A 56009-nucleotide genomic window follows, 5' to 3' on the forward strand; every position below is an offset into this window, starting at 1 on the left:
ACACAAGCTCTGCAGTGACGGGAATCAGGCGGCGGCGAGCTGCTGGCCTGCCGCGACGCGCGCTTCGTAACGTTCCCACAGGCGATCATGGTAGGGCAGGGCGACAACGTTCAGGATCGGCTCCAGTACGGCCGCCAGCCCGCCCAGCGCCAGCGAGCCGGTGGCCCAGTACATCATGCCGGCGGCGATAATGAAGTGCATGGCCGTCTGGCTCACTTTTTCCGCTGCGACCAACGCGGCGCGCACCTTGGCCAGCGAGCGCTGGCGCACACGGTGCCAGAAGCCTTCATGCAGCGGCAGCAGCGCGACGTTGACGATCGGTTCCAGGATCGCCGCCAGGCCCCCGAACGCCACCGAACCCGTCAGCACGTACATCAGGCCGAATGCAAGCGACATATGGGTGGCAACCTGGCTGAGTTTTTTCGCTGCGACGATCATTTTGCTGCCTCTTCGTTGAATACCGTTGAGGCAAATGATAACGATTCTCGTTCAAATATGTAAATTAATTGTTCTCAACGGAGCGATTGATAATATCTATCGAGACTGGCGGCGTCATTGTCGAACGCAACCGGCGTCGTTCGTCGTCGATGCAGGAGGAGCGCAACCGCGCTCCCGGCACCGGAGAGACAGTATGGCGGACAGTGCAGCGGCGAAGGGCCCCACATCCTATTTCCCTTCCATTGAAAAGAAATACGACCAGCCCGTCCAGCATTGGCTCAGCCTGCTGGCAGCGCGGGGTGAAGGCAAGCACATGGAACTCGTCGCATGGCTGAAAAGCGAGTACGCCATGGGCCATGGTCACGCCAATGCGCTGGTGGCCCATCACCTTGCACAAAATGGCCGCTGAGGGCCGCGGATGCCGTTTCGAAGTGTGCTAGCGGGGATACAGGGCGCCAAGCACGCGCAGGCCCTGCGCACCCGTGACGGAAGGCAGATTGCCCGGCTCACGCGCATCGAAGCGGAAGGCGAGCCACGCCCAGCAGAGCGCCTCCACTAGCCCTGGCGCGACGCCCAGTACATCCGTCGTCTCGAGCTGGACATGTCCGCCCAGTTCGTCGGCCAGCATGCGCCGCAGCGTGCCGTTATGCGCGCCGCCGCCGCACAGGTAGACGATGTCGGCTGCCGGTGCATGGCGGCGAATATCCGTCGCCAGTGTCGTGGCCGTCAGGCGGGTCAGCGTGGCCATGACATCCTGGGGCGCGGCACTCGCATGGCCGGCCAGGTGGCGCTGCAGCCAGTCGGCATGGAACAGGTCGCGCCCCGTGCTTTTTGGCGGAGGCGCCGCAAAATACGGTTCCGACAGCATCGATGCCAGCAGCGCCGGGATCACGTGCCCGCCGGCGGCCCAGGTGCCATCCTCGTCGTACGGCTTGCCCAGGTGGCGGGCGATCCACCCGTCCATCAGCACGTTGCCGGGGCCGGTATCGAACCCGGTCACGTGACCGTCCTGCTCCAGCACGCTGATATTGGCAATGCCGCCCAGGTTGGCGAGCACACGCGTCCTGCCGGCCTGGCCGAACAGTGCCTGGTGCGCGGCCGGTACCAGCGGCGCGCCCTGGCCGCCGGCCGCCACGTCGCGCGAACGGAAGTCGACGATCACGTCGATGCCGCACAGCTCGGCCAGCAACGCGCCGTTCAGGGCCTGCCACGTGTAGCCTAGCTCCGGGCGATGGCGGATGGTCTGGCCGTGCGCGCCGACGGCCCGCACGTCGGCGAATTTGATGTCCGTCTTTGCCAGCACCTGTTCGATGCACAGCGCATAGATGGCCGCGACCTTGTTCGCCGCCACGGCTTCGCGCTCCAGTTCATTGTCGCCGGGCGCCTGCAAGCCCATCAGTTCTTCACGCAGCGCGTCGGGATAGGGCACGTGGCTGGACGCCAGCGTGCGCGCGGCGCCAGCCCAGAAGTCGACCAGAACGCCATCCACACCGTCGAGGCTCGTGCCCGACATCAGACCGATAAACAAGCTCATGGAAATCTCGCGAAAGAAGTGTTGGACTATTGTGCCGCACCCGCGGCCCTGTTTGCGAATAGTGTTAAGCAGCTAACGGAATGACAGCGAACGGCGCCGTATGATGGAATCACAGTGAGGGAGGGAAGAAAAAACGGCGCCTCACGGGCGCCGTCTTTTCCAACCAAAGCGGGCGAGCCGAAGCTTAGCGCTGCGCCACGGCGCGGTTCGATTCTTCCGGACGCAGCAGTGCGAAGCGGTGGATCATGTCGCCGGCGACCATCTTGAAACGCGCCATTTCGGCACTTGTCAGCGGCGCCTGGGCAAGCACGTTCAGGCGCGTCGGGTCGAGCGACTGGCCACCCACGCGGAACTCGTAGTGCAGGTGCGCGCCGGTCGACCAGCCGGTCGAGCCGACGTAACCGATCAGGTCGCCCTGGCTGACCTTCTGGCCCTTGCGCAGGCCGGAGGCGAACCGGCTCATGTGGGCATAGGCGGTGCTGTAGTTGTTCCAGTGCTTCAGGACGACCACGTTTCCATAGCCGTTCTGCGTACCCGCGAAATCGACGACGCCATCGCCGGCGGCGCGGATCGGCGTGCCCGTCGGTGCTGCGAAGTCGATGCCCTTGTGCGCTTTCCAGTTGCCCGAGATCGGGTGCACGCGCATCGAGAAGCCCGACGAAATCCGCGAGAACTCCAGCGGCGACTTCAGGAAGCCGCGCTTCAGCGACTTGCCGTCGAAGCTGTAGTAGCCCCCACCCTGCCTGGAAGCAGGATCTTCAAACCATACGGACTGATACGTCGTGCCGCGGTTGGTGAATTCGCCGGCCAGGATACGGCCCGCCTTGACGAACTCGCCATCCTGCCAGAACGTTTCGTAGACAACGTTGAACTTGTCGCCACGCTTCAGGTCAGAACGGAAGTCGATATTGGTCGAGAACATTTCCACGATCTGGCGTACGACCGAATCGGGCAGGCGGGTACCGTCCGCATCGGAGTCGGTTGCCGCGAACAGCGTCGTCGTGATGTCGCGTGCGTGCATTTCCACGCGGCGCTCCAGCTTGACCGGCGCTTCCTGGGCAACGAAACCGTCGCCCTTGCGCAGCACGGAGATGTTCTTGACGGGCACGTCGCTGCTGTCGACGACGCTGGCGCGCAGCCACAGCAGGTTGCCTTCGTCATCCGTCTGGGCCTGGACGCGCTTGCCGGTCTTCAGTTGCATGACGGCTTTGGCGACCTTGTCCTTCTTGATGAAGTTTTCGGCAGCATCGTCCTCGACACCCAGGCGCTGCAGCAGCGTGGCCAGCGTATCGCCGGCGCGGATGCGCTCTTCGTGCACGTATTTCTGGGAATCGTCGGCCTGATCGATGGCAGCGATCTGGGAGGAGAGGTTCGGCAGGGCGACAGTCTGCGAGATGGTCTTGACCGGCAGGTCATCCGCATCCGGGACGAGCGGCGCGACGGCGGTAGCGCCGAACGTGCACACGGCCAATGCGAAAGCCGAAGCGCGGACAATGCGCGCCTTGCGGGTCGTACCTAGCAGCTGATACAAGCGCGAGCTTGTGAACTTGTTTGTAGGGTTCATGCAATCAGTTAAAATTTGCCGCTTGAACTTGATGGATTTTTGCTCTTTTGTTCTAAGTTGTTGATTTGTTTCGTTTTCATCGGGCAAGATTGATGGGATCGGGAATTATAGCAAAGTCCTGCGCCACACCAACATTTTAAGAAAATTCTTCTACACATGGATACAAATTCCCCGTCGCCGAAAAAAGCCCCCGCCCCCGTTCTTCCCTTGAGCGACAAGGTGCAGGAGGCGCTTGCCATCGCGAAGCGCGGCGTCGACGAACTGCTGATCGAAAGCGAGTTTGCCCAGAAGCTGGCCCGCTCCGAGCAGAGTGGCGTACCGCTGCGCATCAAGCTGGGCCTCGACCCGACCGCGCCCGACCTGCACCTGGGCCACACGGTCGTACTGAACAAGATGCGCCAGCTGCAGAACCTGGGGCACCAGGTGATTTTCCTGATCGGCGACTTCACGTCGATGATCGGCGATCCTTCCGGCCGCAACGCCACGCGCCCGCCGCTGACACGCGAGCAGATCGAGCAGAACGCGCAGACGTACTTCAAGCAGGCCTCCCTGGTGCTCGATCCGGCCAGGACTGAAATCCGCTACAACTCCGAGTGGTGCGACCAGCTGGGCGCCCGCGGCATGATCCAGCTTGCTTCCCGCTACACGGTGGCACGCATGATGGAACGGGACGACTTTTCCAAGCGCTTCAAGAATGGGACACCGATCTCGGTCCATGAGTTCCTTTACCCGCTGATGCAGGGCTACGATTCCGTCGCGCTCAAGGCCGACCTGGAGCTGGGCGGCACGGACCAGAAGTTCAATCTGCTGGTGGGCCGCGAGTTGCAGAAGGACTGGGACCAGGAACCGCAATGCATCCTGACGATGCCGCTGCTGGAGGGCCTGGACGGCGTGGAGAAGATGTCGAAGTCGAAAAACAACTACATCGGCATCACGGAACCGGCCAACACGATGTTCGCCAAGGTGATGAGCATTTCCGACACGATGATGTGGCGCTACTACGAACTGCTGTCGTGGCGCTCGCTGGACGAAGTGGCCGCGCTGAAGCAGAAGATCGCCGAAGGCGGCAATCCGCGCGACGCGAAAGTCGCCATTGCCCAGGAAATCGTCGCGCGCTTCCACTCGCAGCAGGCGGCCGAGGACGCGCTGGCCGACTTCGTCAACCGTTCGAAAGGCGGCATCCCCGACGATATTCCCGAACTGGCCGTGACGGGCGCTCCGCTCGGTCTGGCGCAACTGCTCAAGCAGACGGGGCTGTGCGCGTCGACGTCCGAAGCGATGCGCATGATCGACCAGGGCGGCGTGCGCATCGACGGCGCCGTCATCAGCGACAAGGCATTGAAAATCGAAGCCGGCACCGTCGTGCTGCAGGTGGGCAAGCGCAAGTTCGCGCGCGTCACGCTGGCATGATCGGCCTGCTGCAACGGGTCACGACCGCCCAGGTGGCGGTCGACGGTGCCGTCGTCGGCGCCATCGATGCCGGCCTGATGGTGCTCGTTTGCGCCGAGCGCGGCGACAGCGAACGGGAAGCCGATGCGCTGCTGACGAAGCTGCTGTCATACCGCGTTTTCTCCGATGAGGCCGGCAAGATGAACCGCAGCGTTATCGACGTGGCGGGTGGACTGCTGCTCGTGCCCCAGTTCACGCTGGCAGCCGACACGAAGTCGGGCACGCGGCCTTCTTTCACCCCCGCCGCGCCGCCGGACGAGGGCAGGCGCCTGTTCGACTACTTCGTTGCCCAGGCTCGCAGCCGGCATCCCGTTGTTGCGACGGGGCAGTTCGGTGCCGACATGCAGGTTTCCCTGACCAACAACGGCCCGTGACGTTCTGGCTGCAGGTCGGCCCGAAGCAGGTATCATGACACGAGTCAATAAGATCAGCCCTTCCATGGCGCGGCGCGGGTGCCGGCGCCTTGCGAAGGGCGAGTGCGGGAGAGTGCGAACATGAAAATCTGGAGTCATTCGTTCCGGGACGGCGCCGCCATCCCGGGCGATAACGCGTTTGCCGTGCCCGATGCGGTCAGCCACGTGCGCTTCGCCGGCAACCGTAATCCGCATCTGGCGTGGGACGATATCCCGCCGGGCACGGCGTCGCTGGTATTGCTCGTCATTGACGGCGACGCGCCGACGGTCGGCACCGACGTCAACAAGGAAGGGCGCGCATTGCCGGTCGAGCTGCCCCGCGGCGATTTTTACCACTGGGCGCTGGTCGATATTCCTCCCGATCTGACGACGCTGGCCGAGGGCGCGTATTCCAGCGGCGTCACGGCGCACGGCAAACCAGGCCCGGCCATCGCGGGCAGTCCGATGCGGCAGGGCCTGAACGACTACACGGCCTGGTTCGCCCAAGACCCGGAGATGGCGGGCGACTATTTCGGTTACGACGGCCCATGCCCGCCGTGGAACGACCTGCGCGTGCACCACTATATATATCGCCTGTATGCGCTGGACATCGAACGGCTGCCGGTCTCCGGACGCTTCACGGCGCAGGACGTGCTGGCGGCCATGCATGGCCACATCGTCGACGAGGCGCAACTGATCGGCAGCTACACACTGCGGCGCGCATGACGACGACATTGTTGTTGATCCGTCATGGCGAGACGGCATGGAACGCCGTGCGCCGGCTGCAAGGGCACCTGGACATCGGCCTGAACGATGCCGGTGAGCGGCAGGCCGCCGCGCTGGCGCGGGCATTGCGCGACGCGCCGCTGGAGGCGATCGTCTCCAGCGACCTGCAACGGGCCATGCAGACGGCCGGCGCCGTCGCCCGCCTTCACGATATACCGTTGCATACGGACGCGGCGCTGCGCGAGCGGGGCTATGGCGTCTTCGAAGGCCTGCTGTACAGCGAAATCGAAGCCCGTTATCCCGAGGATTTCGCCGCCTGGCAGGGCCGCCATATCGATGCCGTCATGCCGCACGGCGAGCGGTTCGCCGAGAGCTTTCGCGCATTTTACGCGCGCAGCATCGCCGCGATCGGCGGGTGGGCGTCGCGTTATGAGGGCCGCACTATCGCCATCGTCGCCCACGGTGGCGTGCTGGAGTGCGCTTACCGGGCCGCCACCGGCATGACGCTGGAAAGTCCGCGCGACTTCCAGGTGAAAAATGCCAGCATTAATCGGTTCACGTTCGATAGCGGCAAGCTGGAATTGACGCAGTGGGGCGATGTCGAGCACCTGGCGTTGGCACTGGACGATATCGTATGAAGCCGGGCACTGAAAACCGGAGCCTGCCACCGATTTTCTTCTAAAAAACCGGTGACAGGCTCCGGTTTCCGGCGGCATCACATTGACCGCCGGACGCGATCGCGACCGCCGTGAAAAAATTTCCAGGCGTAACTCGTTGTTTCATAACCGGAAAGCTGCACGCTTGACGTTTCTATACAAAATAGTGCTTATTATTTGAGCAGTGCATCGGTTAGAATTGCAGGTTCCTCCGCTCCTTTCGCGGCGTCATCCACGGATACCCCAAGTGCAAATCGGTCCCCATATCCTGCGCAATAACGTCTTTGTCGCCCCGATGGCCGGCGTGACGGATCGCCCGTTCCGCCAGCTGTGCAAGGAACTGGGTGCCGGTTATGCCGTGTCGGAAATGGCGGCAGCCAATCCGCGTGTGTGGGCCAGTGAAAAGAGTGCGCGCCGCACGGACCACACAGGTGAAATGGAGCCGAAAGCGGTGCAGATCGCCGGTTCCGATCCGCAGGAACTGGCCGATTGCGCCAGGTTCAATGTCGACAAGGGCGCCCAGATCATCGACATCAATATGGGCTGCCCCGTCAAAAAGGTCTGCAACAACTGGTGCGGCTCCGCGCTGCTGCAGTTCGAGGATGTTGTGGAGCGCATCCTGCATGCCGTCGTTGCAGCGGTCGACGTGCCCGTCACCCTGAAGTTCCGCACCGGCTGGAACCGCGAGAATAAAAACGCGCTGCGTATCGCCCGCATCGCCGAGCAGGCCGGCATCCAGATGCTGACCTTGCACGGCCGTACCCGCGCGGACGGCTACACGGGCAATGCGGAATACGACACCATCGCGGCCGTGAAAGCATCGGTCGGCATCCCCGTCGTTGCCAACGGCGACATCACGACACCGGAAAAAGCCCGCTTTGTCCTCGATAAGACGGGGGCGGACGCCGTCATGATCGGGCGCGCCGCGCAAGGCCGGCCATGGATCTTCCGCGAAATCGACCATTTCCTGCGCACCGGCGAACACCTGCCGGCGCCGCTGGTGGCCGAGGTTCGGGAGCTGATGGACGAGCACTTGCGCGCGCATTACGCGTTCTACGGCGAATACCTGGGCGTGCGCACGGCGCGCAAGCACATCGGCTGGTATGTACGCGACCTGGAAGGGGGCGAGGCGTTCCGCCAGGAGATGAACCGGCTCGAGTCCACGACCGAACAATTGCGGGCCGTGGACAGCTTCTTCGAATCGCAATGGAAGTATGGCGAGCGGTTACAATACCGCCTCGCCGAAGAAATGCTGGCTGCCTGAGCGGCGCCAGACCGGCAAACATTTAGCAAAACACAAGAATATGAGCAAAGAAAGTATCCAGGAAGTCGTCCAGAAAAGCCTCGAAGAGTATTTCAACGACCTGGGCGAGCAGCAGGCTTCCAATATCTACGACATGGTTGTCATGACCGTCGAGAAGCCGATCCTTGAAGTGGTAATGACGCGCGCGGACGGCAACCAGTCGCATGCCGCGCAAATGCTCGGTATCAACCGCAATACCCTGCGCAAGAAGCTGCAGGAACACGGCCTGCTGTAAGCCCGATCCGGCCCCGGCAAGTGGCTGTGACCGGCCGCTTGGCCGGCGAGTCTGTCCAGGCGTCGCCCGCGCGGCGCCCTTAACCAGAATTCTTCACAACCTTGACCATAGCCATGATCAAACAAGCTCTCATTTCCGTTTCCGACAAGACCGGCGTGCTGGACTTCGCCCGCGCCCTGTCGGCGATGGGCGTCAACATCCTGTCCACGGGCGGAACCGCCAAGCTGCTGCTCGACAACGGCGTGGCCGTGACCGAAGTGGCGGATTACACGGGCTTCCCGGAAATGCTGGACGGCCGCGTGAAGACGCTGCACCCGAAAGTGCATGGCGGCATCCTGGCCCGCCGCGACTTTCCGGAGCATATGGCCAAGCTGGATGAACACGGTATCCCGACGATCGACCTCGTCGTCGTCAACCTGTACCCGTTCCAGGCCACGGTTGCGAAAGAAGAGTGCTCGCTGGACGACGCCATCGAAAACATCGATATCGGCGGCCCCGCCATGCTGCGTTCGGCGGCGAAGAACCACAAGGACGTGATCGTCATCTGCGATCCGTCCGACTACGGCGTCGTGCTGGCCGAAATGAAGACGACGGACAACTCGCCCGGCTACGTCAGCTACGAGACCCGCTTCAACCTGGCGAAAAAAGTCTACGCGCACACGGCCGCTTACGACGGCGCCATCACGAACTACCTGTCCAGCCTGGGCCCGGACCGCCAGCACGCCACGCGCGGCGCCTACCCGCAGACCTTGAACGTGCACTTTCAGAAAGTGCAGGACATGCGATACGGCGAAAACCCGCACCAGAGCGCCGCGTTCTACCGCGACAGCAACGCCGTCGAAGGCGCGCTGGCGAACTACCGCCAGCTGCAGGGCAAGGAACTGTCGTACAACAATATCGCCGACGCGGATGCCGCGTGGGAATGCGTCAAGAGCATGGGCGGCATGGACCAGCCGGCAGCCTGCGTCATCGTCAAGCACGCCAATCCGTGCGGCGTAGCATTGGGCGGCTCCGCCGCCGAAGCCTACACACGCGCACTGCAGACGGATCCGACCTCCGCCTTCGGCGGCATCATCGCCTTCAACGTGCCGGTCGACGGCGCCGCGGCCAGCGAGCTGGTCAAGCTGTTTGTCGAAGTGCTGATCGCACCATCGTTCACGGACGAAGCGAAGCAGATCATGTCGGCCAAGCAGAACGTGCGCCTGCTGGAAATCCCGCTGGGCGGCGGCGTCAACACGATGGACTTCAAGCGCGTCGGTGGCGGCTTGCTGGTCCAGTCGGCCGACGCGAAAAACGTGCTGCTGGCCGACACGCGTGTCGTCACCAAAAAACAGCCGACGCCGCAGCAGTTGGCCGACCTGATGTTCGCGTGGAAGGTGGCCAAGTTCGTCAAGTCGAACGCCATCGTCTTCTGCGGCAATAACATGACGCTGGGCGTCGGCGCGGGCCAGATGAGCCGCATCGACTCCGCCCGCATCGCGTCGATCAAGGCGCAGAACGCCGGCCTGACCCTGGCAGGTTCCGTCGTCGCTTCGGACGCGTTCTTCCCGTTCCGTGACGGCCTCGATGTTGTCGTGGACGCGGGCGCCACGTGCGTCATCCAGCCAGGCGGCTCGATGCGCGACCAGGAAGTCATCGACGCGGCCGACGAGCGCGGCGTCGTGATGCTCTACACGGGCACGCGTCACTTCCGCCATTAATCGGTACCCACGGCAGAGCTCGTGACCCCAAGGGTGTCACGAGCTCTGCATCACGTCGCTGACAACATCGGGGTCAGGCACGAAAACTGTCACGAACTCAGCCGGTAAAACAGCCGAGCTCGTGACAACATTTGTGCCTGACCCCGATGTTGTCACGAGCTCGGCAGTAATTCGCCGCACCCCTGCGCTTGCGCTCTTGCGGGCGCTTTCTTTACTGCATACAATCAGCCAATGATTATTCTCGGCATCGACCCTGGCCTGCGTACGACCGGCTTTGGCGTTATTCACAAGCAGGGTACGAAGCTGCGTTACATTGCCTCCGGCACCATCAAGAGCGGCGAGGGCGATCTGCCGACGCGCCTGAAAGTCATCCTCGATGGCGTCTCCGAACTGACGGCAGTCTATACGCCCGACTGCGCGGCCATCGAAAAAGTCTTCGTGAACGTCAATCCGCAATCCACGCTGCTCCTGGGGCAGGCGCGCGGCGCCGCCATTTGCGGCCTCGTCAGTGCTTCGCTGAGCGTGGCGGAATATTCCCCCACGCAGATCAAGCAGGCCGTCACCGGCACGGGCAAGGCGGCGAAGACGCAGGTGCAGGAGATGGTGGCGCGGCTGCTGGCGCTGCCGGGCCTGCCAGGTTCCGATGCGGCCGACGCGCTGGGCGTCGCCATTTGCCACGCCAACACGCACGACACCCTGGCGGCCATCGCTACGATCGACCTGGCCGCGCGCGGCACGGCTGGCCTGCGCATGAAGCGCGGCCGCCTGGTCGGCTAAACTACACCCCATTCAACCCATTACGGAACACCCATGATCGGACGTCTCTCCGGCATCCTGCTCGAAAAAAATCCGCCGCAACTGCTGGTCGACGTGCAGGGCGTCGGCTATGAAGTCGATGTGCCGATGAGCACCTTCTACAATCTGCCGCACACGGGCGAGCGCGTCACGCTGTTCACGCACCAGGCCATCCGCGAGGATGCGCACCTGCTGTTCGGCTTCGGCAATGCCGAGGAGCGGGCCGTGTTCCGCCAGCTGATCAAGATCACGGGCGTGGGCGCGAGGACGGCGCTGTCGATCCTGTCGGGCATGTCGATCGCGGACCTGTCGCAGGCCGTCACGCGGCAGGAAGCGGGACGCCTGATCAAGGTGCCCGGCATCGGCAAGAAGACGGCCGAACGCCTGCTGCTGGAGCTGAAGGGCAAGCTGGGCGCGGACCTGGGCGTCGTCGGCGGTGCCCCTGCTGTGCCGGATGCGCAAACGGACGTCCTGAACGCGCTGATCGCTTTGGGGTATTCTGACAAGGAGGCGCTGCTGGCGCTGAAGGCCGTGCCGGCCGGCGCGAGCGTCTCGGACGGTATCAAGGCGGCGCTCAAGGCCCTGTCCAAAGGTTAAACAATGAGCATCCAGACCGACGATTTCACACCGCAGCGCATCATCGACGCGGCCCCGTCGTCGCCCAACGAGGAAGCGATCGAACGGGCGTTGCGCCCCAAAGTCCTGGACGAATACATCGGCCAGGAGAAGATCCGCGGCCAGCTGGAGATCTTCATCTCGGCCGCGCGCGGACGGGGCGAGGCGCTCGATCACACCTTGCTGTTCGGGCCACCCGGCCTGGGCAAGACGACACTGGCCAACATCATCGCGCGCGAAATGGGCGTGAATTTGCGCCAGACGTCCGGCCCCGTGCTGGAGCGCCCGGGTGACCTGGCCGCGCTGCTGACGAACCTCGAAGCGAACGATGTGCTGTTCATCGACGAGATCCACCGCCTGTCGCCCGTGGTCGAGGAGATCCTGTACCCGGCGCTGGAGGACTACCAGATCGACATCATGATCGGCGAAGGCCCGGCGGCCCGTTCGGTCAAGCTGGACCTGCAGCCGTTCACGCTGGTGGGCGCCACGACCCGCGCCGGCATGCTGACCAATCCTTTGCGTGACCGTTTCGGCATCGTTGCGCGTCTCGAGTTTTATACGACGGAAGAACTGGCGAAGATCGTCACGCGCAGCGCCGCGCTGCTCAAAGCCCACATCGACGACAGCGGCGCGCTGGAAATTGCCCGCCGCGCGCGCGGCACGCCCCGTATCGCCAACCGCCTGCTGCGCCGCGTGCGCGACTATGCGGAGGTGAAAAGCAATGGCGACATCACGAAAGAGACGGCTGACGCGGCACTGGTGATGCTGGACGTGGACACGGTCGGCTTCGACGTCATGGACCGCAAGCTGCTTGAAGCGGTGCTGTACAAGTTCAACGGCGGCCCGGTCGGCATTGGCAACCTGGCCGCGGCCATCGGCGAAGCGGCCGACACGATCGAGGACGTGCTGGAGCCCTACCTGATCCAGCAGGGCTACCTGCAGCGCACGCCGCGCGGCCGCGTCGCCACGCCGGCCGCCTACCAGCACTTCGGCCTGACGCCGCCGCGCACCAGTCTGACCGGGGATCTGTGGTAATGCAGATCTGGGTCGATGCGGACGCCTGCCCCGGCGTCATCAAGGAAATCCTGTACCGCGTGGCGGAACGCGTGCAGATGAACGTGACATTGGTGGCGAACCAGCTGCTGCGCGTGCCGCCATCGAAGTACGTGCGCGCCGTGCAAGTGCCGCATGGTTTCGACGTGGCCGATAATGAAATCGTGCGGCTGGTGCAGCCGGGAGACCTCGTCGTCACGGGCGACATTCCGCTGGCATCGGACGTGCTGGAGAAGGGCGGCTACGCCCTCAACCCGCGCGGCGATTTTTACACGCCGGACACGATCAAGCAGCAGCTGACGATGCGCGCGTTCATGGACGACCTGCGCAGCAGCGGCGTCGATACGGGCGGCCCGGCCGCCTTCAGCCAGGCCGACCGCCAGCGCTTTGCCAATGCCCTCGACGGGCATCTGCGCAAGGTAGCGGGGCGGTAGAACGCCCCGCTGCGTGCCGTATCAGGCGCGCTTGCGGCGCCAGGCCAGCAGGGCGAGGCCTGCGGCGAACATGGCGTAGGTGGAGGGTTCCGGGACGGCGGAGATCAGGGTGACGGAGGTAATGCGTCCCGTTGCACGGGTCATGGCGAACTGGCCATTCTCCGCCCGAGTGTAGTCCAGGGTGAACGTGTTGTTAGTGAAGCCGGTGATTTCCGCGCCTGGCAGTGCGGTGTTGTCGAGTACATCAGTGGACGTGCCTTGGAAATCCACGCTCATCGCTTCGCGCCAGTAACTGGGGGCGGGCCCGAATTCATAACTGTACATGCCAAAGCTGTCGCCGAACTGCGAGCCGCTGGCAGCGTTCCGGACCCACGTGTACATGCTCGGCGTGCTGGACAACGCCACGCCCGTGCCGGTAAAACGGGCGGTCAATACCGCGTTCGCCAGGCGCTGGCTGTAGCCGCTGCTCGTGTAGAAGTCGTCCGAGGACGTATTGTCGGAAACGGTCGCGCGATCGTAGCTGAACGTGCCGGTCACCGTATCGCCCCGTACGATCAGACCGGCCGGTATTTGAGCTGACGCTACCTCGACGTCCGGCTCGCCCCAGCGGCCGTCGCCGTCGGTAATGCTGTCGATCCTGGCGGTGTACTGGAACGTGTAGATCGCTGCGTGGGAAACACTGGCAAGGGCCATTGCACCAGCGAACGCAAGAAGTTTTTTCATGATAACTATGTCAATTGGAAATAAAGCCATTAGAACATAGTTAATTCTCTTGGTAAATATTTATCAATGACGGGCTGACCTGCCTGGGCGCTTTATGGCAGCTTCTTCAGCTCGATCTCGAACAGCTTCGGCCACATCTTCCCGGTGACGAACAACCGCTTGCCGGCTCGGTCGTAAGCGATGCCGTTCAGGACATTGTCCGTGCCCGGCTCGACGCCGGACAGCTTGTCCAGGCCCGTCAGGTCGATCCAGCCGCGCACCTGGCCGCTGAACGGGTCGATGCGGGCGATGCGGTCGGTCTGCCAGATGTTCGCGTAGATCTGGCCTTCGACCCATTCCAGCTCGTTGATCTGCGTGACCGGCACGCCATCGGCCGTCACCTTGATGCGCCGCGTCACCTTCAGCGTGGCCGGATCGAGCACACGGATATGCGCCGTGCCGTCGCTCATGTACAGGCGCTCGCCATCGGTCGTCAGCGCCCAGCCTTCGCCTTCGTAACCGAAGCGGCCCTGCGGCTGCAGGGTCTCCAGGTCGAACACGAAGCCGACCTGGTTGGTCCACGTCAGGCTGAAGAGGCGCTTGCCGAATGGCGCGATGCCCTCGCCGAAAACGGAAGACGGCAGGTCGCGGTTCAGCAGCACCTTGCCCGTCTCCAGTTCGACCTTGCGGATCGAAGAGCGGCCGTTCAGGCCCGTGCTTTCGTACAGCACGCCGTCCTGGTAGAACAGGCCTTCGGTGAACGCCTGCGGGTCGTGCGGCCAGGTTTTCTTGACGATGTAGCCGTATGTGGGCACGGCTGCCTGGGCGAGTGCGGTGACCACCACGAGGGTGGCGGCGAATAAAGATTTGATCGGCATGCGCGCAAGAATACCCGAAGTCGGGCGCGCAGTCCCGGCAAATGGGCCCGTCCGCAGCAGCACGTGGCGCCAACCGGTATGATGTCGGCAATCCTGCAGCAACTGCACACCAATCCCGAACCGGCGCCATAGCCGGTGCAATTTACCAAAACTTGAGGAGACCCCATGAGCACTGAAAGCAGTCTCGACGATACCCGCGACAGCGCGGCCGATACCCAGTTGCGTGCCGACGCGCTGGAATATCATCGCAGCCCCGTGCGCGGCAAGATCGAAGTGGTGGCCACGAAGCCGCTGTCGAACCAGCGCGACCTGTCGCTGGCCTATTCCCCTGGCGTCGCCTATGCGTGCGAGGAGATCGCCGCCGATCCGGCCATGGCGGCCGAATACACGTCGCGCGGCAATCTGGTTGCCGTGATCAGCAACGGCACGGCCGTCCTTGGCCTGGGCAATATCGGCCCGCTGGCCTCGAAGCCCGTCATGGAAGGCAAGGGCTGCCTGTTCAAGAAGTTCGCCGGTGTCGACGTGTTCGACCTGGAGCTGGACGAACTCGATCCGGACAAGCTGGTGGACACCATCGCCATGCTCGAGCCCACGGTGGGCGGCATCAACCTGGAAGACATCAAGGCGCCCGAGTGCTTCTACATCGAGAAGAAGCTGCGCGAGCGGATGAACATCCCAGTCTTCCACGACGACCAGCACGGCACGGCAATCATCTCCAGCGCCGCGCTGCTGAATGCCCTGAAGGTGGTGGGCAAGGACATCGGCGCCGTCAAGCTGGCCGCCTCCGGCGCCGGCGCCGCGGCCATCGCCTGCCTGGACATGATGGTCAGCCTGGGCGTGAAGCGCGAGAACATCTTCGTCACCGACTCGAAGGGCGTAATCTATCGCGGCCGCGATGAAAAAATGGAGCCGAACAAAGCGCGCTACGCGCAGGATACCGATGCGCGCACGCTGGCCGACATCGTGCGCGATGCGGACGTGTTCCTGGGCTGCTCGACCGCCGGCGTGCTGAGTGCCGACATGGTGGTCAGCATGGCCAGGCAACCCGTCATCCTGGCGCTGGCCAATCCGGAGCCGGAGATCCGGCCGGAGGTGGCACGTGCTGCGCGGCCGGACTGCATCATCGCCACGGGCCGTTCTGACTATCCGAACCAGGTCAACAACGTGCTGTGCTTCCCGTACATCTTCCGCGGCGCGCTCGATTGCGGCGCCACCCGCATCACGGACGAAATGAAGCTGGCCTGCGTGACGGCCATTGCCCGCCTGGCCGAAGCCGAAGCCACCGACGCCGTGGCAGCCGCCTACGCCGGGCAGGACCTGCGTTTCGGCCCCGAGTACATCATTCCGAAACCGTTCGATCCGCGCCTGATCGCCGCCATTGCGCCGGCGGTGGCCGCCGCGGCCGAAGCTTCCGGCGTCGCCACGCGTCCGATCACGGACATGGCCGCCTACCGCGACAAGCTGGCCGAGATGGTCTACCACACGGGCTTCTTCATGAAACCCGTGTTCGCGGCCGCGAAGGCCAGTCCACGCCGCGTGGCGTACGCCGAAGGCACCGATCAGCGCGTGCTGCGCGCGGTTCAGACGGTGGTGGATGAAGGCCTGGCCCAGCCCGTGCTGATCGGCGCCGCTGCGGCGGTCGAAGAGTCGATCCGCGCCGCCGGCCTGCGCCTGCAACGCGATGTCGACTACACGATCGTCGAGGCAGACGGCGATACGACGTTGCAAGGCAGCCGCCTGCTGGCGCGCGGCGATGTCGATGCGCTGATCTGCGGCATGCACGGCAGCTACGACAGCCACCTGGTCCACGTGAAGAACGAGATCGGCACGGCCCCTGGCGCGCCGGTGCTGGCGGCGATGAACGCGCTGGTGCTGGACAAGCTGACGCTGTTCATCACGGACACCTACGTCAACGACAGCCCGACCGGCGAAGAACTTGCGGCGATTGCCCGTCTGGCAGCCGCGGAACTGCGCCAGTTCGGCCTGGAACCGAAGGTGGCGCTGCTGTCGCATTCGATCTTCGGTTCGTCCGAGCGGCCATCGGCCCGCAAGATGCGCGAAGCGCGCGAGCTGCTGGCCGCGAGCGATCCGGAACTGGCGGTGGTGGGCGAGCTGCATGGCGACGCGGCCTTGTCCGAAGACATCCGCCGCCTGTATCAACCCGATGGCGGCTTCGCCGGCAGCGCCAACCTGTTGGTGATGCCGTCGCTGGACGCGGCCAACATCACCTTCAACATCCTGAAGGTTGCCGCGGGCAAGGGCGTGACCGTCGGCCCGATCCTGCTGGGTGCCGCGAAATCCGTCCACATCCTCAGCCCGAGCGCGACGGTGCGGCGCATCGTCAACATGACGGCGCTGGCGGTGGCGGACGTGCGTTGATGTAAAAAGCCGCCGGGACCGCGTTCAAACGGTACCGGCGGCTATCGTGCAGCGAGACCGGGGATCAGCCGCGCTTGCGAAACTACTCCTGCCGCACCCACGTCTGCGACCGGCCTAGCATCGGCATGCCGATATACCCGCGCACGTCGAGCTTCTTGCCGTCGTCGGCCAGCTTCATCTTGCTCTTGTAGACCTTGCCGTTTTCCGGATCGAGGATCGTGCCGCCGCTGTATTCGGTGCCGTCCTTCTTCATGCCGTTGATGATGTTCAGCCCGATCAGCGGCTTGCCCTTGTCCGCGCCTTCGCACTTGTCGCAGATGGGATTCTGTTCCTGGTCGGCGGGGCGGAACAGTTTTTCGATGCGGCCCTGCAGCACGCCGTTCGCTTCGCTGATGCGGATTTCCGCCTTCGGCTTGCCGGTCTTGTCGTCGATGTTTTTCCACAGCCCGACGGGCGAGGTGTTGTCGGCAAAGGCGGGGAGGGCGACGGCGCCGATCAGGGCGGCGAGGACGAATGAACGCATGAAGTCTCCTTTATAGGTGTTGAAGCTTTAGTGTAGCGCACGGTCGTGCCGGAATACTCGTGGGCACGCTCTAAATAAAAAACGCCGGACGGGGAAAACCCGGTCCGGCGTCTTTGTTGGTGCGTACGACCGCGTAAGCTTACGCGGCCGGCAGCTTGGCAAACTGCTCGCGCAGCTTCTCCAGCGTGGCGGTGAACGTGGCGACACGTTCCTTTTCCTGCGCGACGACGGCCGCAGGTGCACGCGCCACGAAGCTCTCCGACGACAGCTTGTTCGACGCCTTGGCGATCTCGCCTTCCAGACGGGCGATCTCCTTGGACAGGCGCTCGCGTTCGGCCTTGACGTCGATTTCCACTTTCAGCATCAGCTTCGTGGTCCCGACCACCGATACGGCAGCCGGCGACTCCGGCAGCGCGTCGACGATCTGCACTTCCGACAGCTTGCCCAGCAACTGGACGTACGGAGCGAACGCGGCGATCTTGTCCCTGTCGACGCCCGTGGCTTCGACGATCAGCGGCACGCGCACCGACGGCGACAGCTTCATCTCGCCGCGCAGGTTGCGCGTTGCATCCGTCAGGCCTTTCAGCTCCGCGATCCAGGCTTCCGCCCCTTCGTCGATGGCCGCTTCGTTCGGCAGCGGGTAAGGCTGCGTCATGATCGACTTGCCTGCGCTGTCTCCCTTGCCGGCCAATGGTGCAACCGTCTGCCACAGCTGCTCGGTGACGAACGGGATGATCGGATGCGCCAGGCGCAGCACCACTTCCAGCACGCGCAGCAGCGTGTTGCGGGTGGCGCGCTGCTGGCCTTCCGTGCCTTGCTGGACCTGCACCTTAGCCAGTTCCAGGTACCAGTCGCAATACTCGTCCCAGACGAATTTGTAGATCGCACTGGCGATGTTGTCGAAGCGGTAGTCGGCAAAGCCTTTCGCCACTTCCTGCTCGGTGCGATTGAGCAGCGAGACGATCCACTTGTCGGCCGGCGACAGGTCGGCATCGCTGGCGCTGCAGTCCTTGCCTTCCGTGTTCATCAGCACGAAGCGGGTAGCGTTCCACAGCTTGTTGCAGAAGTTACGATAGCCTTCGGCGCGGCCCAGGTCGAAGTTGATGTTGCGGCCCAGCGAAGCGTAGCTGGCCATCGTGAAGCGCACGGCATCCGTGCCGTAGGCGGCGATCCCTTCGGGGAATTCCTTGCGCGTGGCCTTCTCGATCTTCTCGGCCGCACGTGGATTCATCAGGCCCGTGGTGCGTTTCTCCACCAGCGCGTCGATGCCGATGCCGTCGATCAGGTCGATCGGGTCGAGCGTGTTGCCCTTCGACTTGGACATCTTCTGGCCCTGCGAGTCGCGCACTAGGCCGTGCACGTACACGGTCTCGAACGGCACCTTGCCCGTGAAGTGCGCCGTCATCATGACCATCCGGGCGACCCAGAAGAAGATGATGTCGAAGCCCGTCACCAGCACGGACGACGGCAGGAACGCCTTCAGGTCCGGCGTTTCTTCCGGCCAGCCCAATGTGGAGAACGGCACCAGCGCCGACGAGAACCACGTGTCCAGCACGTCACTGTCGCGCGTCAGTGGACCGGTGCTGCCGGCCGCCTGCTGCTGCGCCAGCGCGTCTTCTTCGCTGCGCGCGACGAAGATGTTGCCCTGTTCGTCGTACCAGGCCGGGATCTGGTGGCCCCACCACAGCTGGCGCGAGATGCACCAGTCCTGGATGTTGTTGAGCCACTGGTTGTACGTGGTCGTCCAGTTCTCCGGCACGAACTTGATTTCGCCCGACGACACTTTTGCCAAAGCCACTTCGGCAATCGATTTGCCCGGGTTGAACGTGCCCTCCGGTGCCGGTTTGCTCATGGCGACAAACCACTGGTCCGTCAGCATCGGTTCGATGACGACGCCGGTGCGGTCGCCCCGCGGCACCATCAGCTTGTGCGGCTTGACCTGCTCCAGCAGGCCCTGCGCTTCCAGGTCGGCCACGATCTGCTTGCGCGCGACGAAGCGGTCCATGCCGCGATACGCTTCCGGCGCGTCGTCCGTGATCTTCGCATCCAGCGTCAGGATCGACGGCATGGCCAGCTTGTGGCGCTGGCCCACGGCATAGTCGTTGAAGTCGTGCGCCGGCGTGATTTTCACGCAGCCGGTGCCGAACGCCTTGTCGACGTACGAGTCGGCGATGATCGGGATCTCGCGGCCCACCAGCGGCAACGTCAGCGTCTTGCCGACCAGTGCCTGATAGCGCTCGTCGGTCGGATCGACGGCCACGGCGACGTCGCCCAGCATCGTCTCGGGACGCGTCGTGGCGACCGTCAGCGAGCCGCTGCCGTCGGCCAGCGGGTACCTGATGTACCACATCGAGCCGTCTTCTTCTTCCGACACCACTTCCAGGTCGGAGACGGCCGTGCCCAGCACGGGGTCCCAGTTGACCAGGCGCTTGCCGCGGTAGATCAGGCCCTGCTCGAACAGGCGCACGAACACCTCGGAGACCGACTTCGAACGGGTTGCATCCATCGTGAAGTATTCGCGGTCCCAGTCGGCCGAAGCGCCCAGCCGGCGCATCTGGCCCGTGATCGTGGAGCCGGATTTCTCTTTCCACTCCCAGACTTTCTCGACGAACTTCTCGCGGCCCAGGTCATGGCGCGACACCTTCTGTGCATCGAGCTGGCGCTCGACGACGATCTGCGTGGCGATGCCGGCGTGGTCGGTGCCCGGGATCCAGGCGGTGTTATGGCCCAGCATGCGGTGGTAGCGCGTCAGGCCATCCATGATGGTCTGGTTGAACGCGTGGCCCATGTGCAGCGTGCCGGTGACGTTCGGCGGCGGCAGCTGGATGCTGAAGGCAGGCTTGGAGAGGTCCATCGAAGCGGCGAAGTACCCGCGCTTCTCCCACTCGCTGCGCCAGAACTGTTCAATGTCGGCAGGCTCGAAAGACTTGGCTAATTCCATGATGGGGGAAAGTTATTTTGGCGAAAAGGACCATTATAAGGGAGGTGCACCGTTGGCGAGCCGGCCGCGGTAGCGCAAAACCAGGGACAGCCACCCATTTCAGGGAATATTTCCTGAAATGGTGACTGTCCCTGATTTTTACGGAGGTGACCTGCGACAGAGAGGGGCGATATCGCATATGGCGAGTTGACCTCCGAGCCAGACAGCTGGGCGGCCAGCGAGTCTACAGGCGGATCTTTCGTTGCCATCTGATAAAAGCTGCCTCATCCGGTTCGTTGCCGAGGGCTTCGTAAAAGTAAATCCGGTCGGCCATGGTCAGAGACTCTTCCCGATGAAAGAACTCGGTAGTTTGCGCCGACATGTCGTAAGCATCGCAAAAGTCCGCATCAGTGAATTTGATGTGATATCGGTTCAGTAACTCTATTGCCTCTGCTTCCGCGCAACCGTAGGTGCGCTGCAGCGCTTGGACCGTTCGTTCGAAGAGCCAGGCTTCATCGTCATCGGTGGTCGGCGGAAGGGCGGGCGTTGTCATTGCTGATCTCATATTCATTAGAAAATGGTGACTGTCACCGTTTTTTCTGGCGACTATCCCCCGCGCTGGCGCATTCGGCACTCCATGCCACCAGTTCGTTGCGCGAGCGGCGCACGGCGATGCGGGCTTCTTCGTCGACGGCGTTCTCGAACACCAGCACAGGCAGGCCATCCTTCGCACGGTCTAGCGCCGTCAGCCGGTAGCCGCGCGAGCGCGACGGAGCGCAGCTGGTGTTCCCCGCCATCAGCAGGCGCGCGTTGTTGAGCAGCGTGGGGTGCTGCTGGATCAGCGTCAGGATCTCCATTTCCGGCAGCGGCGCCAGGAGACGGATCGGTGTTTCGGGCTGGGCGCCGCATTGCGGCTGCTGGCTGTACCAAACCAGCTGCAAGGGTGCGCGCTCGCTCCAGCGTTTGTCCTTCGGCGCCTTTGGATCGTAATCGAACACCGTGCGTGGCTGGCGGCACAGCGGCAAGGTCGCCCGCTGCGCGGGACCGTCCACCGTTGCCATGACGTGGCGTTTGCCCTTGACGGTGGTCACGGCGAACTGGGGCCGCAGCAGGCCGCCGGTCGCGTGGGCGCCGCTGTAGTACTCGAAGAAGGACGCCTGTTCCTTGTCCGTTGCCGTCGTCACCGGCGCCGCCCTGGCATTCGTCATCATGGCCGCCATCATCCACATCATCCTGCGCATCGTCTGTCTCCGTACTGTCGCGGTCCCGCTGCCGCCGCCGAAATTATAGGCGCTGATGAGCTTTTCATATCGTGCGACATCGCGCATAATGGCGGCGCTGCCGGCGGACCATCCGCGGGCGGCACACGCTAGGGGTCCTGCGCATGGCGACATGCGCGGGTGAGAAATACCCTCCGAACCTGATCTGGATAATGCCAGCGAAGGGAAGCTTTTGGATACGCGATGCCGCGCACGACTGCGCCGGCGCTCGCGCACCCTGACTCCTTTGCTGGCTCCTGTAGCCTCAAAGGAGCCAAATGAACGCCCACCACCAGCCTCACCAGCCATTTTTCGCACGTACCGCCGAGGTGGACAGCGCAGCCGTCGCACCGCTGCCGAATTCCCGCAAGATCTACGTCACCGGCAGCCGCCCGGATATCCGCGTGCCCATGCGCGAGATCGCGCAGGCCGATACGTCCGCGTCGTTCGGCCACGAACCGAACCCACCGATTTCCGTGTACGACACGTCCGGTCCGTACACCGATCCGGCAGCAAACATCGATATCCGTGAAGGCCTGGCGCCGATGCGCGCCGGCTGGATCGCGGAGCGGGGCGACACCGAGGAGCTGGCGGGGCCCACGTCGCAATTCGGGCAGGCCCGCCTGGCCGACCCGGCGCTGGCGCAACTGCGCTTCAACCTGCATCGCAAGCCGCGCCGCGCGGTCGATGGCGCCTGCGTCACGCAGATGCATTATGCCCGCCGCGGCATCGTCACGCCGGAGATGGAGTTCGTCGCGATCCGCGAGAACCTGCGCCGCCGCGAATACCTGGAAGGCCTGCGCGCGGCCGGGCCGATGGGAGAGCGGCTGGCGGACCTGATGGGCCGCCAGCATCCCGGCCAGTCGTTCGGCGCATCGATCCCGAACGAGATCACCCCGGAATTCGTGCGCGACGAGATCGCACGGGGCCGCGCCATCATCCCCGCCAACATCAACCACCCGGAACTGGAGCCGATGATCATCGGTCGCAATTTCCTCGTCAAGGTCAACGCCAATATCGGCAACTCCGCCGTCACGTCGTCGATCGGCGAGGAAGTGGAAAAGATGACGTGGGCGATCCGCTGGGGCGGCGACACGGTGATGGACCTGTCCACGGGCAAGCATATCCACGAGACGCGCGAATGGATCGTGCGCAACAGCCCCGTGCCGATCGGTACCGTTCCGATCTACCAGGCGCTGGAAAAGGTGAACGGCAAGGCGGAAGACCTGACGTGGGACATCTTCCGCGACACCCTGATCGAACAGGCGGAGCAGGGCGTCGATTACTTCACCATCCACGCCGGCGTGCTGCTGCGCTACGTGCCGCTGACGGCGAAACGGCTGACGGGCATCGTCTCGCGCGGCGGCTCTATCATGGCGAAATGGTGCCTGGCGCATCACAAGGAGAACTTCCTCTACACGCACTTCGAAGACATTTGCCAGATCATGAAAGCGTACGACGTGTCGTTCAGCCTCGGCGACGGCCTGCGTCCCGGCTCGATCTACGACGCCAACGACGAAGCGCAGCTGGGCGAACTGAAGACGCTGGGCGAACTGACGCAGATCGCGTGGAAGCACGACGTGCAGGTGATGATCGAAGGGCCGGGCCACGTGCCGATGCAGCTGATCAAGGAAAACATGGACCTGCAGCTGGAGCAGTGCAGTGAGGCGCCGTTCTACACGCTGGGCCCTTTGACGACCGATATCGCGCCCGGTTACGACCATATCACGTCCGGCATCGGCGCCGCGCAGATCGGCTGGTACGGTACCGCGATGCTGTGCTACGTGACGCCGAAGGAGCACCTGGGCCTGCCGAACAAGGCCGACGTCAAGGAAGGCATGATCACCTACAAGATCGCCGCGCACGCGGCCGACCTGGCGAAAGGCCATCCGGGCGCGCAGATCCGCGACAACGCGCTGTCCAAGGCGCGCTTCGAATTCCGCTGGGAAGACCAGTTCAACATCGGCCTCGATCCGGACCGCGCCCGCGAGTTCCACGACGAGACGCTGCCGAAGGATTCCGCCAAGGTGGCGCACTTCTGTTCCATGTGCGGCCCGCATTTCTGCTCGATGAAGATCACGCAGGAGGTGCGCGACTACGCGGCGCAGGGCATGCAGGAAAAGGCCGTGGAATTCGTCAAGAAGGGCGCGCAGTTGTACAGCAAAGCGTGAAGAAGAGGGCGACGATGATCGACATCGAACTCAATGGCGAGCGGCGCCAGGTTGCGCCGGGCCAGACGCTGCACGACCTGGTGGCCGCGCTGGGACTGGAAGGGCAGGCCCTGGCGCTGGCCGTCAACCGCGCCGTCGTCCCGCGCCAGCGCTGGCGCGAAGTGGCGCTGCAGGGGCAGGAGCGGGTGGACATCGTGCGCGCCATCGGTGGCGGCTGAACAAGGAGATTGGAAATGAACATGACAAAGAATGACCTGCTGACTATCGCAGGCAAGACGTACAACTCGCGCCTGCTGGTCGGCAGCGGCAAGTACAAGGACCTGCAGCAGACGCGCGCGGCGACCGACGCGGCGGGCGCGGAAATCATCACCGTGGCGATCCGCCGCGTCAATATCGGCCAGGACCCGAACGCACCGAGCCTGCTCGACGTGCTGCCGCCGTCTGAATACACGATTCTGCCGAATACGGCCGGCTGCTACAGCGCGAAGGACGCCGTCTACACGCTGCAACTGGCGCGTGAGCTGCTGAACGGCCACAAGCTCGTCAAGCTCGAAGTGCTGGGCGACGAGAAGACGTTGTTCCCCAACATGCCGGAAACGCTGGTGGCAGCAAAGGAACTGGTGAAGGACGGCTTCGACGTGATGGTCTACTGCAGCGACGATCCGATCCAGGCGCGCATGCTGGAAGACATCGGCTGCGTGGCCGTGATGCCGCTGGCGTCGCTGATCGGCTCGGGCATGGGCATCCTGAATCCCTGGAACCTGTCGCTCATTATCGAGCAGGCGGGCGTGCCGGTGCTGGTCGATGCCGGTGTCGGCACGGCGTCCGATGCGGCCATCGCCATGGAACTGGGCTGCGACGGTGTGCTGATGAACACGGCCATCGCGGCGGCGCAGGACCCGGTACGCATGGCCGGCGCCATGCGTCTTGCCGTGCTGGCCGGACGCGAGGCATATCTGGCCGGACGCATGCCGCGCCGCTTTGCCGCTTCGCCGTCGTCGCCGATGGCCGGCCGGGTTGCATGACGAAGCACGGCGGTGCGCGGGAGTGCGTGCTGGTATTTGCCGGCTCGGACCCGTCGGCCGGTGCCGGTATCGCCGCGGACGTGCAGGCCGTCACGGCGGTCGGCGCGCATCCGCTGGCGGTCGTGACGGCGCTGACGGTGCAGGACCACAACCGCGTCTACGAAGTCATGCCGGTCGCACCGGAACTGGTGCTGAGGCAGGCGCGCGCGCTGACGGCGGCCTGCCGCATCGACGCGGTCAAGATCGGCATTCCGGGCAGCGCGGACAATGCCCGCACCATTGCGCAGGTGATCGCGGAACTGCGGCTTGAGGACGGCACGCTGCCGGTGGTACTGGACCCCGTACTGGCCAGCGGCCATGGCGATCGCCTGGGCCGGGGCGATGCCGTGGCGGCGCTGGCGCCGCTGCTGGCGCTGGCGACCGTTGTCACGCCGAACGGTCCCGAGGCCGCAGCATTGGGCCTGCTGGAGAGCGACCGTGCGCTGGTCACGGGCGGCCATGACGAGGGCGGCGAAGTCGTCAACCGCTGGTGCGGGCGCAGCTGGACGTGGCCACGCCTGCCGGGCAGTTTTCACGGCAGCGGCTGCACGCTGGCCGCCGCGCTGGCGGGACTGCTGGCGCAGGGCTGGCCGATGAGCGAGGCGCTGGAGCGGGCACAGGCCTACACGCATGCCACGCTGGCCGCGGCCTACCGGATCGGCGCGGGCCAGCACATACCGCTGCGCTGACATATCGATGGAGACTAGGATCATGCATACCGAATTTCGTGGACTGTATCTCGTTACACCCGACTGGGACGACACCGACCGCCTGCTGGCTGCCAGCGACGCAGCACTCGCAGCCGGCGCGGCGCTGCTGCAGTATCGCCACAAGGAAGCGTCGCCGGCGCTGCGGCGCGAACAGGCCGGCGCACTGCTGGCGCTGTGCCGGCGTCATGGCGTGCCATTCATCGTCAACGATCACATCGACCTGTGCCTGGCACTCGATGCCGACGGCGTGCACGTCGGCGGGCTCGATGCGGGCGTGGCTGCCGCACGCGCCGCGCTGGGGCCGGACAAGATCGTGGGCGCCTCCTGCTATGGCGACGTCGCGCGGGCCATCGATGCGCAGGCGGCCGGCGCCAGCTACGTGGCGTTTGGCGGCTTCTATCCGTCGCGCGTAAAAAAATACGCCGTGACGACGCAGCCGGACATCCTGGCCCAGGCGCGTGCCGCCGGCGTGACGGTGCCGGCGGTCGTCATCGGCGGCATGACCCCTGTCAATGCGGCGGTGCTGGTGGCTGCGGGCGCCGATATGGTCGCTGCCATCAGCAGCGTGTACGGCATGGAGCCGGCAGGCGTTACATCTGCGGTACAGGCATTTACGGCGTTGTTTTCACGTCGCTAAAGGACTCATGGGCCAGGCGATCCGCTTTATAATCGGCCATCACAAACTGCCGATCTGCTCAGCCATGACACCACCAGCGACCGCGAAACGCCTGATACTGATTGTCGACGACGATCAATTACTGGCGGAATTTCTCAGTGTAATTCTGCAGAACGCGGGATACGAGACGATGCAGGCGCATTCGGCCGATCACGCCTTGAAGCTGGTCGCCGAACGCGAGCCGGACATGGCGCTGCTGGACATCCACATGCCTGGCATGTCCGGGCTCGAACTGGCCAAGCAGCTGAACCGTGAGACGTCCGTGCCGTTCATGTTCCTGTCCGGCCGCGGCGATGCCGATGCGGGCAAGCAGGCCGCCGCGTATGGTGCCGTGGGATTCGTCGTGAAACCGGTGGACGAAAAACACCTGATGCCGGCATTCGAAGCGGGCCTGGCGCGAGCCGACGATATCCGCCAGCTGCGCCGCACGGAACTGAACCTGAACGCGGCGCTGGCGGCGGGCCGGGAAACCAGCCTGGCCGTGGGGCTGTTGATGTGCAAGTTCCAGACCGACCGGAATACGGCATTCGAGGTGTTGCGCGACCATGCGCGCTCGAGCCGTCGCAAGGTCAACGAGGTGGCCGACCAGCTGCTGACCGCCGAGGAAACGTTGAACGGCCTGCATGCGGCATTTTATGCACGCTTCAAAAAATAAAGTTTCTATGGTGCATCAAAACTGGGCTACACTGTCTTTGTAGCCGCGGCCGTCACGCCGCGCGTCATCTCCAGCAGCCGCCCGCCCCCTGCGGCCGCGCCCAGCCTCTCGGCCCAGCTCCGCCGACCCAGCATCCTGAACGCCAGCAATCCCGCGCATGCGGCACGTGGCTTACAGGTTCCTGCACCCTGTTACGCGGAGTACGACCATGAACATGAACGACGTCCTGGAGGCCAGCAAACCGCTGCCGCCCGCCCCCCACTTGCTGCACATCGATGCCGAAGACACGGCGGCGCTGATCCTGGCGACGTTGATGGTGCCGGAAATCCGCGTCACCCGCGTCGCGTCGGTCGCCGCCGCCGAGGCCCTGCTGCAGCAACAGACTTTCGCCCTGATTGTGCTGGACCCGGATCTGCCGGACGGCGACGGCCAGCATGTAACCGACGCGCTGCGCGAGCGTGGCGTGCACACGCCCGTTCTGCTGTATTCCGCGCGTCAACCCAGCCTGCACCACCAGGCCCATGCTTTCCTGCCGAAGCCATGGACGTCGCCGCGCCAGCTGTGGCAGGCCGTTTGCCGTTTGCTCGAGATGGATCTGGCGGCCATGGCGTGACTCGAAGGTGGCCCGTCTTTGTTATCATGCAGCTTTATCACATCACCGGATTTTGCGATGAAGACCAAGGCAGCAGTAGCATGGAAGGCGGGCGCACCGCTGACGATCGAGGAAGTGGAGCTGGGCGGACCGCGCGAGGGTGAAGTCCTTGTCGAGATCAAGGCCACCGGCATCTGCCACACCGACTATTACACCCTGTCCGGCGCCGACCCGGAAGGCATTTTCCCTGCCATTCTCGGCCATGAAGGCGCCGGCGTCGTGGTGGACGTGGGTCCGGGCGTGAAGAGCCTGAAGAAGGATGACCACGTCATCCCGCTGTACACGCCGGAATGTCGCCAGTGCAAATTCTGCCTGTCGCAGAAGACTAACCTGTGCCAGGCCATCCGCTCGACGCAGGGCCGGGGTCTGATGCCCGATGCGACCAGCCGCTTCTCCATCGACGGCAAGCCGATCTTCCACTACATGGGCACCTCCACGTTCTCCAACTACATCGTGGTGCCGGAAATCGCGCTGGCGAAGATTCGTGAAGATGCGCCGTTCGACAAGGTCTGCTATATCGGCTGCGGCGTGACGACGGGTGTCGGCGCCGTGCTGTTCACCGCGAAGGTGGAAGCGGGCGCCAATGTTGTCGTGTTCGGGCTGGGCGGCATCGGCCTGAACGTCATCCAGGCGGCGAAGATGGTGGGTGCCGACAAGATCATCGGTGTCGACATCAATCCGGGCCGCGAAGCGATGGCACGCCAGTTCGGCATGACGCACTTCATCAACCCGAACGACGTGGAGAACGTCGTCGACGCCATTATCCAGCTGACGGACGGTGGCGCCGACTACAGCTTCGAATGCGTCGGCAACACCACGCTGATGCGCCAGGCACTCGAGTGCTGCCACAAGGGCTGGGGCAAGTCGATCATCATCGGCGTGGCGGCGGCCGGGCAGGAAATCTCCACGCGGCCGTTCCAGCTGGTCACGGGCCGCGAATGGAAGGGCTCCGCATTCGGCGGCGCGCGCGGCCGGACGGACGTGCCGAAGATCGTCGACTGGTATATGGACGGCAAGCTCAATATCGACGACCTGATCACCCATAAACTGTCGCTCGACCAGATCAACGAAGGCTTCGACCTGATGAAGTCGGGCGAATCGATCCGCTCCGTCGTGATGTATTGATGCAGCCCGGGTGGCCCCGCGCCGCCCCACGCGCGCGCAGTTGCAGGAAGGTCTGCGTAACGGGTGCGCGGCGCCGGCCGGTGCGGGCTGAAAGCGATTGCCCGGCATGGCGAAGCCCCGTATCCTGTCGTTTTACGGGGAGAACCGGCGATGAGTGTGAACGACGTCCTGCGGGCCAGCATCGTCTGGGATAACCACACCTGCCTGCCGGTCCGGCCCGACGACGCCAGCTTCCTGCCGCAACTGGAACGGGCCCGCGCCGCCGGCTTCACGGTCGTCTCCATCAATATCGGGTATGGCGATACGCCCGTCGAACAACATTTCCTGATGCTGGCGCAGCTGCGCCACTGGGTCAGGACGCACCCCGAACACTATCTGCTGGTGCTGACGGCGGCCGATGTCGCCCGCGCCAAGCATGAGGGCAAGCTGGGCGTGTGCTTCGACCTGGAAGGCGTGGGCGCACTGCCGCCCCAGCCCGGGCTCGTCCGGCTCTACTACGACCTGGGCGTGCGCTGGATGCTGCTGGCCTACAACCGCAACAACGCCTACGCGGGCGGTTGCCTCGATGACGATTGCGGCCTGACGGCGCAAGGCATCGAACTGGTCGAAGAGATGGCAAGAGTGGGCATGGTGACGTGCGCGTCGCACGCGGGGCCGCGCACCGCGCGCGCCATCGTCGACGCGTCGCCCAATCCCGTCATCTTCTCGCATTCGAATGCGCGCGCGCTGCACGATCACCCACGCAACATCACGGATGACGCCATCCGCGCCTGCGCCGCGCGCGGCGGCGTCATCGGCATCAACGGTCTCGGTCCGTTCCTCGGCGCGCGCGACGACCTGGCGGATGCCGTGGCGCGCCACATCGATCACGTGGCGCAGCTGGTGGGCGTCGAACATGTCGGGCTGGGACTCGATTATGCGTACGACCAGCAGGAAGTGGACGACTACCAGCAAAAGATGCGCGCGGCATATCCGAACGACCGGGGCTATGCCGAGCCGTTCCGCATGCTGCCGCCGGAAGGATTGACCGACGTGGTCACCGCGCTGATGGGGCGCGGTTATGGCGAGGCTGACCTCAAGGCGGTACTGGGCGCGAACCTGCAGCGCATTGCACGCCAAGTGTGGAAATAGGGGGCAGGCGCCCTCGGGCGCTTAGCGCCCCAGCCGCTCCAGCTTCGCCACCGAAAGATCCAGCACCTTCATCCCGGCACTGCCGAAATTGATCTGGGCCCGGCAGTTGCTGCCGCTGCCTTCGATATTGACGATGACGCCCTCGCCGAATTTTGCGTGAACGACGGACTCGCCGATGCGCCAGCCGGAGCCGCCCGTCTTTTGCTGCGCGATGCGCTGGGCGATGGCGTTGTCCGACCCGCCGGACAGTTTGGCATCCTCCCACGTCGCCTTCTTGTTGGCGAACCAGTGGCTCTGTACGCGCGGCGACAGCCATTTCAGCGCTTCCTCCGGCAGCTCGTCGAAGAAGCGCGACTTCATGTTGTAGCGCGTCTGGCCGTGCAGCATGCGCGTCTGCGAGAAGCACATGTACAGGCGCTTTCTCGCCCGTGTGATCGCCACGTACATCAGGCGGCGTTCTTCCTCCACGCCGCCGTCTTCCTTCGAGCTGCTCTCGTGCGGGAACAGGCCTTCCTCCAGGCCCGTGATGAAGACGTTGTCGAATTCCAGGCCCTTGGCCGAGTGCACCGTCATCAGCTGCAGCGCTTCCTGGCCGGCCTGCGCCTGGTTGTCGCCCGCCTCCAGCGACGCGTGCGACAGGAACGCGGAGAGCGGCGACATCACGGTTGCCAGCGGCGCATCGGCATCGAGGATTTCGACGCCGTCGGCATTGACGATCGCCTCGCCCGCCTGCGCATCGGCCTGCGGGCCCAGGTGAGCCGGGGCGCCTTGCCCGTAGCCTTCCTCGGAGACGAACTGCGTGGCCGCGTTGACCATCTGCTCCAGGTTTTCGATGCGGTCCGCGCCCTCCTTCTCGGTGGCGTAGTGCGCCAGCAGGCCGGATGACTCCAGCGTGATGCGCACCAGTTCCGGCAGCGCCATCTGCTGCGTTTCAAACCGCACGCCTTCGACCAGCTTGACGAAGCCGCCAAGCGACGTGCCGGCCTTGCCGACCATGTAGGGCACGGCGGCATACAGCGAGATGCCGTACGACTCGGCGGCGTTTTGCAGCTGCTCCAGCGTGCGCGCACCGATGCCGCGCGCCGGGAAATTCACCACGCGCAGGAAGGCCGAGTCGTTGTGCGGGTTGTCCATCAGCTGCAGGTACGCGATGGCGTGCTTCACCTCGGCGCGCTGGAAGTAGCGCAGGCCGCCGTACACGTGGTACGGAATGCCGGCCGAGAACAGCGCATGCTCGATCACGCGCGACTGCGCGTTGGAGCGGTACAGCACCGCGATCTCGCTGCGCGAGGCGCCTTCGGCGATCAGGTTCTTCGCTTCCTCGATGATCCACTGCGCTTCCTGCAGGTCCGAGCTGGCTTCGTAGACGCGCACCTGCTCGCCGTGGCCCGCGTCCGTGCGCAGGTTCTTGCCCAGGCGCTTGCTGTTATTGGCGATCAGCATATTGGCCGCATCGAGGATGTGGCCGTGCGAGCGGTAGTTCTGTTCCAGCTTGATCAGGTTCTGCACATTGAACTCGGCCTCGAACGCGGACATGTTGCCGACATTCGCACCACGGAACGCGTAGATGCTCTGGTCGTCGTCGCCCACGGCAAACAGCGCGCCGCCGCCTCCCGTGCCGTGGCCGGCCAGCAGTTTCAGCCAGTTGTACTGCAGGTTGTTCGTATCCTGGAACTCGTCGACGAGGATATGGCGGAAGCGCTGCTGATAGTGTTCGCGCAGCGGCTGGTTGCGCGTCAGCAGTTCATAGGTGCGCAGCAGCAGTTCGGCGAAATCGACGACGCCTTCGCGCTGGCACTGGTCGTCGTACAGTGCGTACAGTTCCACCAGCTTGCGCTCGATCGCGTCGTAAGCGTCGATTTGCCCGGCGCGCAGGCCCTGGTCCTTGTGGTTGTTGATGAAGTACATGACCGTCTTCGGCGGGTACTTCTCATCATCGACATTCTGCGCCTTCAGCAAGCGCTTGATCATCGACAGCTGGTCCTGCGAGTCGAGGATCTGGAACGACTGCGGCAGGGCCGCGTCGCGGTAATGGGTGCGCAGCAGGCGGTTGCACAGGCCGTGGAACGTGCCGATCCACATGCCGCGTGTATTGATTGGCAACATCGCCGACAGACGCGTCAGCATCTCCTTTGCCGCCTTGTTGGTGAACGTGACAGCCAGGATGCCGGCCGGCGAGACCTGGCCCGTCTGGATCAGCCACGCGATGCGCGTGGTCAGCACACGCGTTTTGCCCGACCCGGCGCCCGCCAGAATCAGGGCGTTCTGCGGTGGCAGGGTGACGGCGGCAAGTTGTTCGGGATTGAGATTCTGGAGGAGATTTTGCATCCCCTCATTATACCGGGCGGGACCCGCGACCGCCGCAGCCATGCGGGTCGCGGGTCGATCCGCATCAGCGGATCACGCCGGCGGCAGGGGCGCCTTGTCGTCCGCGGCCGGGGTGCCGAAGATGTCGCAATACGCCGCGTACAGCGCGCAGTGGGCCACGCCGAACAGGAGCACGAACATGACGCGCAGCAGCGCCAGCGAAAACGGTCCGAAGCCCAGCAGCAGCAGGACGATCTGGGAGCTGAACAGGGCGATGGCGAACAGGCTGAACCCGAACACGACAAACGCCGTGAACGCCCGCTTGGCGGCAAAGAAGGCATAAAACAGCGCCTTGCCGGGGCCCATGGCGCTCCAGTACACGAGCGGCACGGCAAAGCAGATCACGGTAATGGCCGGCAGGTAGATCAGCAGCGCCATCACCATGCCGGGGAACAGACCCGAATCGCGCAGCAGTTCCGGGTCGGGCTGCGCCTTGCCGGTGGCCATCTGCGTCAGCGTTTCCGTGTCGGCGATCAGCAGCAGCACGCCGGCGGCAACGATGGCCGCGACGATGTGCAGCGCGCCCAGCACGCACAGGCGTCCCATCAGCGGCTTGCGAAAGCCCGTGCCCAGCAGGGCCGGCACCACGGGTCGCTCCAGCTGGATCTGCTGGGCGGCGCGCATGAAGCCGATGGAAAACACGGGCAGCAGCACGCCCTGCGCCACTTGCCCCAGCAGGGGAATGAGGTTGAGCAGCGCCGTGACGATCATGTAGGCCAGGAACAGCGTCGACATTCCGCCCGGTTGTTTGCGGAACAGGGCAAACCCCTGCTTGACCCAGCGCCATCCGGCGCTTGCGGCGATCTTGTTCATGCAGACAGCCCTGGTGCCGGCGTGGCGATGCGCTCGCGCAGGATACGTTCGAAATGGGTCGGATCGTGCGGCGTCAGCATCTCCGCCGCGCGTGGCCGGTACAGGTCATACAGGCGCGACAGCCAGAAACGCAGCGCCGCGGCGCGCAGCGTGCACTGCCAGCCCGTCTGCTCGTCATGCGTGAACGGGCGCACGGCGTGGTAGGCGTCCAGCATGGCGCGCACGCGCGGTTCGTCCAGCACGCCCGTGTCCAGGTCCACGCACCAGTCGTTGACGGTGACGGCGACGTCGAACAGCCACGTGTCGCAGCCGGCGAAATAGAAGTCGAAAAAGCCCGTCAGTCTGTTGCCGTCGAACATGACGTTGTTGCGGAACAGGTCCGCATGTACGGGCCCCTGCTGCAGACGCCGGTACAGGTCGGAGCCGTGGAACGCTTCCTGGTAGTGGATCTCGCTGCGCAGCAGGGCGGTTTCGCGCTCGGACAGATGCGGGAATACTTCCGGCGCCGTGGCATGCCACCAGGCGATGCCGCGCAGGTTCGGCTGGTGCAGCGGGAAGTCGCGCCCGGCCAGATGCATTTTCGCCAGCATGTCGCCCACCGCCGCGCAATGCACGGGTTGCGGGGCCATCTGCGAGCCGCCTTCCAGTTTCGAGACGATGGCGGCCGGCTTGCCCTGCAGCGGCACGCACAGTTCACCGTCGCGGTTCGGCACGGGTTCCGGCACCAGCACGCCGCGGCTGGCCAGGTGGCGCATCAGTTGCAGGTAGAACGGCAACTGCTCGAAGCCGAGGTTCTCGAAGATCGTCAGCACGTATTCGGTGCGCCGGCCGTTCTGCTCCGTCGTCAGGAAGAAATTGCTGTTTTCGATACCGGAAGCGATGCCTTTCAGGGCTACCGCATCACCGAGGGGGAATTGCGCGATCCAGGTCCGGACGTCGTCCAGGCTGACCGAGGTAAACACTGCCATGTGAAATCAGTAAATTAGGGGTCGAGAGGGGGCGCGGGGACAGCGGTCAGCGAGTCGTGGCGGGCGGCGGCGGAGGCGGCGCGTCCTCGGCGTTTTCCGCCGCAGCGGCTGCGTCGGCGCTGCGCTGTTTCTGCTTTTTCGCGATATCGAATTCCATCACCGTCCACTGCGCGCCGCGGATGCCGGTGCCGCTGGCATCCCCGGGCAGCGCCGTGCCCGTAGCGTTGTTCGGCTTCACCGTGTACGTGCTGCCGCCCGCGTGCACCGTTTCCTGCGTGATGCGGCCGTTCTGGCGCTGCACGTTGGTCGTCGTTTCGCGGCTCTTGTTGGGCGAGACGGTGATCGGCGTGTCCGCGTCGTCGAGCCGTTCCAGTTGCGGCGGCTGTTCCAGCTTTTTCTGGGCGTCGGTCTGGGCGGCGGCAATGCTGGTGACGGTGGCGGCAAACGCCAGCAGGAGGGCGGAGCGGAAGGGGGAAGCGCGCATGATGAGAACCTCGGTGGAAGCCTGTGGTTTTGGAGTTTCAACCATTGTAACAAACTGACACCGCTGCGGTTGGACAGCGCCGATTTGTCCCGGGGCGTGCGCCGCGGGCCCTCGATAAACTCTGCGATAATAATAACTTCGCGCCAAATTCGCTCTTTCGCCTCCATCGCCGCGCCGGCCACGCGCGCGGCCACGTGTTTCGCAAACGCATCACGCTAATACATCATGCAAAAAACCCTGCTGCTAGTTGACGGTTCCAGTTATCTCTACCGTGCCTTCCATGCGCTGCCCGACCTGCGCAGCCCGGACGGCCATCCGACCGGCGCCATGCACGGCATGGTCAACATGCTGCGCCGCCTGCGCGCCGACTACCCGGCCGCGTACATCGCCTGCGTGTTCGACGCCAAGGGCAAGACGTTCCGCGACGACCTGTACCCGGAGTACAAGGCCACGCGCGCATCGATGCCGTCCGACCTGTCGCTGCAGATCGAGCCGATCCACGAAGCCGTGCGGGCGATGGGCTGGCCCATCCTGATGGTCGAAGGCGTGGAGGCGGACGACGTGATCGGCACGCTGTGCGTCACGGCCGAGAAGAACGGCATGGACGTCATCGTCTCGACGGGCGACAAGGACCTGGCGCAGCTGGTCACGGCGCACGTCACCCTGATCAACACGATGAGCAATGAAAAGCTGGACGAAGCGGGCGTGCTGGCGAAGTTCGGCGTGCCGCCGAACCGCATCATCGATTACCTGACCCTGATCGGCGATACCGTCGACAACGTGCCGGGCGTGGCCAAGTGCGGCCCGAAGACGGCCGTCAAGTGGCTGGCACAGTACGACAGCCTCGATGGCGTCATCGCCAACGCGGACAAGATCACGGGCGCCGTCGGCGCCAACCTGAAGGCCGCGCTGGACTGGCTGCCGAAAGGGCGCGAACTGATCACCGTGAAGACGGACTGCGACCTGTCCGCGCACATGATGTCGATCAGCGAAACCCTGGTGGCGCGGGACGAGGACCACGAATCGCTGCTGGGCTTTTTCAACCGCTACGGCTTCAAGACGCTGCTGCGCGAGCTGAGCGCGATGACGCCGTCAAGCAAGGTGCCGGGCCAGACCACGCCGGCCGCGCCGGAAGGGGCGACGGGCGACATGTTCGCCACGCCGCCGGCCAACGTCAAATATGACCTGGTGGTGACGGAGGCGCAGCTGGACGAATGGCTGGAACGCATCGGCAAAGCAGAGCTGGTGTCGCTGGACACGGAAACCACGTCGCTGGAGCCCATGACGGCGCAGCTGGTGGGCATCTCGATGGCGACCGAGCCGGGGATTGCCTGCTACATCCCCGTGGCGCACCGCTACCAGGGCGCGCCGGAACAGCTGTCGCGCGACCTGGTGCTGGAAAAACTCAAGCCCTGGCTGGAAGACCCGACGAAGTGCAAGCTGGGGCAGAACCTGAAGTACGACGCGCACATCTTCGCCAACCACGGCGTGATCCTGCGCGGCGTCGTACACGACACGCTGCTGCAGTCGTACGTGTTCGAATCGCATCGCACGCACGACATGGACAGCCTGGCGATGCGCCACCTGAACCACAAGACCATCGCGTTCGAGGAGGTGTGCGGCAAGGGCGCCAACATGATCTGCTTCGACCAGGTCGAGCTGCAGCGCGCCACGGATTACGCGGCCGAGGATGCGGACATCACGCTGCGCCTGCACATGGCGATGCACGGCCACGTGGCGGGCGACGAGGGCCTGACGGCCATCTACAACAAGATCGAGCTGCCGACCGCCGTCGTGTTGCAGAAGATCGAGCGCAACGGCGTGCTGATCGACGCGGGCCTGCTGGCGACCCAGTCCGACGAGCTCGGTGCCCGCATCGTCGAACTGGAACAGAAGGCCTACGAACTGGCCGAACAGCCGTTCAACCTGGGTTCGCCCAAGCAGATCGGCGAGATCTTCTTCAACAAGCTCAAACTCCCGGTCGTGAAAAAGACGCCGAGCGGCGCCCCCTCGACGGACGAGGAAGTGCTGCAGAAGCTGGCCGAGGACTATCCGCTGCCGAAAATCCTGCTGGAATACCGCGGCATGGCCAAGCTGAAGTCCACCTACACGGACAAGCTGCCGAAGATGATCAACCCGCAGACGGGGCGCGTGCACACCAACTACGCGCAGGCCGTGGCGGTGACGGGCCGCCTGGCGTCGAACGATCCGAACCTGCAGAACATCCCGATCCGCACGGCGGAAGGGCGGCGCATCCGCGAGGCGTTCATCGCGCCCGAAGGCAGCCACCTGGTGTCGGCCGACTATTCGCAGATCGAGCTGCGCATCATGGCGCACATTTCGGGCGACGAGGCGATGCTGCGCGCGTTTGCCGAAGGCGTCGACATTCACCGCGCCACGGCGGCGGAGATCTTCGGCGTGCCGCCCGATGAGGTGAACAGCGAACAGCGCCGCTATGCAAAGGTGATCAACTTCGGCCTGATCTATGGCATGAGCGCATTTGGCCTGGCCGCCAACCTGGGCATCGACCGCACCGCGGCGCAGAACTACATCGACCGGTACTTCGCGCGCTTCTCCGGCGTCAAGCAATACATGGACGAGACGCGCCTGGAAGCGAAAGCCAACGGCTTCGTGAAGACCGTATTCGGGCGCCGCCTGTGGCTCCCCGAGATCAATTCGCCGAACGGCCCGCGCCGCCAGGGCGCCGAACGGGCCGCCATCAACGCCCCAATGCAGGGCACGGCAGCGGACCTGATCAAGCTGGCGATGATCGCCGTGCAGGACTGGCTGGAGAAGGAAAACCTGAAGTCGCGCATGATCATGCAGGTGCACGATGAACTGGTACTGGAAGTGCCGGACGACGAACTGGCGCTGGTGCGCGAGACGTTGCCGACGCTGATGGCAGGGGTGGCGCAACTGAAGGTGCCACTGGTCGCCGAAGTTGGGGTAGGGAAGAACTGGGAGGAAGCGCACTAAGGTCGCATGCGACCTTAGGCGCTTCCGCGCACTAAGCGAGCATCATCACTCAGGCGCTTCCGCGCACTGAGCGAGCATCATCGCTTAGGCGCTTCCGCGCACTGAGCGAGCATCATCGCTCAGGCGCTTCCGCGCACTGAGCGAGCATCATCGCTCAGGCGCTTCCGCGCCCCGATGTCGTCGAGCTGCCCGGTCGACGCGCTGGAACGGCTGAGGAGGGCCGGGGTCAGACCCGGCGGGTCTGACCCCAGGGGTCCTCAACCGAAGTCCAGCACACAGAATAAAGTTGGCTTTTTTGTACCGTTGTGGTTCAATTTTCCTGCTAACCATCCAGGAGAACCCATGAACGACCTGCACAACGATGCAAAGAGCCTGATCGGCGAGCCAGAAGGCATCAGCCGGCGCGACATGCTGAAGGCGGCGCTGGGTACCGGCTTTGCCGCCGCCGTGCTGCCCGTGAGCGCGCAGACCGCTGTCAAGACCGACACGGAAGGCCTGACGGCCGACACGGTGACCGTCTCCGTCGACGGGTACCCGGTGCCCGTGTACCGCGCGCAGCCGGCCGGCAAGACGGGGCTGCCCGTCATCCTCGTCATCTCCGAAATCTTCGGCGTGCACGAATATATCGCCGACGTGGCGCGGCGCTTCGCCAAGCAGGGCTACCTGGCGCTGGCCCCGAACCTGTTCGCACGCCAGGGCGACCCGCAAAAGGAACCGTCGATCGCCGAGCTGCAGAAGAACATCATCAGCAAGACGCCCGATATGCAGGTGCTGCGCGACCTGGACGCGGTGGTCGCGTGGGCGAAGCAGAACGGCGGCAGCGCCGACAAGCTGGCCATCACCGGCTTCTGCTGGGGCGGACGGATCACGTGGCTGTACGCCGCGCACAACCCGAACGTCAGGGCCGGCGTCGCGTGGTACGGCCGGCTGGTGGGAGAGGCGTCGCCGAATACGCCCAGGCACCCGGTCGATGTTGCTGCATCTCTGAAGGCGCCGATTCTGGGGCTGTACGGCGCCAAGGACCAGGGCATCCCGCAGGAGTCGATCGAGAAGATGAAGACGGAGCTGGCCAAGGGTTCGAGCAAGTCGACGTTCGTCGTCTACCCGAATTCCGGCCACGCGTTCCATGCCGACTACCGCCCCAGCTTCGTGGCCGAGGATGCGAAGGACGGCTGGAAGCGCACGCTGGACTGGCTCAAGGAGCACGGCGTCGGCTGACGTACGCCACGATTTTGACAGCCAATTGAGCAAAAGTGCGAGCCGGACGGTAAAATGTCCGGTTTGCGCGCGTTCAGCCGTCCCGGCAGCGCGCGCCGCGGCAAAGCACAAGAGGCTCCAAAATCGATCCGGTACTCACATCCATCCTGCTGGCCACCACGGTTGCCGGCATCGTCAGCATTTCCGCGGCGGCGATCTTTTCGTTTACGCTGCTGTCCCGGGTCGTCGAACGCATGGTCAGCCTGTCGGTGGGCATCATGCTGTCCACGTCGCTGCTGCATGCGCTGCCCGAGGCTTTTGAGTCCGGCGCCGATCCGCGCACGCTGTTCGGCACCCTGCTGGCCGGCCTGCTGGCGTTCTTCATGCTGGAAAAGCTGGCGATCCTGCGCCACTCGCATCACCACGAAGGCGACGGCCACCACCACGCCCATGGCCACGACAAGCACGAAGCCGGCCGTGCCGGCTGGATGATCCTGCTGGGCGACGGCATGCACAACTTCACCGACGGCATCCTGATCGCCGCGGCCTTCCTGGCCGATCCGCACCTGGGCATCGTCACCGGCGTCGCCATCATCGCGCACGAAATTCCGCAGGAGATCGGCGACTTCATCGTGCTGCTGAACGCCGGCTTCTCGCGTACACGTGCCTACGTCTACAACTTGCTGTGCAGCCTCCTGGCCGTGGCGGGCGGCCTGCTGGGCTATTTCACGCTGGACCGGGCCAGCAACCTGATTCCGTATGTGCTGGTGTTCGCATCGTCCGGCTTCATCTACATTGCCGTCAGCGATCTGATGCCGCAGATGCAGCGCCGCGCTACGCTGAAAGAGACCGTGCCCCAGGTGCTGCTGATCGCGTTGGGCGTGATTATCGTGCTGTTCCTGACGGCGGGACGCCACAGGTAGTGTTGTCGTATCGCGCCTTGTCACATGGTCGTCATGAAGCCGTGCCAGCATGAGGGCAATAAAAACAACAAGAAAGGAGCAAGAATGCTGACAGCAGCAATGAAGTTGGTCCGCACACAGTTCACCCGCCTCACCTCCCGCAACCGCAAGGCGCTGCGGGACATGCCCCCCGGCCTGTATGAATACTGGGCCCGCACGGCACCTCAAGAATTCAAGGGCATCCCGACGGATGCCTTTTTTTATGTCCACGCCAGCGATGCGCTGCTGACCTTTTTCGAATGCATCAGGCGCAGCAACCGCCCGTGTGCGCTGCCGTCGAAGGCGGCCGACTCGGTCTGGCACGCATGGATGCGCCACGCGCCGAAGCACCTCGACTCCTTCTGCCAGCGTCACTACGGCCAGCGCATCCCGCACGTGGAAGCGGCGAACATGAAGAAGGGGATGCAAAAGCCGATGGCGATGTGCCTCGTCACCGCACGCACGATGGAGCGGCTGGATCTGGCAGGTCCCAACGTGCCGCGCCTGTTCGCCACGGACCGCAGGCTGCGCATGCCGTTCGGCAGCGCCTACCGCGTGCAGCGCGGCCACATCGTCTACTCGCCCATCAACCGGAACGGACAGGTCCTGCCGCAGACGCACATCCTGCCGGGCACCGATCCCGAATTCCTGCTCGCCGCGGGGCTGATCGCCCAGGGCGACTACGACCGCTGGCTGGCGCGTTGCCAGGAGACGGGAAGCAGCGATTGGGGCACTTCCAGCTCCAGCTCCAGCTGCGGCGGGAGCAGCGCCGACTTCAGCGGCGACGACGCCGGCAGCTGCGACAGCAATGGCGACGGCGGTAGCGGCGACGGTGGCGACGGTGGCAGCAGTTGTGGTGGTGGCTGCGGCGGAGGAGGAGGGGGTGATTGAGACGGTACACGTGCCGTACCTGGCGGCCAGCCATTATTGACGTGGCTCCAGAGCAGGCATTTCGGCACCTGCCTGACGGCATTCCATGCCAGCATGACCTTGACAAAGGCAACGGCAAAGGACGAACAAATGCTGTCCAGGATCCTGAGCATCACTCGCGCATATCTGGTCCGGGCCATGTCCCGCAACGATCACGCTCTGCGCGACGTGCCCCCGGGCTATATGACTACTGGGCCAGTACGGCACCCGGCGAATTCCCCGGCATCCCGACGGATGCCTTTTTTATGTCCGCGCCAGCGATGCGCTGCTGGACTTTTTTGCATGCATACAGCACAGCAAGCAGCCTTGCGCGCTGCCGTCCGTGGCCGCCGACTCGGTCTGGCACGCGTGGCTGCGCTACGCGCCGGCCAATCTGGACGCCTTCTGCGAACGGCACTATGGCCAGCGTATCCCGCATGTGGGAGCACACGACATGGGCAGCATGGATCTGCCGATGGCAGCATGCCTCGTCGAGGCCCGCCGGCTGGAAGGGCTGCCGCTGGCAGGGCCGGAGCTGCCGCGCCTCTTCATGACCGACCGTCGCTTGCGCATGCCAAGGGGATTTGCCTATCGCCTGCAGGACGGGCAGCCGGTGTTTTCGCATATCAGCGCCGCGGCATGCCAGTGGCGGTGACGTATCAGGTCGCAGCAGGGATGCCGGCGTTCCTGCTGGCCGCGGGCCTGATCGGCGAGGACGAGCACGTGGCGTGGCTGTACCGCTCCGGACATGATGAAAGAGATCTGTTTCCCCAAGAACGCCAACGCCGGCTCCAGCGCCGGCTTCCCCGCCAGCTGCGATGGCGCCAGCGGCGGGGAAGGTTGCAGCGAAGGCGGCGGTAGCAGCTGTGGTGGATGTGGCGGCGGTTGCGGCGGCAGTTAGGACGCGGGTCCGCCGGTGGGCGGGGCCGTGCGCACGTCCGCCGGGGAGGCCGAGAGGCGCATCGGGCTGCGCACGAGCTTCGTGCTGCCGGCGGTGGGGTGGCGACCGTCAGGCGCCCGTCGCCACTGGCCGCTTCGGATCGGCACACCACTCCGACCACGAGCCCGGATACAGCGCGGCGCCGGGCAGTCCCGCGACCTCCATCGCCAGCAGGTTATGGCAGGCCGTTACGCCGGAGCCGCACTGCATGATGGCGGCGGAAGGCGCGGTAAACAGCGGCGCGAACGCTCCCCACAACTCCTCGGCCGGCCTGAACGTGCCGTCGGCGTTCAGGTTGTCCTTGAAGAAGCGGTTCTTCGCGCCGGGGATATGGCCGCCGACGGGGTCGATGGTTTCGTTCTCGCCGCGGAAGCGGTCCGGCGCGCGCGCGTCGACCACCACGTTGACGCCGCTGGTCAGGTTCGCCACCACGTCGTCGACGGTGACGGTGCGGGTCAGGGCAGGGCGGTCCCCAATATTGCCCGGTGCGTGCGGCGCAACTTGCGTGGACAGCTCGAAGCCCGCCGCCTGCCAGGCCGGCAGGCGGCCATCGAGCACGGCGACGGCTTCATGGCCGATCCAGCGCAGCAGCCACCACAGGCGGGCCGCGTACATGCCGCCGTGGGCATCGTAGGCGACGACCTGCGTGTCGTCGTCGATGCCGAAACGGCGCAATGTTTCGACCAGCGCGGCGCGTTCGGGCAGTGGGTGGCGGCCGCGGAAGCTGGCATCGTTGCTGTTTTTAGGGCCGGACAGGTCGTCGTCGATGCCGGCGAACTGCGCGCCCGGGATGTGGCCGGCGGCAAAAGCGTCGCGGCCGAAGGCCGGATTCATCAGGTCGTGGCGGCAGTCGATGACGACCCAGCGCGGGTCGGTCACGTGCTGCGCCAGGGTGGCGGCATCAATCAAGGTCTTGAACAGGGTACTGGACATACGGTCTCCTTACACTTCACTGGCGATCGGATCGGTGTCGGCAATGGCCTTGCCGCGTTCGGTACTCTTTGTATTGTAGAACGTCGCGGCCACCCCCGAGGCGAGGATGATGCCGATGCCCAGCCAGCTGTGCCAGTCGAACACGTCGCTGAACACCAGCACGCCCCAGGCGCTGGAGAACACGATGCCCGTGTACTGCAGGTTTGCCACGACCAGCGTGTTGCCGAGACGGTAGGCGCGCGTCATGGCGACTTGTGCGGCCGTCGCGCACAGGCCCATCCCCAGCAGCAGGAAGAAGCCGTGCGCCGTGTTGAGCGGGTGCCACACGACCGGGCCGCCGCCCGCCTGCAGGATATTGCCGAAAACGCCCGCGATCAGGTTGGTCGCGGCAAAGTAGAACACCACGCGCGATTCCGGCTCGCCGGCCAGGCCCAGTTTGCGCACCTGCAGATAGGCCATTGCGGACAGCACCGAGGAAGACAGCGCCACCAGCGCGTCGAACAGCTGGTCGGCCTCGAAAGCAGGGCGCAGCAGCAGCGTGACGCCGACAAAGCTCATGCCCACGGCCACGATCAGCGGCCATTCGACGCGGTTCTTCGCATGCCACCAGCCGTGCGCGAACAGCCATACGGCGATCCAGATGGGCGCCATGTAATTGAGCGTCATCGCGGTGGCCAGCGGCAGTGCGGCGATCGCATAAAACCACAGCCACAGCGAAATTACGCCGATGACGCCGCGCCACAGGTGCGCCAGCGGCATGGTGGTCTTCAACGTCCCGCCCTGGACGCGGATGATGGTAAACAGTATGACCATGCCGATGATCCCGCGGTACATCACCAGTTCCGACGTGGTATAGGTTTCCGAGGCCAGTTTGACGCACACCCCCATGGCGGCGAACATGAAGCTGGCGAACAACATCCAGAGCGATTGCATTGCTGATCCTTGAAATGAGCAAGGGGACAGATCGTGTTCCGATGCTGTCCCCTTGCGATGGTCGTACTGTTTAAGTCTTGATGCTGGCAAGTCCTGCGTTGCCCGGTTCGATGCGGCTGCGGTACCACTCATGGAAGTGCTGCATGCCGTCTTCCATCGGCGACTGGTAGGGCCCTGCGTCCGTCTGGCCGCGCTCCATCAGGATGCGGCGGCCCGCGTCCATGCGCAGGGCGATTTCGTCGTCCTCGACGCAGGTTTCCATATAGGCCGCCCGTTCCGCCTCGACGAACTCGCGCTCGAACAGCACGATCTCCTCGGGGTAATAGAACTCGACGACATTCTTCGTGCGGTTCGGACCTTCCGGCCACAACGTCGACACGACCAGCACGTGCGGATACCACTCGACCATGATGTTCGGATACAAGGTCAGCCAGATGGCGCCGTACGGCGGCGCTTCGCCGTTGCGGAACTTCAGCACCTGCTCCTGCCAGCGCTGGTAGGCCGGCGAACCCGATTTCTTCAGGCCGCGGTTCACGCCCACCGTCTGCACGCTGTAGTCGATACCGAACTCCCAGCGCAGATCGTCGCACGTGACGAACGCGCCCAGGCCCGGATGGAACGGCTCCACGTGATAGTCCTCGAGGTAGACCTCGATGAACGTCTTCCAGTTGTAGTCGCAGTGATGCACTTCGACGTGATCGAGCATGTAGCCGGTGAAGTCCAGGTCCTTCGTGACCGAGAGGTTCTTCAGCTTGTCCATGACGTTGTAGCCGTTCTGCTCGAACAGCAGGCCATTCCAGCTTTGCAGCGTGGTCTTCGGCAGGTTCAGGCAAGGCGTCTCGGGAAAGTGCGGCGCCCCGATCAGCTCGCCCTTCAGGTCATAGGTCCAGCGGTGCAGCGGACAGACGATCGTGCTGGCATTGCCGCGGCCATTGAACATCAGCGCCTGGCGATGGCGGCAGACGTTGGACAGCACCTCGATACCATTGGCGTTACGGACCAGCATGCGACCCTCGTTTTCCGAGGCGAGAGTCGTAAAGTCGCCGACATTCGGCACCATCAGCTCATGGCCCACATAGCGTGGGCCGTTCTGAAACAATTGCTGCATTTCCCGCTGCAGGAGCGTTTCGTCAAAATAGACGTGGACCGGAAGTTGCGCGCTCGAGCGCGCCAGCCTGGCGTGGGTACCCAGATCGGACATCCCAACCCCCTTAATTAAAGTGCTGCAACCAAGAAGAGACAGAATCCGCAAAGACCTGAATTCAGAGTATAAAAACGGTATTTCGGACAGAACCGGAGATTATAGCGCGGTAACGGTAACTCTGCCGATAAATCTTCGCCCGGAAGTGCATTGTGCGCACTTCCGGAAGGCAGCCGCCAGCCAGCCGGCCAAGCCCGCGGCCGGTTGTCGAATAGTGACGGCCGAATTGTCACGCCCCTGCCGCGCTGGCGTTGTCTTTTTGGACCCTGCATGACACTTTGTTCTAAAATAACGGGCTACACTGGACGATTGTGTCGTTACAGTCGAACTCACAAGTCGGATTGACAGGTTTATGGCAAAGAAAACGAACGGCGAAGGCGGGGACGGCGCGGGCCCGGCCGCTCCCGCATCCTTCGAGGAGGCGATGGCGGAACTCGCCCAGCTGGTGACGCAGATGGAATCCGGCCAGCTGCCGCTGGAGGCGTCGGTGGCGGCGTACGCGCGCGGCTCGGAGCTGGTGAAATACTGCGCGGGCCAGCTTGACAAGGTCGAAGCCCAGGTCAGGATCCTGGAAGGCGACATGCTCAAGCCCTTCGCCGACGGCGACGAGGGCGCGCCATGAGCGGCTCGTTCCAGGACTGGATGAAGAGCGTCCAGGCAGGCACGGAGACCGATATGTCGGCCTATCTGCCTGCCGGTGACGTCGTGCCGACGAAACTGCACGCGGCGATGCGCTATGCGCTGCTGGGCGGCGGCAAGCGGGTGCGCCCGCTGCTGGTCCATGCCGCCGGTGCGCTGTCGGGTGCCGATGCGCGCGCGCTGTCGCGCGCCGCGGCCGCCGTCGAAATGATCCACGCTTACTCGCTGGTGCACGACGACATGCCATGCATGGACGACGACGAACTGCGCCGCGGCAAACCCACCGTGCACGTGGCCTACGACGAAGCCACCGCGCTGCTGGTCGGCGACGCGCTGCAGGCACAGGCATTCAAGGTGCTGGCCGATGCCGACACGGTGCCGCCGGCGCGCCAGGTGGCCATGCTGCGCCTGCTCGCGCAGGCCGCCGGATCGGCCGGCATGTGCGGCGGCCAGGCCATCGACCTGGACTCCGTCGGCCTGGCCCTGTCGCTGGAGCAGCTCGAACGCATGCACCAGCTGAAGACGGGCGCGCTGCTGCGTGCTGCCGTCGTGCTGGGCGCGCTGGCCGGCAAGGACCTGCTGCCTGCGGAACTGCAGGCGCTGGACGACTACAGCCGCGCCATCGGCCTGGCGTTCCAGGTGGTCGATGACGTGCTGGACGCCACGGCCGATTCGGCCACGCTGGGCAAGACCGCCGGCAAGGATGCCGCGGACAACAAACCCACCTACGTCTCCATCCTGGGCCTCGAACCGTCGATCGCCCTGGCGGAACAACTGCGCCAGGACGCCCATGCGGCCCTGGTCCCATTCGGCGACAACGCTCTGCGCTTACGCGAAATCGCGGACCTGATCGTGCAGCGGAAGGCATAAATGAAACTGCTTGAAAACATCCAACAACCGGCCGACCTGCGCAAGCTGGGGCGTCATCAGCTGACACCGCTGGCCGAAGAACTGCGCAGCTTCCTCCTCGACTCCGTCTCGAAGACGGGCGGCCACCTGTCGTCCAACCTGGGCACCGTCGAACTGACCGTCGCGCTGCACTACGTGTTCAATACCCCGGTCGACCGCATCGTCTGGGACGTGGGGCACCAGACGTACTCCCACAAGATCCTCACGGGCCGGCGCGAGCAGTTCCATACGCTGCGTCAGCTCGACGGTATTTCCGGCTTTCCGCGCCGCGTGGAAAGCGAGTACGACACGTTCGGCACGGCCCACTCGTCCACGTCGATCTCCGCCGCGCTGGGCATGGCGCAGGCCGCGAAGATCAAGGGCGAGCAGCGCCACGCCATTGCCGTCATCGGCGACGGCTCCATGACCGCCGGCATGGCCTTCGAGGCATTGAACAACGCCGGCGTGCAGGAAGACCTGAACCTGCTGGTCATCCTGAACGACAACGACATGTCGATCTCGCCGCCGGTCGGCGCATTGAACCGCTACCTGGCGCGCCTGATGTCCGGCCAGTTCTATGCCGCCGCGAAGAACGTCGGCAAGTCCGTACTGCCCGGGCCCGTGCTGGAGCTGGCGAAAAAGCTGGAAGAGCATGCCAAGGGCATGGTGGTTCCCGCCACGATGTTCGAGGAGTTCGGTTTCAATTACATCGGCCCGATCGACGGCCACGACCTCGATTCGCTGATTCCGACCCTGCAGAACATCCGCAACCTGAAAGGGCCGCAGTTCCTGCACGTGGTCACGAAGAAAGGACAGGGCTACAAGCTGGCCGAGGCCGAGCCGATCCTGTACCACGGCACCGGCAAGTTCAACCCGGCCGAAGGCATCAAGCCGGCACCGCCGTCGAAGATCACGTACACCGAAGTCTTCGGCAACTGGCTGTGCGACATGGCGGCCGCCGACGAACGCCTGGTCGGCATCACGCCGGCGATGCGCGAGGGCTCGGGCATGGTGCGGTTCCATGCCGAGTACCCGGACCGCTACTTCGACGTCGGCATCGCCGAGCAGCACGCCGTCACGTTCGGCGCGGGCCTTGCGTGCGAAGGCCTGAAGCCGGTCGTTGCGATCTACTCGACATTCCTGCAGCGCGCCTACGACCAGCTGATCCACGACGTGGCGCTGCAAAACCTGGACGTGACGTTCGCGCTGGACCGCGCGGGCCTGGTCGGCGCCGATGGCGCCACGCACGCGGGCAACTACGATCTCGCATTCCTGCGCTGCATCCCGAACATGGTTGTCATGGCCGCTTCGGACGAAAACGAATGCCGCCAGATGCTGACGACGGCGTACCACTATCCCGGCCCGGCCGCCGTGCGCTACCCGCGCGGCGCCGGCGTGGGCGCGGCAATCGCGAAAGAACTGAAGTCGATTGACCTGGGCAAGGGGGAAATCCGCCGCACCGGCGAACGCGTCGCGATCCTGGCCTTCGGCTCGATGGTGGCGCCGTCGCTGGGTGCTGGCGAGGCGCTGAACGCCACGGTGGCGAACATGCGTTTCGTGAAGCCGCTGGACGTGGAACTCGTCAGGCAGCTGGCCGCCGATCACGACTACCTCGTCACGGTCGAAGAGGGCTGCGTCATGGGTGGCGCCGGCGCCGCCGTGGCGGAGGCGCTGGCCGAGGCGGGCATCGTCAAGCCGCTGCAGATCCTGGGGCTGCCGGACAAGTTCATCGACCATGGCGACCCGGCCAAGCTGCTGGCCAGCGTGGGCCTGGACGCCACCGGGATCGCCGCGTCGATCCGGGCGCGCTTCCTGGGCGGCAAACCGAGCCTGGTCGTCAACAACGGTTGAAGCACCGGGCAGGCGATCGGTTGGAGACAGGCTTCCATCCCGGGGCCGATGCCTGAGACAGGCGCCTGTCCCCGACCTTCAGCCTGCGCGAGTCAGTAGGCCGTCAGCCGCGGCACATCCCGCAACACCGCCCCCGCCATCGCCGCATAGCCCGCATCGCCCGGATGCAGATGGTCCCCCGAGTCGTAAACCGGCAGCATGCGCGCGGGATCGGCGGGATCGCGCAGCGCCGCATCGAAGTCCACCACCGCATCGAACTCCCCGCTCTTGCGTATCCACGCATTGACCTCCTGGCGCCGCACCTCCTTGGCGGGCGACCAGTAGCCGGCAAACGGCGTGCCGTGCAGCGCGCCGTGGAACGGCAGCAGCGTGCCGCCGATGACTTTTACGCCTCGTGCGTGGGCTTGCGCGATCAGGGTGCGGTAACCTTCGATCATCCGCGCGACGCTTGCCGGCGGATCGGCCGGCGCGAAAGCGCTACCGGGCCAGCCGATATCGTTGATGCCGATGAGGACGACCACCGCGCGCACGCCTGGCTGGTCCAGCACATCGGGCCCGAAGCGCGCTGCCGCTGCCACCCCCATCCCTGAGGACAGCAAGCGTGCTCCCGAAATCCCGGCGTTGGCGATGCCCACGTCCGGCAGTCGTTCGGCCAGGTAGTCCGGCCAGCGCCGGTGCAGGTCCGGCGTCGAGCCGTTGCCGTCCGTGATCGAGTCGCCAAAGGCGACGACCGTGCCGCAAGCGCCGTCGCCATCGACCTGCACGGCGCTGACGAATGCGCGTCCTGCCAAGGCCGCGCTGGCGGCCAGCGTGCGCGCCGCCGTCACGTCGCCCACTGCCACATAGCCCGTCTGCTGTGCGCCCCAGTGGAACGTCGTCAGCGGCGCCTCGCCGGGAAACCACGTCGACACCGTCAGGCGCTCCAGCGGCCGTGCCGCAAAGGCCAGCGCGTCGCTGATGGCATCCTGCCCGGGCGGGATCGTCACGGAGTACCGGCCGGCGAACGTCAGCGCGCGATCGCTTTCGGGATCGATGGCGGGGAGGCGCCGGCCTGGCCGGCCGTGCGCGCGACATGCACGGCGCCGACCGCGAGCGGCGCCGTGCCGTAGCGGTTCGACAGCACGACGCGCAGGCGCGACCCGCCGGCCGACAGGCGCAGCGTTTCGCGCACGGTGTGACCGCCAACGCTGGGGGGGACGTTCATCGGCAAGGCAAAGGTTTTGTCCCAGGCCGGTTGCGGCGCCGCGTACCAGCTGGTCTGCGCCGCCTGCGCGGACGAAAGGAACAGGGTGGCGGCCAGGGCCGCCGACACTCGTTTGATCATGATGGCCTCCGTAGATTCAGGAGCCTCATCGTCTGTCATTCTGGATTCGTATGGTAGAGGTCATTTCGACTATAGTTCATTCCATTCTCGAATGAGGTGATATGGACACGATGAAATCCCTGCACTGGTTTGTCCGCGCGGTCGAGCTGGGCAGCCTGTCCGCAGTGGCGCGCGAGGCCGCCACCACGCAGCCCACCGTCAGCAAGGCAATCGCCGCACTGGAGCGCGACCTGGGCATCCGCCTGCTGGCGCGCACCACGGCCAGCCTGGCGCCGACGACGGAAGGCCAGCGCTTCTACGAACGTGCCCGCGGCGTGCTGGCGGAGTTCGACGCGGCGGTGGCCGATGCACGCGGCGGTACGGCATCGATGCACGGCCTGTTGCGGCTCAACGCGCCCGTCGCGCTGGGGCAGTTCCGCCTGAATGCTCTGGTGCACGAATTCCTCGACACGCATCCCGGCGTGGAGATCGAACTGATACTGAACGACCGCATGGCCGACCTGGTGGAAGAGGGCGTCGATGTGGCGCTGCGTCTGGGCGGTGCGCTGCCGGCGGACGCGGTGGCACGGCACGTGGCGGATTCGCCGCGCTGGCTGGTCGCGGCGCCGGGGTACCTTGAGCGCCGTCCCGCGCCGGCGACGCCGGCGGCGCTGGCCGACCACGATTACGTGCGTTTCGCCTGGCTCGCAACCGGCAACGACGTGACGCTCAACGACGGCACGCGGACGGTGAGTGTGCGCACGGCTGGCCGCTACCGCGTCAATAACGCGCTGGCGATTCGCGACAGTCTCGCCGCCGGTGCCGGCATCGGCCTGTGTCCGGCATGGCTGGTCGACGACCTGCTGGCAGCGGGCCGACTGCGCCGTGTCCTGCCGGCCTGGCAGGGCGAGCCGCAGGCGCTGCATCTGCTGTACCCCGGGCGGCGCTACCAGCCGGTACGGGCGCGCGCACTGGTCGGCTTCCTGGCCGATCGACTGGCGACCCTGCCGGGATTTGTCGCGCCATCGCTGCCGTAAGCCGTCGCGCCCTACCGTGCCTCGTCCATCCGGCACCGTGCCCCGTCGGATGCGATGTCCACCGCCGTTGCGTCAGCCCATACTGGGCGCATTGTCAACGGAGGAAACATGAAAAGCGAACAAGGTCTGGGACGACTGGTCGGGCTGTCGATGCTGCTGACGATGGCGACATCGGTCGTTGGCTATTTCGTCCTCCTGCCACCCGTGTTCGAAGCGCCCGGCTTCCTCGCGGCCGCTGCCGGCATGGCGGCAAGAGTGCGGACGGGGGCGCTGGTCGTGCTGTTGGCACCACTGCTGTCGCTCGCCATCGCACTGGCATGCTGGCCGCGGTTCAGGCGCGCTGGCGAACGCACCGCGTTGGCACTGCTGGCGATGGCGGTTGTCGCGCTGGCCGTTGCCGTCGTCGAGCAGGGCCTGCTGCTCGCGATGTTATCCTTGAGTCAGGCGGCTGCGGCGGCCACGCCCGCAGCGGGGGCGCCGTTCCAGGCGGCATACGCGGCGGCGGGGGGCGCGCGCTACGCCGTCCATTACCTTGCATTGTTTTTCAGCGGAGCGACCAGCTTGACCCTGTATGTGCTGTTGTACCGAAGCGGCATGCCTGCACGCCTCCTGCCCGCCATCGGCGTGGCCGCGGTGGTGCTGCAACTGGCGAATATCGCGCTGCATCTGCTCGGCCATCCGTTCCAGTTGGCGCTGGTGGCACCGGCGGCAATTTGCCATCTCGCCACCGGAACCTGGCTGCTGGTGCGCGGCTTCCGGCGCGGCGCCGGTCCGATGGCGGCACATGCCTATTGACGCCATCCGCCTCGTGTCGGCCGCCACCGTGCCGTGGCGGCGGCTGCGCACTGCACTGGTCTGCGCGCTGATCGTCACGCTGCCGCTGACGCTCGTCTGGGATTCGGTCTGGCCGCTGTGGAGCACGGCGGCGCTGCTGGCCACCGCCGGCACGCTGGCGTTCTCGCTGCTGGAACGCTGGCCGCGCCGCCTGCCGCCCTGGGTTGCACGGTGGGCGTTACAGGTGGCCGGTGTCGCGCTGGCGATGCCTCTCACCACGCTGGCGATTTATTTGCTGCGCACACCCGTCGATGCGCCGCCATTCTGGACCGATGCGGAGCGCCGCAGCGGCTTTTTCCTGCTGTGCTTCTTCGGCACGCTTGTCGCGCCATGGCTGGCACTGTCCGCGCTGGTGCGGCAGAAGGATGCGCTGGCCCGCACGCAGGCGCTTGCCTTCGAGCTCGAACGCAGCGAGCTGGCGCGCCAGGCGCTGGACGCGCGGCTGCACCTGATGCAGGCGCAGGTGGCGCCGCACTTCCTGTTCAACACCCTGGCCAACGTGCAGGCGCTGGTCGATACGGGCTCGCCGCAGGCGCCCGCGCTGCTGCGCAGCCTGACGGCCTACCTGCGCGCCGCCGTGCCGCGCCTGCACGACGCGGCTGGCGCATCTTCCGGCACGCTGGGGCAGGAGCTCGAACTGGTGCGCGCCTATCTGGAGCTGATGCGCATGCGCATGCCCGACCGCCTCGCGTTCACGCTGCGGTCCGACGCCGCGTTGCTGGACATGTGCTGCCCGGCGCTGATCCTGCTTACGCTTGTCGAAAACGCCGTACGGCACGGCATCGATCCGGCGGAGGAGGGCGGCCGCATCGACGTCAGCGTGTGCCGGCGTGGCGACAATTGCGTGGCGACGGTGCGCGATACCGGCGTCGGCATGGGGACCGGCAGCGGTACAGGACTGGCCACCCTGCGCGAACGGCTGGCACTGCACTTTGGCGGCCGGGCGCAGTTGCGGTTGTATGCGGTGACGCCGCACGGCGTATGTGCCGAGATCGAATTTTCCGTGGGAGCCTGACGATGCAGCGACAACCGACCGCCCTGATCGCCGACGACGAGCCGCTGCTGCGCGACGCGCTGGCGCGGCAACTGGCGGAGGCGTGGCCGGAACTGGCCATCGTGGCCCGGGTCCGCAACGGCCGCGAGGCCGTCGCGCAATGCGAGACGCTCCGGCCCGACATCTGTTTTCTGGACGTGCACATGCCAGGCATGTCCGGGGTGGAGGCGGCGGCCCGGATCGGGCGGCGCTCGCACCTGGTCTTCGTCACGGCGTACGACCGGTATGCCGTGCAGGCATTCGCCCAGGGAGCGCTGGACTACCTTGTCAAGCCGGTCGAGCCGGCGCGGCTGGCCGATACGGTGGCGCGCCTGAAGGAACGGCACCAGCCGACGGGCGGGGCGGAGCTGGACGCGCTGCTGGCGCAGCTGGCCGACCGCCTGCGCGCCCCGGCCGCGCCGGCGCCGCTGAACTGGCTGACCGCCCAGGTGGGAGCGGCCCTGCGCCTGATTCCGGTGGCGGACATCGATTACCTGCGGTCGGACACGAAATATACGGCGGTGGCCTGGCGCGGCGACGATGGACAACCGGCCGAAGCCCTGGTGCGCACGCCGCTGAAGGATCTGCTGGCGCAGCTGGACGCGGCCCATTTCGTGCAGGTGCACCGCTCCGTCGTCGTCAATCTGCGCGCCGTCAGCCACGTCATCCGCGGCGAGAACGAGACGGCGTCGGTGCACCTGAAGCGCCGCGCCGAGTCGCTACCCGTCAGTCGCAACTTCCTGCACGTATTCCGACAGATGTAACCCGCAGCCGCTGACCCTCAGCCACGCTTGCGCTCATGGTTCCACAGCACGTCGCCGCCGCCGGCAAAGCGGTTCAATACGCGTGCCAGCACGAACATCAGGTCGGACAGGCGGTTGACGTACTGGCGCGGGTGGTCGTGGATGCTTTCTTCCTTGCCGAGCGTGACGATGGCCCGCTCGGCGCGGCGGCATACGGTGCGGCACACGTGCGCCAGCGAGGCGGCGCGCGAGCCGGCCGGCAGGATGAATTCCGTCAGCGCGGGCAGGGAGGCGTTGTACTTTTCCAGCAGCGCGTCCAGGCGCTCCACGTGTTCTTCCTTGATCAGCTGGTAGCCGGGAATGCACAGTTCCCCGCCCAGGTCGAACAGGTCGTGCTGGATCGCCACCAGTTCGCCGCGCAGGTCGTCCGGCATCGGCTCGCACAGCAAGAGCCCGATGTTCGAGTTCAGCTCGTCCACGTCGCCCATCGCGTGCACGCGCGTGCTGTCCTTGCCGGTGCGGCTGCCGTCGCCCAGTCCCGTGGTGCCGTTATCCCCGGTGCGGGTGGCGATCTTTGACAGTCGGTTGCCCATGTTTGTCTCCTTGTTTGAACGGTGCGAGGATACGACAATTCGGCCCATGCCGGGAAATTGGCCTACAATCGTCGTGACGATATGACGAGCAGCCGATGATCACTGACCTTTCCAAGCTCGCCGCGCGCCGGCATGAAGTCGCCCAGGCACTGGCTGCCGTGCTGCCGGCCGGCTGCGTGCTCGCGGCGCCCGAGGACACCCGTCCGTACGAGTGCGACGGCCTGGCCGCTTACCGCCAGATGCCGCTGGTGGTGGCGCTGCCGCACGACGAGGCGCAGGTGCTGGCCGTGCTGGCCGTATGCCGCGGGCTGGGCGTGCCGATCGTGCCGCGCGGCGCCGGTACCGGCCTGTCGGGCGGCGCGATGCCGATTGCCGAGGGTATCGTGCTGTCGACGGCAAGGCTGAACCGCATCGTGCGGCTCGATGCCACGTCGCGCACCGCTGTCGTGCAACCCGGCGTGCGCAACCTCGCCATCTCGGAAGCGGCAGCACCACATGGCCTGTATTACGCGCCCGACCCGTCGTCGCAGATCGCCTGCACCATCGGCGGCAACGTGGCGGAGAACTCCGGCGGCGTGCATTGCCTGAAGTACGGCCTGACGGTGCACAACGTACTGCGCGTGCGCGTGGCCACCATCGATGGCGATATCGTGGAACTGGGCAGCGAGGCGCCCGACGCGCCCGGGCTGGACCTGCTGTCCGTCTTCATTGGCTCCGAGGGCATGCTGGGGATCGTGACGGAAGTGACGGTCAGGCTCGTGCCGAAGGCGCTGTGCGCACGCGTCATCATGGCGTCGTTCGGCGACGTCGTCACCGCGGGCAATGCGGTGGCGCATGTGATCGCGGCCGGCATCATCCCGGCCGGGCTGGAGATGATGGACCGCACGTCCGTGTCCATGGTCGAGCCGTTCGTCCACGCGGGCTACGACCTGGACGCCGCCGCCATCCTGCTGTGCGAGGCGGACGGCACGGTGGAAGAGGTCGACGACGAGATCGCGCGCATGACGGCCGTACTGCGGGAGGCCGGTGCCGGCGCCATCGCCGTGTCGACAACGGAAGCGGAACGGCTGCGCTTCTGGTCGGGCCGCAAGAACGCGTTCCCGGCGGCGGGGCGCATCTCGCCGGACTACTACTGCATGGACGGCACCATCCCCCGCAAGCACCTGGCGCAGGTGCTGACGGGGATCGCGCAGATGGAAGTGAAGTACGGCCTGCGCTGCGCCAACGTATTTCATGCCGGCGACGGCAACCTGCATCCGCTGATCCTGTTCGATGCCAACCGGCCGGACGAGCTCCATCGGGCGGAGGCGTTCGGCGCCGAGATCCTGGCCCTGTGCGTGGCCGTGGGTGGCACGATCACGGGCGAACATGGCGTGGGCGTCGAGAAGATCGATTCGATGTGCGTGCAGTTCAAGCCCACCGAACTGGCGGCCTTTTTCGCCGTCAAGAAGGCGTTCGATCCGCCGATGCTGCTCAATCCCGGCAAGGCCATTCCGACGTTGCACCGCTGCGCCGAATTCGGCCGCCTGCGCGTGACGAACGGCGCGCTGCCACACGCCAACCTGCCGCGTTTCTGACATGCCCGATACGATCGAACAGTTCCGCGACCGCATCCAGGCTGCCACCGCCGCGGGCACGCCACTGCGCATCGTCGGCGGCGCCAGCAAGGACTGGTATGGCGGGCCGTTGCAGGGCGACCCGCTCGAGACGCGAGCGCACAGCGGAATCGTCGATTACGAGCCGACGGAACTGGTTGTCACGGTCCGTTGCGGCACGCCGCTGGCGCAGCTGGAAGCGCAACTGCGCGAGCACCGGCAGATGCTGGCATTCGAGCCCCCCGGTTTGACCCAGCGTCGACGATCGGCGGCGTCGTTGCCAGCGGCCTGTCCGGACCGCGCCGCGCCACGGCCGGCGCCATACGCGACTTCCTGTTGGGCGCGCAGCTGATGGACGGGAAGGGCGAGCTGCTCAACTTCGGCGGCCAGGTCATGAAGAACGTGGCCGGCTACGACGTGGCGCGGCTGCTGGCCGGGTCGATGGGCGTGCTGGGGCTCATCACGCAGGTGTCGCTGAAGGTGCTGCCGCTGCCGCTGGTCGAGACGACCTTGCGCTTCGAGCTGGACGAAATCGCCGCGCTGGCGCGCATGAACGCATGGGGCGGCCAGCCGCTGCCGCTGTCGGCCACGTGCTGGGTCGATGGCGCGCTGACGGTCCGGCTGTCCGGATCCGAACCAGCGGTGGCGGCGGCCGCGCGCAAGCTGGGCGGCGAGCCGGTGAAGGACGACCGGGCATTCTGGACGTCGCTGCGCGACCAGACCCATGCCTTCTTCGACACGGACACGCTGTGGCGCCTGGCGCTGCCGCCGGCGGCCAGCGCCCTCATTCTCGGTGGCACGCAACTGATCGAATGGGGCGGCGCGCAGCGTTGGCTCAAGGTGCCGCGCGCCGGTGCCGCCGATATCCGGCGCAGCGTCGCCGCGGCGGGCGGTCACGCGACCTTGTACCGGGCTGCGGACAAGAGCGCCGGCGCGTTCCAACCGCAGGCGCCGGCCATCGCGCGCATCCAGGAGCGGCTGCAGGCGGCATTCGACCCGGCCGGCATCTTCAACCGCGGGCGTCTGTACTGAGAGAACTCATGCAAACCAATCTCGCCGATTTCATCAAGGGCACGCCGCAGGGGGACGAAG

At 65.2% G+C, this 56009-nt stretch carries 55 protein-coding genes, 2 pseudogenes and 1 riboswitch (1 of these 58 running past the window's edge); of the genes and pseudogenes, 37 read left to right on the forward strand and 20 right to left on the reverse strand.

Going from position 1 to position 56009, the window contains the following annotated elements; translation table 11 throughout:
- Nucleotides 1-24: 24 nt before the first annotated feature.
- On the reverse strand, nt 25-438 hold the full coding sequence (locus tag E1742_RS20340; RefSeq protein ID WP_134386961.1) for a DUF2061 domain-containing protein: 414 nt from the start codon (nt 436-438) through the stop codon (nt 25-27).
- Between the two features lie 193 nt (nt 439-631).
- Here E1742_RS20340 and E1742_RS20345 point away from each other — a divergent pair, with 193 nt between their 5' ends.
- Complete coding sequence (locus E1742_RS20345) at nt 632-847, forward strand: DUF4287 domain-containing protein (RefSeq protein ID WP_134386962.1); 216 nt, start codon at nt 632-634, stop codon at nt 845-847.
- Nucleotides 848-874: 27 nt separating this feature from the next.
- Here the strand turns inward: E1742_RS20345 and E1742_RS20350 are convergent, their stop codons facing one another.
- Both E1742_RS20350 and E1742_RS20355 read right to left on the reverse strand, forming a co-directional pair.
- The gene (locus tag E1742_RS20350; protein WP_134386963.1) at nt 875-1972 is read right to left on the reverse strand and encodes an anhydro-N-acetylmuramic acid kinase; all 1098 of its coding nucleotides are present in this window, start codon (nt 1970-1972) and stop codon (nt 875-877) included.
- 184 nt (nt 1973-2156) lie between these two features.
- Nucleotides 2157-3536 (reverse strand): M23 family metallopeptidase, encoded by a 1380-nt coding sequence (locus E1742_RS20355; RefSeq protein WP_134386964.1) that lies wholly within the window; start codon nt 3534-3536, stop codon nt 2157-2159.
- 156 nt (nt 3537-3692) lie between these two features.
- Between E1742_RS20355 and tyrS the strand changes: the two genes are divergently transcribed.
- From tyrS to E1742_RS20410, 11 genes and pseudogenes are all read left to right on the forward strand, one after another.
- A complete protein-coding gene (gene tyrS / locus E1742_RS20360) occupies nt 3693-4946 on the forward strand; it encodes a tyrosine--tRNA ligase (protein WP_134386965.1) in 1254 nt (417 codons plus the stop codon).
- Nucleotides 4943-5397 (forward strand): annotated as a pseudogene (dtd, locus tag E1742_RS20365) (D-aminoacyl-tRNA deacylase). The gene tyrS and the pseudogene dtd overlap by 4 nt, the downstream one beginning before the upstream one ends.
- Nucleotides 5398-5479: 82 nt before the next feature.
- Nucleotides 5480-6103 (forward strand): YbhB/YbcL family Raf kinase inhibitor-like protein, encoded by a 624-nt coding sequence (locus tag E1742_RS20370; RefSeq protein ID WP_134386966.1) that lies wholly within the window; start codon nt 5480-5482, stop codon nt 6101-6103.
- Complete coding sequence (locus E1742_RS20375) at nt 6100-6741, forward strand: histidine phosphatase family protein (RefSeq protein WP_134386967.1); 642 nt, start codon at nt 6100-6102, stop codon at nt 6739-6741. Before E1742_RS20370 ends, E1742_RS20375 begins: the two co-directional genes overlap by 4 nt.
- A gap of 265 nt (nt 6742-7006) precedes the next feature.
- The gene (dusB, locus tag E1742_RS20380; RefSeq protein WP_134386968.1) at nt 7007-8023 is read left to right on the forward strand and encodes a tRNA dihydrouridine synthase DusB; all 1017 of its coding nucleotides are present in this window, start codon (nt 7007-7009) and stop codon (nt 8021-8023) included.
- A 40-nt stretch (nt 8024-8063) separates the two neighbouring features.
- The gene (locus tag E1742_RS20385) at nt 8064-8297 is read left to right on the forward strand and encodes a helix-turn-helix domain-containing protein (RefSeq protein WP_107140775.1); all 234 of its coding nucleotides are present in this window, start codon (nt 8064-8066) and stop codon (nt 8295-8297) included.
- 113 nt (nt 8298-8410) lie between these two features.
- Nucleotides 8411-9997, forward strand: a complete 1587-nt coding sequence (gene purH / locus E1742_RS20390) for a bifunctional phosphoribosylaminoimidazolecarboxamide formyltransferase/IMP cyclohydrolase (protein ID WP_134386969.1) — start codon at nt 8411-8413, stop codon at nt 9995-9997.
- Between the two features lie 231 nt (nt 9998-10228).
- Nucleotides 10229-10774: a crossover junction endodeoxyribonuclease RuvC gene (gene ruvC / locus E1742_RS20395; RefSeq protein WP_134386970.1), complete on the forward strand. Its 546-nt coding sequence runs from the start codon at nt 10229-10231 to the stop codon at nt 10772-10774.
- 33 nt (nt 10775-10807) lie between these two features.
- Complete coding sequence (gene ruvA, locus E1742_RS20400; protein WP_134386971.1) at nt 10808-11389, forward strand: Holliday junction branch migration protein RuvA; 582 nt, start codon at nt 10808-10810, stop codon at nt 11387-11389.
- A 3-nt stretch (nt 11390-11392) separates the two neighbouring features.
- Entirely contained in the window at nt 11393-12442 is a 1050-nt protein-coding gene (gene ruvB, locus E1742_RS20405; RefSeq protein WP_134386972.1) for a Holliday junction branch migration DNA helicase RuvB, read from the forward strand.
- Nucleotides 12442-12894 (forward strand): YaiI/YqxD family protein, encoded by a 453-nt coding sequence (locus E1742_RS20410; RefSeq protein ID WP_134386973.1) that lies wholly within the window; start codon nt 12442-12444, stop codon nt 12892-12894. The genes ruvB and E1742_RS20410 overlap by 1 nt, the downstream gene beginning before the upstream one ends.
- Nucleotides 12895-12915: 21 nt before the next feature.
- On the opposite strand, the gene E1742_RS26430 is transcribed toward E1742_RS20410, so the two are convergent.
- Together E1742_RS26430 and E1742_RS20420 are read right to left on the reverse strand one after the other, a co-directional pair.
- On the reverse strand, nt 12916-13617 hold the full coding sequence (locus tag E1742_RS26430; RefSeq protein ID WP_229466144.1) for a PEP-CTERM sorting domain-containing protein: 702 nt from the start codon (nt 13615-13617) through the stop codon (nt 12916-12918).
- A 92-nt stretch (nt 13618-13709) separates the two neighbouring features.
- The gene (locus E1742_RS20420; protein ID WP_134386974.1) at nt 13710-14474 is read right to left on the reverse strand and encodes a glutaminyl-peptide cyclotransferase; all 765 of its coding nucleotides are present in this window, start codon (nt 14472-14474) and stop codon (nt 13710-13712) included.
- A gap of 165 nt (nt 14475-14639) precedes the next feature.
- Between E1742_RS20420 and E1742_RS20425 the strand changes: the two genes are divergently transcribed.
- On the forward strand, nt 14640-16853 hold the full coding sequence (locus E1742_RS20425; RefSeq protein WP_134386975.1) for an NADP-dependent malic enzyme: 2214 nt from the start codon (nt 14640-14642) through the stop codon (nt 16851-16853).
- Between the two features lie 82 nt (nt 16854-16935).
- Here E1742_RS20425 and E1742_RS20430 read toward each other — a convergent pair whose 3' ends face one another.
- The 4 genes from E1742_RS20430 to E1742_RS20445 all read right to left on the reverse strand — a co-directional run bounded on the left by E1742_RS20430 (nt 16936) and on the right by E1742_RS20445 (nt 21537).
- A complete protein-coding gene (locus E1742_RS20430) occupies nt 16936-17376 on the reverse strand; it encodes a DUF2147 domain-containing protein (RefSeq protein ID WP_134386976.1) in 441 nt (146 codons plus the stop codon).
- Between the two features lie 139 nt (nt 17377-17515).
- Nucleotides 17516-20317, reverse strand: a complete 2802-nt coding sequence (locus tag E1742_RS20435; protein ID WP_134386977.1) for a valine--tRNA ligase — start codon at nt 20315-20317, stop codon at nt 17516-17518.
- A gap of 223 nt (nt 20318-20540) precedes the next feature.
- Nucleotides 20541-20849: a hypothetical protein gene (locus tag E1742_RS20440; RefSeq protein WP_134386978.1), complete on the reverse strand. Its 309-nt coding sequence runs from the start codon at nt 20847-20849 to the stop codon at nt 20541-20543.
- A 34-nt stretch (nt 20850-20883) separates the two neighbouring features.
- Nucleotides 20884-21537: a hypothetical protein gene (locus tag E1742_RS20445; RefSeq protein ID WP_134386979.1), complete on the reverse strand. Its 654-nt coding sequence runs from the start codon at nt 21535-21537 to the stop codon at nt 20884-20886.
- Between the two features lie 120 nt (nt 21538-21657).
- A riboswitch (TPP riboswitch) is annotated at nt 21658-21760 on the forward strand.
- Between the two features lie 73 nt (nt 21761-21833).
- Between E1742_RS20445 and thiC the strand changes: the two genes are divergently transcribed.
- The 9 genes from thiC (at nt 21834) to E1742_RS20490 (ending at nt 29739) form a co-directional block, all read left to right on the forward strand.
- On the forward strand, nt 21834-23726 hold the full coding sequence (thiC, locus tag E1742_RS20450; protein WP_134386980.1) for a phosphomethylpyrimidine synthase ThiC: 1893 nt from the start codon (nt 21834-21836) through the stop codon (nt 23724-23726).
- Nucleotides 23727-23740: 14 nt separating this feature from the next.
- The gene (gene thiS / locus E1742_RS20455) at nt 23741-23944 is read left to right on the forward strand and encodes a sulfur carrier protein ThiS (protein ID WP_134386981.1); all 204 of its coding nucleotides are present in this window, start codon (nt 23741-23743) and stop codon (nt 23942-23944) included.
- Between the two features lie 15 nt (nt 23945-23959).
- Nucleotides 23960-24751, forward strand: a complete 792-nt coding sequence (locus tag E1742_RS20460; RefSeq protein ID WP_134386982.1) for a thiazole synthase — start codon at nt 23960-23962, stop codon at nt 24749-24751.
- Nucleotides 24748-25479, forward strand: coding sequence for a bifunctional hydroxymethylpyrimidine kinase/phosphomethylpyrimidine kinase (gene thiD / locus E1742_RS20465; RefSeq protein ID WP_134386983.1), 732 nt, complete (start codon nt 24748-24750; stop codon nt 25477-25479). The genes E1742_RS20460 and thiD overlap by 4 nt, the downstream gene beginning before the upstream one ends.
- 22 nt (nt 25480-25501) lie before the next feature.
- Nucleotides 25502-26137, forward strand: coding sequence for a thiamine phosphate synthase (gene thiE / locus E1742_RS20470; RefSeq protein WP_134386984.1), 636 nt, complete (start codon nt 25502-25504; stop codon nt 26135-26137).
- Nucleotides 26138-26201: 64 nt separating this feature from the next.
- Entirely contained in the window at nt 26202-26831 is a 630-nt protein-coding gene (locus tag E1742_RS20475; RefSeq protein WP_134386985.1) for an ANTAR domain-containing response regulator, read from the forward strand.
- 208 nt (nt 26832-27039) lie between these two features.
- Nucleotides 27040-27444, forward strand: coding sequence for a response regulator (locus E1742_RS20480; RefSeq protein ID WP_166793522.1), 405 nt, complete (start codon nt 27040-27042; stop codon nt 27442-27444).
- 57 nt (nt 27445-27501) lie between these two features.
- Nucleotides 27502-28608: an S-(hydroxymethyl)glutathione dehydrogenase/class III alcohol dehydrogenase gene (locus E1742_RS20485; RefSeq protein ID WP_134386987.1), complete on the forward strand. Its 1107-nt coding sequence runs from the start codon at nt 27502-27504 to the stop codon at nt 28606-28608.
- 150 nt (nt 28609-28758) lie between these two features.
- Nucleotides 28759-29739 (forward strand): dipeptidase, encoded by a 981-nt coding sequence (locus E1742_RS20490; RefSeq protein WP_134386988.1) that lies wholly within the window; start codon nt 28759-28761, stop codon nt 29737-29739.
- A 21-nt stretch (nt 29740-29760) separates the two neighbouring features.
- Here E1742_RS20490 and E1742_RS20495 read toward each other — a convergent pair whose 3' ends face one another.
- The 4 genes from E1742_RS20495 to E1742_RS20510 all read right to left on the reverse strand — a co-directional run bounded on the left by E1742_RS20495 (nt 29761) and on the right by E1742_RS20510 (nt 34371).
- The gene (locus E1742_RS20495; protein ID WP_134386989.1) at nt 29761-32067 is read right to left on the reverse strand and encodes a UvrD-helicase domain-containing protein; all 2307 of its coding nucleotides are present in this window, start codon (nt 32065-32067) and stop codon (nt 29761-29763) included.
- Between the two features lie 72 nt (nt 32068-32139).
- Nucleotides 32140-32919 carry a BPSS1780 family membrane protein gene (locus tag E1742_RS20500; RefSeq protein ID WP_134386990.1) on the reverse strand — a complete coding sequence of 260 codons (780 nt, stop codon included), beginning with the start codon at nt 32917-32919 and terminating at the stop codon, nt 32140-32142.
- The gene (locus E1742_RS20505) at nt 32916-33887 is read right to left on the reverse strand and encodes a homoserine kinase (protein WP_134386991.1); all 972 of its coding nucleotides are present in this window, start codon (nt 33885-33887) and stop codon (nt 32916-32918) included. The genes E1742_RS20500 and E1742_RS20505 overlap by 4 nt, the downstream gene beginning before the upstream one ends.
- 46 nt (nt 33888-33933) lie before the next feature.
- A complete protein-coding gene (locus E1742_RS20510; RefSeq protein WP_134386992.1) occupies nt 33934-34371 on the reverse strand; it encodes a hypothetical protein in 438 nt (145 codons plus the stop codon).
- Between the two features lie 225 nt (nt 34372-34596).
- Here E1742_RS20510 and polA point away from each other — a divergent pair, with 225 nt between their 5' ends.
- Together polA and E1742_RS20520 are read left to right on the forward strand one after the other, a co-directional pair.
- A complete protein-coding gene (gene polA / locus E1742_RS20515) occupies nt 34597-37347 on the forward strand; it encodes a DNA polymerase I (RefSeq protein WP_134386993.1) in 2751 nt (916 codons plus the stop codon).
- A 342-nt stretch (nt 37348-37689) separates the two neighbouring features.
- Nucleotides 37690-38565: a dienelactone hydrolase family protein gene (locus E1742_RS20520; RefSeq protein ID WP_134386994.1), complete on the forward strand. Its 876-nt coding sequence runs from the start codon at nt 37690-37692 to the stop codon at nt 38563-38565.
- 73 nt (nt 38566-38638) lie between these two features.
- On the opposite strand, the gene E1742_RS26890 is transcribed toward E1742_RS20520, so the two are convergent.
- A complete protein-coding gene (locus tag E1742_RS26890) occupies nt 38639-38800 on the reverse strand; it encodes a hypothetical protein (protein ID WP_229466146.1) in 162 nt (53 codons plus the stop codon).
- Here E1742_RS26890 and E1742_RS20525 point away from each other — a divergent pair.
- The 3 genes from E1742_RS20525 to E1742_RS20535 all read left to right on the forward strand — a co-directional run bounded on the left by E1742_RS20525 (nt 38760) and on the right by E1742_RS20535 (nt 41049).
- Nucleotides 38760-39467: a ZIP family metal transporter gene (locus tag E1742_RS20525; protein WP_229466864.1), complete on the forward strand. Its 708-nt coding sequence runs from the start codon at nt 38760-38762 to the stop codon at nt 39465-39467. The genes E1742_RS26890 and E1742_RS20525 overlap by 41 nt on opposite strands.
- A gap of 84 nt (nt 39468-39551) precedes the next feature.
- Nucleotides 39552-40376, forward strand: coding sequence for a UCP032817 domain-containing protein (locus E1742_RS26250; protein ID WP_166793366.1), 825 nt, complete (start codon nt 39552-39554; stop codon nt 40374-40376).
- 307 nt (nt 40377-40683) lie between these two features.
- The gene (locus tag E1742_RS20535) at nt 40684-41049 is read left to right on the forward strand and encodes a UCP032817 domain-containing protein (RefSeq protein WP_503826306.1); all 366 of its coding nucleotides are present in this window, start codon (nt 40684-40686) and stop codon (nt 41047-41049) included.
- A gap of 354 nt (nt 41050-41403) precedes the next feature.
- Here the strand turns inward: E1742_RS20535 and E1742_RS20540 are convergent, their stop codons facing one another.
- The 3 genes from E1742_RS20540 to E1742_RS20550 all read right to left on the reverse strand — a co-directional run bounded on the left by E1742_RS20540 (nt 41404) and on the right by E1742_RS20550 (nt 44401).
- On the reverse strand, nt 41404-42255 hold the full coding sequence (locus E1742_RS20540; RefSeq protein WP_134388261.1) for a sulfurtransferase: 852 nt from the start codon (nt 42253-42255) through the stop codon (nt 41404-41406).
- Between the two features lie 21 nt (nt 42256-42276).
- On the reverse strand, nt 42277-43200 hold the full coding sequence (locus E1742_RS20545; protein WP_134386997.1) for a DMT family transporter: 924 nt from the start codon (nt 43198-43200) through the stop codon (nt 42277-42279).
- Between the two features lie 70 nt (nt 43201-43270).
- Entirely contained in the window at nt 43271-44401 is a 1131-nt protein-coding gene (locus E1742_RS20550; RefSeq protein WP_134386998.1) for an aromatic ring-hydroxylating oxygenase subunit alpha, read from the reverse strand.
- Nucleotides 44402-44753: 352 nt separating this feature from the next.
- Here E1742_RS20550 and E1742_RS20555 point away from each other — a divergent pair, with 352 nt between their 5' ends.
- The 3 genes from E1742_RS20555 to dxs are packed head-to-tail and all read left to right on the forward strand — an operon-like array spanning nt 44754 to nt 47779.
- The gene (locus E1742_RS20555) at nt 44754-45023 is read left to right on the forward strand and encodes an exodeoxyribonuclease VII small subunit (protein ID WP_134386999.1); all 270 of its coding nucleotides are present in this window, start codon (nt 44754-44756) and stop codon (nt 45021-45023) included.
- Nucleotides 45020-45910: a polyprenyl synthetase family protein gene (locus E1742_RS20560; RefSeq protein WP_134387000.1), complete on the forward strand. Its 891-nt coding sequence runs from the start codon at nt 45020-45022 to the stop codon at nt 45908-45910. Before E1742_RS20555 ends, E1742_RS20560 begins: the two co-directional genes overlap by 4 nt.
- On the forward strand, nt 45911-47779 hold the full coding sequence (gene dxs / locus E1742_RS20565) for a 1-deoxy-D-xylulose-5-phosphate synthase (RefSeq protein WP_134387001.1): 1869 nt from the start codon (nt 45911-45913) through the stop codon (nt 47777-47779). It begins immediately after the preceding gene.
- A 92-nt stretch (nt 47780-47871) separates the two neighbouring features.
- On the opposite strand, the gene E1742_RS20570 is transcribed toward dxs, so the two are convergent.
- The gene (locus E1742_RS20570) at nt 47872-48765 is read right to left on the reverse strand and encodes an SGNH/GDSL hydrolase family protein (protein WP_229466148.1); all 894 of its coding nucleotides are present in this window, start codon (nt 48763-48765) and stop codon (nt 47872-47874) included.
- Between the two features lie 20 nt (nt 48766-48785).
- Nucleotides 48786-49103, reverse strand: coding sequence for a hypothetical protein (locus tag E1742_RS26895; RefSeq protein ID WP_229466150.1), 318 nt, complete (start codon nt 49101-49103; stop codon nt 48786-48788).
- A gap of 101 nt (nt 49104-49204) precedes the next feature.
- On the opposite strand from E1742_RS26895, the gene E1742_RS20575 reads away from it, so the two are divergent.
- The 4 genes from E1742_RS20575 to E1742_RS20590 all read left to right on the forward strand — a co-directional run bounded on the left by E1742_RS20575 (nt 49205) and on the right by E1742_RS20590 (nt 52750).
- Entirely contained in the window at nt 49205-50119 is a 915-nt protein-coding gene (locus tag E1742_RS20575) for a LysR family transcriptional regulator (RefSeq protein WP_134387002.1), read from the forward strand.
- Between the two features lie 108 nt (nt 50120-50227).
- The gene (locus E1742_RS20580; RefSeq protein ID WP_166793523.1) at nt 50228-50914 is read left to right on the forward strand and encodes a DUF4386 family protein; all 687 of its coding nucleotides are present in this window, start codon (nt 50228-50230) and stop codon (nt 50912-50914) included.
- Nucleotides 50904-51968 (forward strand): sensor histidine kinase, encoded by a 1065-nt coding sequence (locus tag E1742_RS20585; RefSeq protein WP_134387004.1) that lies wholly within the window; start codon nt 50904-50906, stop codon nt 51966-51968. The genes E1742_RS20580 and E1742_RS20585 overlap by 11 nt, the downstream gene beginning before the upstream one ends.
- Nucleotides 51969-51970: 2 nt before the next feature.
- Nucleotides 51971-52750 carry a LytR/AlgR family response regulator transcription factor gene (locus tag E1742_RS20590; protein WP_134387005.1) on the forward strand — a complete coding sequence of 260 codons (780 nt, stop codon included), beginning with the start codon at nt 51971-51973 and terminating at the stop codon, nt 52748-52750.
- 17 nt (nt 52751-52767) lie between these two features.
- On the opposite strand, the gene E1742_RS20595 is transcribed toward E1742_RS20590, so the two are convergent.
- Nucleotides 52768-53322 (reverse strand): cob(I)yrinic acid a,c-diamide adenosyltransferase, encoded by a 555-nt coding sequence (locus E1742_RS20595; protein ID WP_134387006.1) that lies wholly within the window; start codon nt 53320-53322, stop codon nt 52768-52770.
- 95 nt (nt 53323-53417) lie between these two features.
- Here E1742_RS20595 and E1742_RS20600 point away from each other — a divergent pair, with 95 nt between their 5' ends.
- From E1742_RS20600 to glcF, 3 genes and pseudogenes are all read left to right on the forward strand, one after another.
- Entirely contained in the window at nt 53418-54899 is a 1482-nt protein-coding gene (locus E1742_RS20600; RefSeq protein ID WP_134387007.1) for an FAD-linked oxidase C-terminal domain-containing protein, read from the forward strand.
- 1 nt (nt 54900) lies between these two features.
- A pseudogene (gene glcE / locus E1742_RS20605) lies at nt 54901-55949 on the forward strand (glycolate oxidase subunit GlcE).
- An 8-nt stretch (nt 55950-55957) separates the two neighbouring features.
- On the forward strand, nt 55958-56009 hold the 5' portion of the coding sequence (gene glcF / locus E1742_RS20610) for a glycolate oxidase subunit GlcF (protein ID WP_134387008.1). It continues 1172 nt past the right edge of the window; only the first 52 of its 1224 coding nucleotides appear in the window; its start codon is at nt 55958-55960; its stop codon lies beyond the right edge, outside the window.

The sequence above is a fragment of the Pseudoduganella plicata genome, from assembly GCF_004421005.1.
GTDB classification, from domain to species: Bacteria; Pseudomonadota; Gammaproteobacteria; order Burkholderiales; family Burkholderiaceae_D; genus Rugamonas; species Rugamonas plicata.

Coding starts and splice junctions, on each gene's coding strand:
- thiS (WP_134386981.1), top strand. CDS start 23,741: ATGATCGACATCGAACTCAATGGCGAGCGGCGCCAGGTTGCGCCGGGC.
- E1742_RS20425 (WP_134386975.1), top strand. CDS start 14,640: ATGAGCACTGAAAGCAGTCTCGACGATACCCGCGACAGCGCGGCCGAT.
- E1742_RS20460 (WP_134386982.1), top strand. CDS start 23,960: ATGAACATGACAAAGAATGACCTGCTGACTATCGCAGGCAAGACGTAC.
- E1742_RS20440 (WP_134386978.1), bottom strand. CDS start 20,849: ATGACAACGCCCGCCCTTCCGCCGACCACCGATGACGATGAAGCCTGG.
- E1742_RS20580 (WP_166793523.1), top strand. CDS start 50,228: ATGAAAAGCGAACAAGGTCTGGGACGACTGGTCGGGCTGTCGATGCTG.
- E1742_RS20510 (WP_134386992.1), bottom strand. CDS start 34,371: ATGCGCGCTTCCCCCTTCCGCTCCGCCCTCCTGCTGGCGTTTGCCGCC.
- tyrS (WP_134386965.1), top strand. CDS start 3,693: ATGGATACAAATTCCCCGTCGCCGAAAAAAGCCCCCGCCCCCGTTCTT.
- ruvA (WP_134386971.1), top strand. CDS start 10,808: ATGATCGGACGTCTCTCCGGCATCCTGCTCGAAAAAAATCCGCCGCAA.
- E1742_RS20370 (WP_134386966.1), top strand. CDS start 5,480: ATGAAAATCTGGAGTCATTCGTTCCGGGACGGCGCCGCCATCCCGGGC.
- E1742_RS20420 (WP_134386974.1), bottom strand. CDS start 14,474: ATGCCGATCAAATCTTTATTCGCCGCCACCCTCGTGGTGGTCACCGCA.
- E1742_RS20495 (WP_134386989.1), bottom strand. CDS start 32,067: ATGCAAAATCTCCTCCAGAATCTCAATCCCGAACAACTTGCCGCCGTC.
- E1742_RS20385 (WP_107140775.1), top strand. CDS start 8,064: ATGAGCAAAGAAAGTATCCAGGAAGTCGTCCAGAAAAGCCTCGAAGAG.
- E1742_RS20340 (WP_134386961.1), bottom strand. CDS start 438: ATGATCGTCGCAGCGAAAAAACTCAGCCAGGTTGCCACCCATATGTCG.
- E1742_RS20500 (WP_134386990.1), bottom strand. CDS start 32,919: ATGAACAAGATCGCCGCAAGCGCCGGATGGCGCTGGGTCAAGCAGGGG.
- E1742_RS20555 (WP_134386999.1), top strand. CDS start 44,754: ATGGCAAAGAAAACGAACGGCGAAGGCGGGGACGGCGCGGGCCCGGCC.
- E1742_RS20485 (WP_134386987.1), top strand. CDS start 27,502: ATGAAGACCAAGGCAGCAGTAGCATGGAAGGCGGGCGCACCGCTGACG.
- E1742_RS20430 (WP_134386976.1), bottom strand. CDS start 17,376: ATGCGTTCATTCGTCCTCGCCGCCCTGATCGGCGCCGTCGCCCTCCCC.
- thiD (WP_134386983.1), top strand. CDS start 24,748: ATGACGAAGCACGGCGGTGCGCGGGAGTGCGTGCTGGTATTTGCCGGC.
- E1742_RS26430 (WP_229466144.1), bottom strand. CDS start 13,617: ATGAAAAAACTTCTTGCGTTCGCTGGTGCAATGGCCCTTGCCAGTGTT.
- thiC (WP_134386980.1), top strand. CDS start 21,834: ATGAACGCCCACCACCAGCCTCACCAGCCATTTTTCGCACGTACCGCC.
- E1742_RS20595 (WP_134387006.1), bottom strand. CDS start 53,322: ATGGGCAACCGACTGTCAAAGATCGCCACCCGCACCGGGGATAACGGC.
- ruvC (WP_134386970.1), top strand. CDS start 10,229: ATGATTATTCTCGGCATCGACCCTGGCCTGCGTACGACCGGCTTTGGC.
- E1742_RS20350 (WP_134386963.1), bottom strand. CDS start 1,972: ATGAGCTTGTTTATCGGTCTGATGTCGGGCACGAGCCTCGACGGTGTG.
- E1742_RS20505 (WP_134386991.1), bottom strand. CDS start 33,887: ATGGCAGTGTTTACCTCGGTCAGCCTGGACGACGTCCGGACCTGGATC.
- E1742_RS20475 (WP_134386985.1), top strand. CDS start 26,202: ATGACACCACCAGCGACCGCGAAACGCCTGATACTGATTGTCGACGAC.
- E1742_RS20550 (WP_134386998.1), bottom strand. CDS start 44,401: ATGTCCGATCTGGGTACCCACGCCAGGCTGGCGCGCTCGAGCGCGCAA.
- E1742_RS20355 (WP_134386964.1), bottom strand. CDS start 3,536: ATGAACCCTACAAACAAGTTCACAAGCTCGCGCTTGTATCAGCTGCTA.
- thiE (WP_134386984.1), top strand. CDS start 25,502: ATGCATACCGAATTTCGTGGACTGTATCTCGTTACACCCGACTGGGAC.
- E1742_RS26895 (WP_229466150.1), bottom strand. CDS start 49,103: ATGATCAAACGAGTGTCGGCGGCCCTGGCCGCCACCCTGTTCCTTTCG.
- E1742_RS20560 (WP_134387000.1), top strand. CDS start 45,020: ATGAGCGGCTCGTTCCAGGACTGGATGAAGAGCGTCCAGGCAGGCACG.
- E1742_RS20575 (WP_134387002.1), top strand. CDS start 49,205: ATGGACACGATGAAATCCCTGCACTGGTTTGTCCGCGCGGTCGAGCTG.
- E1742_RS20435 (WP_134386977.1), bottom strand. CDS start 20,317: ATGGAATTAGCCAAGTCTTTCGAGCCTGCCGACATTGAACAGTTCTGG.
- E1742_RS20520 (WP_134386994.1), top strand. CDS start 37,690: ATGAACGACCTGCACAACGATGCAAAGAGCCTGATCGGCGAGCCAGAA.
- E1742_RS20345 (WP_134386962.1), top strand. CDS start 632: ATGGCGGACAGTGCAGCGGCGAAGGGCCCCACATCCTATTTCCCTTCC.
- E1742_RS20600 (WP_134387007.1), top strand. CDS start 53,418: ATGATCACTGACCTTTCCAAGCTCGCCGCGCGCCGGCATGAAGTCGCC.
- E1742_RS20480 (WP_166793522.1), top strand. CDS start 27,040: ATGAACATGAACGACGTCCTGGAGGCCAGCAAACCGCTGCCGCCCGCC.
- E1742_RS20410 (WP_134386973.1), top strand. CDS start 12,442: ATGCAGATCTGGGTCGATGCGGACGCCTGCCCCGGCGTCATCAAGGAA.
- E1742_RS26890 (WP_229466146.1), bottom strand. CDS start 38,800: ATGCGTTCGACGACCCGGGACAGCAGCGTAAACGAAAAGATCGCCGCC.
- E1742_RS20490 (WP_134386988.1), top strand. CDS start 28,759: ATGAGTGTGAACGACGTCCTGCGGGCCAGCATCGTCTGGGATAACCAC.
- E1742_RS20445 (WP_134386979.1), bottom strand. CDS start 21,537: ATGCGCAGGATGATGTGGATGATGGCGGCCATGATGACGAATGCCAGG.
- E1742_RS20590 (WP_134387005.1), top strand. CDS start 51,971: ATGCAGCGACAACCGACCGCCCTGATCGCCGACGACGAGCCGCTGCTG.
- E1742_RS20585 (WP_134387004.1), top strand. CDS start 50,904: ATGCCTATTGACGCCATCCGCCTCGTGTCGGCCGCCACCGTGCCGTGG.
- E1742_RS20375 (WP_134386967.1), top strand. CDS start 6,100: ATGACGACGACATTGTTGTTGATCCGTCATGGCGAGACGGCATGGAAC.
- polA (WP_134386993.1), top strand. CDS start 34,597: ATGCAAAAAACCCTGCTGCTAGTTGACGGTTCCAGTTATCTCTACCGT.
- purH (WP_134386969.1), top strand. CDS start 8,411: ATGATCAAACAAGCTCTCATTTCCGTTTCCGACAAGACCGGCGTGCTG.
- E1742_RS26250 (WP_166793366.1), top strand. CDS start 39,552: ATGCTGACAGCAGCAATGAAGTTGGTCCGCACACAGTTCACCCGCCTC.
- ruvB (WP_134386972.1), top strand. CDS start 11,393: ATGAGCATCCAGACCGACGATTTCACACCGCAGCGCATCATCGACGCG.
- dxs (WP_134387001.1), top strand. CDS start 45,911: ATGAAACTGCTTGAAAACATCCAACAACCGGCCGACCTGCGCAAGCTG.
- E1742_RS20545 (WP_134386997.1), bottom strand. CDS start 43,200: ATGCAATCGCTCTGGATGTTGTTCGCCAGCTTCATGTTCGCCGCCATG.